Genomic DNA, 57671 nt, shown 5'->3' on the forward strand with positions numbered 1-57671 from the left:
CTTCCAGTCCACAAAGGACGACAAAGCCGTCTCACACTCAGCCATCGACTCAGCGAACACCGGAGCAGCCACCACAAGCTCCTCCGCCATCCCCACCCACTGCGAACCCTGACCCGGAAACACGAAGACGGCTTTACCCGGCTCGGCGGTACCGGTCAGGACCCGCGCGGCGGGTTCGCCCTCGGCGAGGGAACGCAGGCCGCCGAGCAGTTCGCCGAGGTCTTCGGCGAGCACGACCGCCCGGTGCGGCAACGCCGACCGCGTGTCGGCGAGGGCTCGCGCGATGGCCTTCGGCGAGGACTCGCCTGTCAGATGTGCCGCGAGCTTCGACGCCTGGGCGGCCAAAGCCTCTTCACTGCGACCGGAAAGCACGAACGGCAAAGCCGCGGAATCGAGCACCCGAGTGTCCACAAGAGACTCTGCTTCGACGGGTGGCGCCTGCTCCAGGATCACGTGCGCGTTGGTGCCGCTGATCCCGAACGACGAGACCCCGGCCCGGCGCGGTTCCCCGGTCTCCGGCCACGACTGTTCCCCGGTCAGCAGCGAGACCTCACCCGCCAACCAGTCCACATGCGACGACGGAGCGTCGACGTGCAGCGTGCGCGGCGCGATCCCGTGCCGGATGGCCTGCACCATCTTGATCACCCCGCCGACCCCGGCGGCGGCCTGCGTATGCCCGATGTTCGATTTGAGGGAACCCAGCAGCAGCGGGCGTTCCCGGTCCTGGCCGTAGGTCGCCAACAGCGCCTGCGCCTCGATCGGGTCGCCCAGCGTGGTGCCGGTGCCGTGACCCTCCACGACGTCCACCTGCCCCGGCGCGAGCCGGGCGTCGGCGAGCGCCTGGCGGATGACCCGTTGCTGAGCGGGACCGTTCGGCGCGGTGAGCCCGTTCGACGCGCCGTCCTGGTTGATGGCGCTGCCCCGCAGCACCGCGAGGACCTGGTGACCGTTGCGCTGGGCGTCGGAAAGCCGTTCCACCAGCAGCATTCCGACGCCTTCACCCCAGCCGGTGCCGTCGGCCGCGTCGGCGAAGGCCTTGCAGCGGCCGTCGGCGGCCAGTCCGCGCTGACGGCTGAAGTCGACGAACGCGGCGGGATGGGTCATCACGTTCACCCCGCCGACGAGGGCGAGCGTGCATTCCTCCCGACGCAGGGACTGCGCGGCGAGGTGCAGCGCGACCAGCGAAGACGAGCACGCCGTGTCGACCGAGACCGCCGGCCCCTCGAGACCGAGGGTGTAGGCGATGCGGCCGGAGGCGACGCTGCTGAAGTTCCCGTTGCCGAGATAGGGCTCCAGCTCCGGCGGGATATCGGTGAGCACGCCGGTGTAGTCGTTGTGGATGACGCCGGCGAAGACGCCGGTGCGGCTGCCGCGCAGGGTCGCCGGGTCGATCCCGGCGCGTTCCAGCACCTCCCAAGCCGCTTCCAGCAGCAGCCGCTGCTGCGGATCCATCGCCTGCGCCTCACGCGGTGAGATCCCGAAGAACGCGGCGTCGAAATCCCCGGCGTCGTAGAGGAATCCGCCTTCGGAGACGTAGGTCTTGCCCGGGGTGTCGGGGTCGGGATCGAAGAGCCCGCCCAGATCCCAGCCCCGGTCGCCGGGGAACTCCGACAACGCGTCGGTCCCGGAGGCGACCAGGTCCCACAGCTGTTCGGGCGAGCGGACCCCGCCGGGGAAGCGGCAGCTCATCCCGACGACGGCGATCGGCTCGTGCCCGGCCTCCTCCAGCTCGACCAGCCTGCGCCGCGCGCGCCGCAGCTCACCGGTCGCCCACTTCAGGTTCTCCAGCAGTTTCTCATCGCCCGACACGGGTCACGACCTTCCGAATTCCTTGTGCAAGATGTCGAACAGCTCGTCGGCGCTGGCGTCGGCCAGGTCGCCGTCGCCCTCGTCCCCGGCCGGGCCGCGGGATTCGGTCCACCGGGCGAGCACCGCGCGCAGCCGGTCGGTGATCCGGTCCGCGGTCTCGTCGTCGGTGACCGCCGCGGCCAGCGCGGTCTCCAGCCGGTCGAGGTCGGCCAGCACCGCCACCTCGGGCTCGGCGCCCGCCGGTTCGCCCAGTTCCGCCAGCAGATGCCGGGCCAGCACGGCCGGGCTCGGCTGATCGAAGACCAGCGTGGACGGCAGCCGCAGCCCGGTCGCCGCGCCGAGCCGGTTGCGCAGTTCGACCGCGGTCAGCGAGTCGAAGCCGAGGTCGCGGAAGGCCAGCTCCGGGCCGACCTTGGCGACCGACGCGTGGCCGAGCGCGGCCGCGGCGTGCGAGCGCACCAGATCCAGCAGGAACGGCTCCCGGTCCGCGGCGGGCAGTGCCGCCAGCCGCTGGGCGAGCGACGGCCCGCTCGTGGCGGCCGCCCCCGCGACCCGTTTGGCCGGCGCTCCGGCCAGAACACGCAGCAGGGCGGGCACTTCGGTCTGGCCTCGGAGCGCGGCGGTGTCCAGGTGCACGGGCACCAGCGCCGCGACGTCCCGTTCCCCCGCCGCGTCGAACAGCGCGAGACCCTCCACAGAGGACAATGGGCTGACCCCGGATCGCTTCATCCTGGCCACGTCCGCCTCGTCGAGGTGGCCGGTCATCGCGCTCCGCTCGGCCCAGAAGCCCCACGCCAGCGCCTGCCCGGCGAGCCCTTCGGCCCGGCGGTGCTGGGCGAGTGCGTCGAGGAAGGCGTTGGCCGCCGCGTAATTCCCCTGTCCGGCGGCGCCGAACGTCGCCGCGGACGAGGAGAACAGCACGAACGCGGCCAGTCCGAGGTCGCGGGTCAATTCGTGCAGGTGGGCCGCGGCGTCGACCTTCGGACGGAACACGGTGTCGAGCCGGTCCGGGGTCAGCGCCGGGATCAGCCCGTCGTCGAGCACACCGGCGGTGTGCACCACGGCGGTCAGCGGATACTCCGGCGGCACCGAGCCGAGCAGTCCGGCGACCGCGGCGCGATCGGCGACGTCGCAGGCCACGACGGTCACCGTGGCCCCGAGCCCGGTCAGGTCCGCGACCAGTTCCCGCGCGCCCTCGGCGTCGAGCCCGCGCCTGCTCGTGAGCAGCAGCCGCCGGACGCCGCGCGCGGTCACCAGATGCCGGGCGAACAGGCCGCCCAGCACGCCGGTGCCACCGGTGATCAGCACCGTGCCCTCGGGGTCGAGGACGGCGGGCGGTTCCAGCACGATCTTGCCCGTGTGCTTGGCCTGGCTGAGGAACCGGAACGCCTCGGGGGCGCGCCGGACGTCCCACGCGGTGGTCGGCAGCGGCCGCACCACGTCCTTGTCCGCCAGGGCCAGGAGTTCGCCGAGGATCTCCTGGATCCGGTCGTGCCCGGAGTCGATCAGGTCGAACGCGCGATAGGTGACGCCGGGATGCGCGGCCGCGACCTCGTCCGCGTCACGGATGTCGGTCTTGCCCATCTCGACGAACCGCCCGCCTTCGCGCACCAGCCGCAGCGACGCGTCGACGAACTCCCTGGCCAGCGAGTCCAGCACCAGGTCGACCCCTCGGCCGCCGGTGGCTTCGCGGATCTTGTCCTCGAAATCGAGGGTCCGGCTGGAAGCGATGTGGTCGTCGTCGAAGCCCATCGCCCGCAGCGTGTCCCATTTCGCGGGGCTGGCGGTCACGTAGATCTCGGCGCCGAAGTGCCGGGCCAGCTGGACCGCGGCCATCCCCACGCCACCGGCGGCGGCGTGGATCAGCACGGTCTGTCCCGGCCGCAGCTCACCGAGGTCGGCCAGGCCGACGTACGCGGTGAGGAACGCGACGGGTGCCGACGCGGCCTCGGTGAACGACCAGTCGTCCGGAACGGGTGCGATCAGCTTCCGGTCGGCGACGGCGACCGGGCCGAACGACGCGTCGAACATACCCAGCACGCGGTCGCCCGGCGCCAGGTCGGTGACGCCGGGGCCGGTCTCGGTGACCACGCCCGCGCCTTCCCCGCCGATGCCTTCCTGCCCGGGGACGAGCCCGAGGGCCACCACGACGTCCCGGAAGTTGAGCCCGGCCGACCGCACGGCGATGCGGACCTGCCCCTCGGCGAGCGGAGCCAGCAGATCGGGCCGGTCCCGCAACACCAGGTTCTCCAGGGTGCCTCCGCCGAGGGTGTCGACCGTCCACGCGCGGCTGCCCGGAGGCGGGACGAGCGCGGTGTCGGCGGACGCCTTGACCAGCCGGGCGCCGAGCACCGTTCCGGCCCGCACCGCGAGCTGGGGCTCGTCGAGCCCGAGCGCCTCAGCCAACCCAGCCTCGGAGCCGTCGGTGTCGAGAAGACCGAACCGGCCGGGATTCTCCTCTTGCGCCGTGCGCACGAGACCCCAGACCGTCGCGTTGGCCGGGTCGGACACCGGTTCGTCCGCGGCCACCGAGACCGCGCCCGAAGTCCGGAAGACCAGCCTGGCGCCGGAGAACCGGTCGTCCGCCAGCCAGTTCTGGACGAGCGCCAGCGCGTCCCTCGCGGCGGCGTGCGCGCCCTCGGCGAGGTCGCCGGTGACAGGTGCGCAGCTCGTGAGGACCACGTCGGGTTCCGGCCTGCCCGCGTCGAGATCCGCGGCGAGCTCCGCGAGATCCGCGCAGTCCTCGCCGAGCACGACGATCGACGGCGCAACCATGTCCTTTGTGGACAGATCCGTCCATTGGACCTGGAACAGCGAATCTGCCGGATCCCGCCGGGCACCGGCGAGCTGCGCCTCGGCCACCGGCCGGAACACAACGGAGCCGATCGAGGCGACCGGCGCCCCGGCGGTGTCGGCGAGGTCCACCGTCACCGCGTCCTCCCCGGCGGGGGAAAGCCGGACACGCAGGCTCGGCGCGCCGACGGCCGACAGCGAGACCTCGTTCCACGCGAACGGAAGCCGCAGTTGCCCGTCGTCGGGGAGCAGCCCGAAGCCCAGCGCGTGCAGGGCGGCGTCGAGGAGCGCGGGGTGCAGGCCGAACGCGGCGGCCTCGGCGATCCGGTCCTCCGGGAGCGCGATCTCGGCGAACACGTCGTCGCCCCGGCGCCACGCGGCACGCAGCCCGCGGAACGCCGGACCGTAGCCGTAGCCCAGTTCCGCGAGGCCTTCGTAATGGCCGTCGAGGGAGATCGGTTCGGCTCCCGCGGGCGGCCACTGGGTCAGGTCCGCCACCGACGTTTCCCCGTCCGCGGCGAGCAGGCCGGTGGCGTGCCGGATCCAGTCCGTGCCACCGGTTTCGTCCCGGGAGTACACGGCGGCCTCGCGGGTGCCGTCGTCAGTGGACGCCCCGACGGTCACCTGGAGCCGCGCACTGCCGGACTCCCCGAGGACGAGCGGCGCCTCGATGGTCAGTTCGGCGATCCGGCCGCAGCCGGTGCGCTCCCCCACCGTGAGCGCCAGGTCCACGAGCGCCGCGCCGGGCAGTAGCAGCGCGCCGCCGACGGCGTGATCGGGCAACCAGGTCTGGTTCCTCGCCGAGATCCGGCCGGTGGCCACCAGACCGTCGCTGCCGGCCAGCGGGACGACGGCGCCGAGCAGCGGATGCCCGCCGACGTCCAGACCGGCCTGTCCCGGGTCGGCGGAAGTCCGCGTCCGCAGCCAGTAGTGCTCGTGCTGGAAGGCGTAGGTCGGCAGGTCGACACGGGATCCGGGGAACAACACCGCCCAGTCCGGGCTGAGGCCGTGGACATGGGCTTCGGCCAGCGAGGCGAGGAACCGGAGCGGGCCTCCCTCGTCCCGGCGCAGGCTGCCGACCGCGACGGCGCGTTCTCCCGCGTCCTCGGCGGTGTCGGCGATCCCGGTGACCAGGACCGGATGCGGGCTCGCCTCGACGAAGAACCGGAACCCGTCGTCGAGCAGCCGCCGGACCGCCTGTCCGAAGTGGACGGTCCCGCGCAGGTTCCGGAACCAGTACGCCGCGTCCACCACCGGATCGAGCGGCTCCCCGGCCACCGTCGAGTAGAACGGGATCTCCGGAACCCGCGGCTCGATCCCGTCGAGCGCGGTCAGGACGTCCTGTTCGATGGCGTCGACATGTGCGGAATGCGACGCGTAATCCACCGGGATCCGCTTCGCGCGCAGCCCGCTCGTCTCGCAAGCGGCCATGAGCGCGTCCAGACCGGCGACATCACCCGACACCACCACCGACGCGGGACCGTTCACGGCGGCGAGCGAGACACCCTCGGGCAGGAGCTCGCGGACCCGGTCTTCGGGAGCGGCGACGGAGACCATGCCACCCCGGCCCGAAAGCGCCGTGATCGCCTTGCTGCGCAGGCAGACCACCCGCGCCGCGTCGTCGAGCGACAGCGCGCCGGAGACACACGCCGCCGCGATCTCGCCCTGCGAGTGCCCGACGACGGCGGCAGGCTCGATGCCACTGGCACGCCACAACCTGGCCAGCGACACCATCACCGCGAACAAGGCGGGCTGCACGACGTCGACCCGCTCCAGCGCGGCCGCGTCCGAAAGCACCTCGGTGAGCTTCCAGTCCACATAGGACAGGAGGGCCGTTTCGCATTCGGCCATCGACTCGGCGAACACGGGTGCGGACGCCAGCAGTTCCACCGCCATCCCGGCCCACTGCGAACCCTGGCCGGGGAACACGAACACCGGTTTCCCGCTGGTCGCGGTCCCGGTCACCACCGAACCCGACGGCTCACCCGCGGCCAGTGCGGCCAACCCGGCGATCGGGTCTTCGCCGACGACGACCGCCCGATGCTCCAGCGTGGTCCGCGCGGTCGCCAGCGAGTAGGCCACGTCCACCGGGCGTTCGTCGGTCAGGAAGGACTTCAGCCGTGCCGCCTGCGCGGCCACGGCCTCGGGTTCCTTGGCCGACAACGGCCAAGCCACGACGTCCCCGAGCAGCCCCGAGGCCGGTTCGTCCCGTGTCTCGGCCTGTTCGGCCTGTTCGAGGACGACGTGCGCGTTGGTACCGCTCATCCCGAACGACGACACCGCCGCCCGGCGCGGGCCGCCGGTCTCCGGCCACGGGGTCGGCTCGGTCGCGAGCTCGATCCGGCCCGCCGCCCAGTCGACGCGCGAAGTCGGCGTGTCGACGTGCAGCGTGCGAGGCAGCGTCCCGTGCCGCATCGCGAGCACCATCTTGATCACCCCGGCGACGCCCGCCGCGGCCTGCGTGTGCCCGATGTTCGACTTGACCGAACCGAGCAGCAAGGGCCGTTCCCGGTCCTGGCCGTAGGTCGCCAGCAGCGCCTGAGCCTCGATCGGGTCGCCCAGCGTGGTCCCGGTTCCGTGCGCTTCGACGGCGTCCACTTCGGACGGTTCGAGCCGCGCGTTCGCCAATGCCTGGCGGATCACCCGCTGCTGCGAAGGACCGTTCGGCGCGGTGAGGCCGTTCGACGCGCCGTCCTGGTTGACCGCGCTGCCCCGCAGCACCGCGAGCACCGGATGCCCGTTGCGGCGAGCGTCGGAAAGCCGCTCCACGAGCAGCATCCCGGCGCCTTCACCCCAGCCCGTGCCGTCGGCTCCGTCGGCGAACGCCTTGCAGCGGCCGTCCGCGGCCAGCCCGCGCTGACGGCTGAACTCGACGAACGTGCCCGGCGTGGCCATCACGGTCACCCCACCGGCCAGTGCCAGCGAGCATTCGCCCTGCCGCAGCGCCTGTGCCGCCAGATGCAGCGCGACCAGCGACGACGAGCACGCCGTGTCGACGGTGACCGCCGGGCCTTCGAGCCCGAAGGTGTACGAAACGCGGCCCGAGGCGACACTCGCCGAGGTGCCGGTGGCCAGGTAGCCCTCGACCCCGTCGGGCACTTCCGCCGAACCGGACACGTATTCGTTGTCCATCACCCCGGCGAACACGCCGGTACGGCTGCCGCGCAGGGTCGCCGGATCGATCCCGGCGCGTTCGAACGCCTCCCACGACGTCTCCAGCAGCAACCGCTGCTGCGGATCCATCGCCAGCGCCTCACGCGGCGAGATCCCGAAGAAGCCCGCGTCGAAGTCCCCGGCGGTTTCCAGGAAGGCGCCTTGGCGGGTGTAAGAGGTGCCCCGGCGGTCCGGGTCGGTGTCGAACAGCCGCTCCAGGTCCCAGCCGCGGTCGGCGGGGAATTCGCCCAGCGCGTCCCGGCCCTCGGCCAGCAGGGCCCAGAGCCGTTCGGGGGTGTCGGCGTGGCCGGGGAAGCGGCAGCTCATCGCGACGATCGCGATCGGCTCGTCGGCCGTCACGGCCGCCTGTCCGGTCTCGGGGCCGCCCTGCGCACCCAGGACGCCTTCGCCGATGTGGGCGGCGAGCGCTTCCGGGGTCGGGTAGTCGAAGATCAGCGTCGCCGGCAGCCGTAGCCCGGTGGCGGCGGTGAGCCGGTTGCGCAGTTCGACGGCGGTCAGGGAGTCGAATCCGATCTCCTGGAAGGACCGCGTGGCTTCGACCGCGTCCGCCGCGGTGTGCCCGAGCACGGTTGCGGAATGGGTGCGCACGAGGTCGATCAGCAGGGTTCCCCGGTCGGCGGCGGGCACGGCGAGGAGCCGGTCCCGCAACGAGTCCGCGTCACCGGTGGTCCCGGCGGACGCGGCGCGGCGGACCGGGCCGCGGGCGAGACCGCGCAGCAACGGCGGAAGCCCGTCCGCGCCCATCGCGGCGACGTCCAGGCGCATCGGCACCAGCACCGGTTCCGCCAGCGCGCCCGCGGCGTCGAAGAGCTCCAGACCGTCCTGTGTGGACAGTGCGGCGGTACCGCTCTGGGCCATCCTGGCCAGCTCGGCCTCGCCGAGCGTCCCGCCCATCCCGCCCGTTTCGGCCCACAGACCCCATGCCAGCGATCGCGCGGGCAGCCCGTGCACGGCGCGCCGGACACTGAGCGCGTCCAGGAAACCGTTCGCGGCGGCGTAGTTTGCCTGCCCGGCGTTGCCGAAGACCCCGGCCGCCGACGAGAAGACGACGAACTCGGCGAGATCCGCGCCCTTGGTCAGTTCGTGCAGGTTCAGCGCCGCGTCGACCTTCGGCCGCAGCACCTTCGCCAGCCGCTCCGGGGTCAGCGAGCCGACGAGGCCGTCGTCGAGGACCCCCGCCGTGTGCACCACGCCGGTCAGCGGATGCCCGGCCGGGATCCCGGCGAGGACGGCGGCGAGCGCGTCGCGATCCGCCGCGTCGCACGCCTCGACCGTCACCGACGCGCCCGACTCGGTGAGTTCGGTGACCAACTCGGAGACACCCGGCGCGTCGTGCCCGCGCCTGCTGGTCAGCAGCAGCCGCCGGACGCCGCGTTCGCGCACCAGATGCCGGGCGAAGAGCGCGCCGAGGGCACCCGTTCCCCCGGTGACGAGCACGGTGCCGTCGGGATCGAGGGCGACGGGCATGGTCAGCACGTTCTTGCCGACATGCTTGGCCTGGCTGAGGAAACGGAACGCGTCGGGGCCGCGCCGGACGTCCCAGGCGGTGACCGGCAACGGCGTCAGCACCCCGGCCGCGAACAGCTCCAGCAGCGCGGCGAGCATCTCGTGGATACGTTCGGGTCCGGCGTCGATCACGTCGAAGGGGTGGTACTCCACCCCGGTCTCCCCCGGTTCGCGGATGTCGGTCTTGCCCATCTCGGCGAACCGCCCGCCCGGGGCCAGCAGCCGCAGGGACGCGTCGACGTAGTCGCCGGCCAGCGAGTTCAGGACGACGTCGACCCCGCGTCCGGCGGTGGCGGCGCGGAACTTCTCCTCGAAACCGAGGTCACGGGAGGACGAGAGGTGGGCGTCGTCGAAACCGTTGGCACGCAAGGTGTCCCACTTGCCCGGACCGGCGGTGCCGAACACCTCGGCCCCGGCGTGACGGGCCAGCTGGGTCGCGGCCATGCCGACGCCGCCCGCCGCCGCGTGCACCAGGATCGACTCCCCCGCTTCGAGCCGCGCGAGGTCGAACAGGCCGTAGTAGGCGGTGAGGAACACGATCGGGACCGAGGCCGCCGTGGCGAACGACCAGTCGTCCGGCATCTTCGCCAGCGTCCGGTGGTCGGTGACGACCTGCGGCCCGAAGCCGTTCGACATCAGGCCGAACACGCGGTCGCCGACGTCGAGTCCGGTGACACCGGGCCCGATCTCGGTGATCACGCCCGCGCCTTCACTGCCGAGCGTGGCCGCGCCCGGGTACATGCCCAGCGCGATCAGGACGTCGCGGAAGTTGAGGCCGGCGGCCCGCACCGCGATCCGCACCTCGCCCTCGGCCAGTGGCGCGACCGCTTCGGGCGACGGCACCAGGGTGAGGTTCTCCAGGGTGCCGCGGCCGGTGGTGTCCAGCCGCCAGGCGCCCTCGGGCGGCATCAGTTCCGTGGACGAGGCGGTGGTGACCAGCCGCGGTGCGAGAGCCCGCCCGTCGCGCAGGGCGAGTTGCGGCTCGTCGACGGCCAGGATCCGGCCGTCGGGCAAGGTCTCGGCGTCGACCAGCACGAACCGCCCGGGATTCTCCGACTGCGCGGCACGCACCAGTCCCCAGACCGCGGCGTGCGCGAGGTCGGTCACCGCTTCGCCGTCACCCGCGGCGACCGCGCCCCGGGTGTGGACGACGAGCGGACGGTCCGGCTCGTCTTCGAGCCACCGCTGGACGATTCCGAGGACCGCGGCCGTCGTCTCGTGGACACGCTCAGCGGAGTCGCCACCGCGCGGCACGGAGAAGACGGACTCCGCGGGCAGGGCCTCGCCGGTCTCCGGGAGCGGGACCGGACGCCAGCCGACCCGGTAGAGCGAGTCGTGTCCCTTGCGCGCCAAGGCGTCGCCCGAGATCTCGCGCAGTGTCAGTTCCTCCGCCGAGACGACCGGGCGGCCGGTGCCGTCGGCGACCAGGACCTCGAATCCGTCGGGACCGGACGGCCGCAGCCGGACACGGAGCCGGGTCGCGCCCGCGGCGTGCAGGCGCACCCCGGACCAGGCGAACGGGAGCCGCGTGCCGTCGTCGCCGCCCGCGAGACCGAGGGTGTGGAGCGCGGCGTCGAGCAGTGCCGGATGCACGCCGAACCGAGCCGCGTCGGCGTGCTGTTCCTCCGGGAGTTCGACCTCCGCGAACAGGTCTTCGCCCGCTCGCCACGCCGCCCGGAGGCCACGGAACGCGGGGCCGTACTCGAGGCCGGTGGCGGCGAGGCGCTCGTAGACGTCACCCACCTGGACGGCTTCGGCGTTCTGCGGCGGCCAGGTCGTCAACCCGGCCGGTTCGACGGCTCCGACGGCCGAAAGCAGACCGGTGGCGTGCCGCTGCCACTCGTCTTCGCCTTCCTGGCGCGAGTGGATCTCGACGGTCCGGCGACCGGTGTCGTCGGCCGTGCCGACCAGCACGGACAGTTGCGTCGCGCCGCGCTCCGGCAGGACGAGCGGCGCTTCGAGCGTCAGGTCTTCGAGGTGGCCGCAGCCCGCCTCGTCTCCCGCGCGCAGGACGATCTCGACGAACGCGGTGCCGGGCAGCAGGACCACGCCGCCGACCCGGTGCTCGGCCAGCCAAGGCTGGGCGTGCCCGGACAGCCGTCCGGTGAGCAGGAACCCGCCGTCACCCGGCAGCGCCGCGGCCGCGCCGAGCAGCGGGTGATCGGTGGTGCCGAGCCCGGCTGCGGTGACGTCGCCCGCAGTACCGCCTGCCGAGGACAGCCAGAACCGTCGGTGCTGGAACGCGTACGTGGGCAGGTCGACGGGACGGCCGCCGTCGAGCAGGGCCGCCAGATCGACGTCCACGCCGTGGGCGTGCAGGCCCGCGACCGCCGTCAGCAGCGTCTCCACCTCCGGCCGGTCGCGCCGGAGTGCCGGAACGACGACCGCGCCCTCGGCGCTTTCCTTGGCCATCGCGGTCAGGACACCGTCCGGGCCGATCTCCAGGAACCGCGTGACACCCTCGGCCTCCAGGAACTTGACCGAATCGTGGAACCGCACCGCGTCACGGACATGCCGGACCCAATAGTCCGAAGTGGACACATCAGCCAAACCACCCGACACGATCGGGATCCGCGGAGTCGCGAACGACAAACCGTCGACGATCGCGCGGAACCCGTCCAGCATCGGTTCCATCAGCGGCGAATGGAACGCATGGCTGACGGTGAGGCGCTTGCTCTTGCGGCCCTCGAACTGAGAGACCACCGAGGCGACGGCGTCCTCGTCGCCCGAGACCACGACCGATTCCGGACCGTTGATCGCCGCCAACGAAACCCGCTCGGTCAGCAGCGGTGTCACCTCGGCTTCGGTCGCCTGCAACGCCACCATCGCGCCGCCGGTGGGCAAGGCCTGCATCAACCTGCCTCGCGCCGACACCAGGTTGGCGGCATCATCGAGAGAAAGCACGCCCGCGACGTGGGCGGCCGCGATCTCACCGACCGAATGCCCGGCAAGGAAGTCCGGACGAACACCCCAGCTCTCCACCAACCGGAACAGCGCCACCTCAAGCGCGAACAACGCACACTGCGTATTCGCGGTCTGGTTCAACTCCTCAGCCGACAAGTCCCTGAGCGGCTGCTCGAACCGGGAACACACCTCGTCATAAGCCTCGGCGAACACCGGGAAACGCTCAGCCAGCTCACGACCCATCCCGAGCCGCTGACTGCCCTGACCGGTGAACAGGAAAGCCGTCCGACCCTCCGTCGCGCGACCAGTGACGGCGAGGTTTTCCAGCCCGGCCAGCAGGGTTTCCTGGTCTGCGGCCACGACGGCGGCCCGGTGCTCCAGGGCCGCGCGGGTGGTCGCCAGCGAGAAGGCGACGTCGGCCAAGGCGGCAGGCGTCTCGGCCAGGAAGCCCCGCAACCGCAGCGCTTGGTCGTGCAGGGCCGCTTCGCTCCCGGCGGAGAGGACGAACGGCGCCGGTCCCTCATCGGATTCGGCGGCCTCCACCGGAGCGGGCCCCTGCTCCAGGACGATATGCGCGTTGGTCCCGCTGATCCCGAACGACGACACCGCCGCACGCCGGGGCCGTCCGGCGTCCGGCCAGGGACGCGCCTCGGTCAGCAGGGAGACCGCGCCCGCCGCCCAGTCCACATGAGACGACGGTTCGGTGACGTGCAACGTCTTCGGCAGCACCCCGTGGCGCATCGCCTCGACCATCTTGATCACGCCCGCCACCCCGGCGGCCGCCTGGCTGTGCCCGATGTTCGACTTGATCGACCCGAGCCACAGCGCGGCGTCCTCCCGGCCCTGGCCGTAGGTCGCCAGCAACGCCTGTGCCTCGATCGGATCGCCCAGCGTGGTGCCGGTCCCGTGCGCCTCGACAGCGTCCACTTCGGACGGCTCCAGACGCGCGTCTGCCAAGGCCCGCCGGATCACCCGCTGCTGCGAAGGGCCGTTCGGCGCGGTCAGCCCGTTGGACGCGCCGTCCTGGTTCACCGCGGAACCCCGGACGACCGCCAGGATCCGGTGCCCGTTGCGCTCGGCGTCCGAGAGCCGCTCCACGAGCAGCATGCCGACACCTTCGGACCAGGACGTGCCGTCCGCACCGTCCGAAAAGGACTTCGAGCGGCCGTCCGGCGCCAAGCCTCGCTGACGGCTGAAGTCGACGAAAGTCTCCGGAGTGGCCATCACGGTCACCCCGCCGGCCAGCGCGAGCGAACATTCGCCGCGCCGCAACGCCTGAGCTGCCAGATGCAGGGCCACCAGCGACGACGAGCATGCGGTGTCGACGGTGACGGCCGGGCCTTCGAGGCCGAAGGTGTAGGAAACCCGCCCGGACAGCACACTTCCGGAGTTGCCGGTGCCGAGGTAACCCTCGACGTCGTCGGGAACCGTGGCACCGGTGAGGTAGTCGTGGTACATCTGCCCGGCGAAGACACCGGTGTCACTGCCCCGCAGCGTTCCGGGGTCGATCCCGGCCCGTTCGAAGGCCTCCCACGAGACCTCCAGCAGCAGCCGCTGTTGGGGGTCCATGCCCAGTGCCTCACGCGGCGAGATCCCGAAGAAACCGGCGTCGAAATCGCCCGCCTCGTGGAGGAATCCGCCCTCGCGAACGTAGCTCTTCCCCGCTTTGCCGGGGTCCGGGTCGTAGAGGCCGTCGACGTCCCAGCCGCGGTCGGCCGGGAAGTGCGAAATGCCGTCACGGCCCTCCGCGACCAGCCGCCAGAGGTCCTCAGGCGACGCGACGCCGCCGGGGTAACGGCATGCCATGCCGATGATGGCGATCGGCTCGTCGGCCACGGTCGCGGACCGCTGGACCGGGACGTCGAGCGCGGCGCCGAACAGTTCGGCGGCGAGCAACTCCGCGAGCGCCTTCGGGGTGGGGTGGTCGAACACCGCGGTCGCGGGCAGCCGGAGCCCGGAAACGGCGTTGAGGCCGTTGCGCAGTTCCACCGCGGTCAGCGAGTCGAAACCCAGCTCCCGGAACGGACGGGCCGGTTCGACGGCTCCGGCGTCCCGGTGGCCGAGCACGTCGGCGACCTGACCGCGCACCAGCGCGAGCAGTTCCCGGTCCCGTTCCTCGGCGGGCAGCGACGCCAGCCGGTCACGCAGTTCCCGCGCGGCGGGGGCGGCCGACGCGGTCCGCCGGGATCTCCCGGCGAAGGCCCGCAGGAGCGGGACGTCCGTGGCACTCGTGCGCAGGGCGGGCACGTCGAGCCGCAACGGCACGAACAGCGCTTCCCCCGCCCCCACGGCGAAGTCGAAGAGGGTCAAGGCGTCGCCGACCGGGAGCGGCAGCAGGCCGGAGCCCGCCATCCGCGCGCGATCGGTCCCGGCGAGCGCTCCCGCCATCCCGTCGCCGGTCTCCCAGAGTCCCCACGCGAGCGAGGTCGCGGGCAGTCCGCGTTCGCGGCGGCGCGCGGCCACCGCGTCCAGGGCGGCGTTGGCGGCGGCGTAGTTGGCCTGCCCCGCGCTGCCGAGCACACCGGCCGCGGAGGAGAAGAACACGAGGTGGGCGTCGCGGGCCAGTTCGTCCAGCAGGAGCGCGCCGTCCACTTTGGACCTGAACACGGTTTCGAACCGGTCCGGGGTCAGGTCGGCGAGCAGGCCGTCGTCGAGCACACCCGCGGCATGGACGACGGCGGCCAGCGGAACGCCGTCGAGCAACGCCGTCAGCTGGTCGCGATCCGCGACGTCGCAGGCGACGATCCGGGCCTGGGCGCCGAGGTCCGCCAGTTCGGCGGCCAGCTCGTCCGCGCCTTCCGCGGCGGGACCGCGGCGGCCGGCGAGGATCAGGTTCCGCACACCACGTCGCGTGACGAGGTGACGGGCGAGTTCGGCGGCGAGCGCGCCGGTGCCGCCGGTGATCAGGACCGTTCCGTCCGGATCCCAGCCCGGCCCGGTTTCACCCCCGCGCACCGGGGTGAGCCGCGGGACACGGACCTCGCCCTCGCGCACGACGGCTTCGCTCTCGCCTGAGGCCACGATCCCGGCCAGCAGGCCGTCCGTGAGCGTGGTGGGGTCGTCGGCGTCGACAAGCACGAACCGGCCGGGGTGCTCCTCCCGCGCCGAACGCGCCAGCCCCCAGACCGCGGCCTGCGCCGGATCGGTGAACGCGCCGCTGGTCAGGAACACCACGGGGCCTTCGCCCGGCTCCACGGCGATCTCCCAGGCGTGCGCCGTCGCGTGCCGGACGTCCGCGAAGTCCACAAAGGACTCCACAGCCGGTGCTTCTGCTCCCGCGGGCACCGTCACCGGCGCCCAGGTGACGCGGAACAGCGAGTCTCGGGGCAGCGAGGCGGCCGCGGCGACCGGAGCCCGCAGGCTGAGCGAGCCGACCGACAGCACCGGAGCTCCGGCGGGATCGGTCGCGAAAACGGAGACGGCGCCGTCGCCCGACGGGCTGAGGCGGACCCGGAGCACCGTCGCGCCGTCGGCGTGCAGGCGGAGATCCGACCAGGCGAAGGGGATTTCCAGCCCCCGCGACTCGCCGATGCCGATGGCGTGCAAGGCGGAGTCGAACAACGCGGGATGGATCCCGAAGGTGCCGGGAGTTTCGTCCACCTGGACTTCGGCGAACACGTCGCCGTCGCGGGTCCAGACGGCACGGACACCCTGGAACGCAGGACCGTAGCCGAGCCCTTCGGCCGCCAGGTTCGGATAGAAGCCTTCGAGGTCGACAGGCTCCGCTCCCGTGGGCGGCCATTCGGTCATCTCATCCTGTGTGGACAGTCCGGCGCCGAGGACACCGGTGGCGTGCCGCACCCAGACGTCGTCGTCCTCCGGCCGCGCGTGCACGGTGACCGAGCGCCTGCCCTGGTCGTCCGCGGCCCCGACCGCGACCTGCAGCTGGACGCCGCCCTTCTCGGGCAGCACCAGCGGCGCTTCCAGGTTCAGTTCCTCGACGGCTTCGCAACCGGCCTCGTCGGCGGCCGCGAGCGCGAGTTCCGCGAACGCGGTGCCGGGCAGCAGGACGTTTCCGCCGACGACGTGGTCGGCCAGCCACGGCAGTGCGCTCAGCGAGATCCTGCCCGTCAGCAGGATCTCGTCCTCGCCCGCCGGCCGGACGGCGGCGGCGAGCAGGGCGTGCGGCGAGGTGTCCAGTCCGGCGGCGGACACGTCACGGTGAGCGGCACCGGATTCGAGCCAGAAGTGCTCGTACTGGAACGGATACGTGGGCAGATCGACGCGCCGGGCACCAGCGAACAAGGGCGCCCAGTCGACCTCCGCGCCGTTGACGTGCAGTCCGGCGACCGCCGTCAGCAGCGTCGCCACCTCGGGGCGGTCCCGTCGCGAAGCCGGGAGGACGACCGCGTCCTCGGCGCTTTCCTTGGCCATGGCGGTCAGGACGGCGTCGGGCCCGATCTCCAGGAACCTGGTGACGCCCTCGGCCTTCAGGAATTCGACCGAATCGTGGAACCGCACCGCGTCACGGACATGACGGACCCAATAGTCAGACGTGGACACTTCAGCCAAGCCACCGGACACGATCGGGATCCGCGGCTCGGCGAAGGTCAGGCCCTCCACCACCGCGCGGAAGTCGTCGAGCATCGGCTCCATCAACGGCGAGTGGAACGCGTGACTCACCACAAGCCGCTTGCTCTTGCGCCCCTCGAAGTGGGACACCACCGCGGCGACGGCGTCTTCGTCACCCGAGACGACCACCGACTCCGGGCCGTTGATCGCGGCCAGCGACACGCGGTCGGTCAGCAGCGGGGTGACCTCCGCCTCGGTCGCCTGCAACGCCACCATCGCGCCACCGGTCGGCAACGCCTGCATCAGGCGACCACGAGCCGACACCAACGTCACGGCGTCGTCCAGCGACAGCACGCCCGCGACATGAGCCGCCGCGATCTCCCCGACGGAATGCCCCGCCAGGAAGTCCGGCCGGACGCCCCAGCTCTCGACCAGACGGAAGAGCGCCACCTCGAAGGCGAACAACGCGCACTGCGTGTTCGCCGTCTGGTTCAGCTCCTCGGCGGACAGGTCCTTGATCGGTCGCTCGAATCGCGAGGAGACGTCGTCGAAGGTCTCCGCGAACACCGGGAAACGCTCGGCCAGCTCCCGGCCCATCCCGAGCCGCTGGCTTCCCTGCCCCGTGAACAGGAACGCCGTCCCGCCGTCCGTCGCCCGCCCTTCCACCAAAGTGGCGGTGAGCAGGTCGTCCAGCGTGCCGACGACGGCGGCCCGATGTTCCAGGGCGGTCCGCGTGATGGCCAGCGAGAACGCGAGGTCCGCCGCGGTGACGTCCGAATCCCGCGCGAGTTCCCGCACGCGTGCGACCTGCTCGCGCAGGGCGGCTTCGGTCTTGCCGGACAGCACGAACGGCACCGGCCCCGCGAGCGTGGACGGCTGTTCTTCCTCCGCGGCGGGCTGTTCGAGGACTACGTGGGCGTTCGTCCCGCTGATCCCGAACGAGGACACCGCGGCGCGCCGGGGGCGATCGGTCTTCGGCCACGGCTCGGCCTCGGTCAGCAGCGAGACCGCGCCCTCGGACCAGTCCACATGGGACGTCGGTGCGTCGACGTGCAGGGTCTTCGGCAGCACACCGTGCCGCATCGCCTCGACGAGTTTGATGATCGACGCGACCCCGGCCGCGGCCTGGCTGTGCCCGATGTTCGACTTCACCGAACCGAGCCAGAGCGGAGTCGTCCGATCCTGGCCGTAGGTGGCCAGCAGTGCCTGGGCCTCGATCGGGTCGCCGAGCCGGGTCCCCGTGCCGTGCGCCTCCATGGCGTCCACATCGGACGGTGCGAGCCGCGCGTTCGCCAGCGCCTGCCGGATGACCCGTTGCTGGGAAAGACCATTGGGCGCGGTGAGCCCGTTCGACGCGCCGTCCTGGTTCACCGCGGATCCGCGCACGACGGCGAGGACGCGGTGCCCGTTGCGGCGGGCGTCGGAGAGCCGCTCGACGAGCAGCATGCCCGCGCCTTCACCCCAGGCGGTGCCGTCCGCGGCTTCGGCGAACGCCTTGATCCGCCCGTCCGCCGCGAGCCCCCGCTGACGGCTGAAGTCCACGAACGCCGCCGGGTTGGCCATCACGGTCACCCCGCCGGCCAGCGCCAGCGAGCATTCGCCCTGCCGCAGTGCCTGGGCCGCCAGATGCAGCGCCACCAGCGACGACGAACACGCCGTGTCCACCGTGACCGCCGGGCCTTCGAGCCCGAAGGTGTAGGAAACGCGCCCGGAGGCGATGCTCGCGAAACTCCCGTTGCCGAGATACGGCTCGAGATCCGCGGGCGGCGTGCCCGCGATGGCCGAGTACTCGTTGTGGATGACCCCCGCGAACACGCCGGTTCGGCTGCCTCGCAGGGAATCCGGAGCGATCCCCGCGCGTTCGATCGCCTCCCAGGAGATCTCCAGCAGCAGCCGCTGCTGCGGGTCCATCGCCAGCGCCTCGCGCGGCGAGATCCCGAAGAACGCCGGGTCGAAGCGGGCGGCGTCGTGCAGGAAGCCGCCTTCCCGGACGTAGCTCTTGCCCGGTTTGCCCTGCTCGGGGTCGTAGAGCCCGTCGAGGTCCCAGCCGCGGTCGACCGGGAATCCGGTGAGGCCGGTGCGTTCCCCGGCGACCAGATCCCACAGCTCTTCCGGCGAGCGGACCCCGCCCGGGTAACGGCAGGCCATGCCGATGATCGCGATGGGCTCGCCGGTCAGGCGCCGGTTCTCCCCGCGCAGGCGGTCGGCTTCCTTCAGCGCCGCCCGCAGGGCCTCGACGACCTTGTTCTCGGATGTGGACATCGCAGCTCCAGGGTGTTTCACGTCAGGCGGGGTCGGAAGCGTCGAAAGCGAGTGCGATCAGACGGTCGGCGTCCATCTCGTCGATGTCCGCGCCGTCGGGCGACTCGGTGGGGCGGTAGCCGGGGTCGGCCAGCCGGGTCAGCAGGTCCAGCACGCCGGCTTCGCGGAGCCGGTCGGCGGGTACCGAGGCGAGGACCGCGCCGATGCGGGCGACCTCGTCGTCAACGACACTGTCGGCGTCTTCGGCGGGTGCCAGCCGGTCGCCGAGGGTTTCGGCGAGCGCGGTGGGCGTCGGATGGTCGAACACGACGGTGGCGGGCAGCCGGAGGCCGGTCGCCGCGTTGAGCCGGTTGCGGAGTTCGACCGCGCTGAGCGAGTCGAACCCGAGCTCCCGGAAGGCCTGCCGGACCCCGACCTGCTCCGGTGAGCCGAAGCCGAGCACCGCGGCGACGTTCGCGCGGATCAGGTCCAGCAGGGCGCGGCCTCGGGCTGCCGGGGCGAGCCGGGCCAGCCGGTCGGCGAGTCCCTCGGTCTGTGTGCCGGTGGCCGCGGCGGCCCGGCGCACCGGTGCCTTCACCAGCCCCCGCAGCAGCGGGTGCACTTCCTCGCCCCGCAGGGCGGCGAGGTCGATGTGCATCGGCAGCGGCGCCGGTTCGTACCCGGCACGGGCGGCGTCCAGCAACAGTAATCCGTCCTCAGTGGACAGAGGGCTCATCCCGGACCGCTTGAGGCGGGCGAGGTCCGCTTCACCGAGGTGACCGGTCATCCCGCTCAGCTGGGCCCAGAAACCCCACGCGAGCGAGACCGCGGGCAACCCCTGCGCCCGACGGTGCCGGGCGAGCGAGTCGAGGAAACTGTTGGCGGCGGCGTAGTTGCCCTGCCCGGCGTCGCCGAACGCGCCGGCGGCCGAGGAGAACAGGACGAACTCGGCGAGATCCGCGTCGCGGGTCAGTTCGTGCAGGTTGACCGCGGCGTCGACCTTCGGCCGCAGTACCTTCGCCAGCCGCTCGGGGGTCAGCGTGGCGACGAGGCCGTCGTCCAGGACACCGGCGGCGTGCACCACCCCGGTCAGCGGATGCTCCGGCGGGATGGTGGCGAGCAACGCGGCCAGCGCCGTCCGGTCCGCCGCGTCGCAGGCGGCGATGGTCACCGACGCCCCGGCCGCGGTCAGTTCCGCTTCGAGTTCCGCCATCCCGGCCGCGGCGCGGCCCCGGCGGCCGACCAGCAGCAGGTGCCGGATTCCGCGCGCGGTGACCAGATGCCGGGCGACCAGTGCGCCGAGTGTCCCGGTGGCGCCGGTGATCAGCACCGTCCCGTTCTCGTCCATGGTGGACGGGATGGTGAGCACGTTCTTGCCGATGTGCTTGGCCTGGCTCATGAACCGGAAGACCTCGGGCGCGCGGCGCGCGTCCCACACCGTCGGCCGGGGCACGGTGAGCGACCCGGCGCCGAACAGCTCCAGCAGCTCGGCCAGGATCTCGCCGATCCTCGGCCGTCCGGCGTCGAGCAGGTCGAACGCGCGGTAGGTGACGCCGGGATGCGCGGCCGCGACCTCGTCCGCGTCACGGATGTCGGTCTTGCCCATCTCGACGAACCGCCCGCCCTCGCCCAGCAGCCGCAGCGACGCGTCGACGAACTCCTTGGCGAGCGAGTCCAGGACGACGTCCATCCGGCCGAACCGGTCCTCGAAGTCCAGCGTGCGGGAGGAGGCGATGTGCTCGTCGTCGAACCCGAGGCTCCGCAGTACTTCCCACTTGCCGGGGCTCGCCGTGGCGAACACCTCGGCACTGAGATGACGGGCGAGCTGGACCGCGGCCATGCCGACGCCGCCGGTCGCCCCGTGGATCAGCACCTTCTCCCCCGGCCGGAGTCCGCCGAGGTCGACCAGCCCGTAGTAAGCGGTGAGGAAGACGACCGGCAGAGCCGCCGCTTCGGCGAACGTCCAGTCCACGGGCATTTCCGTGACCGTCCGCCGGTCGGCGATCGCGACCGGGCCGAACGCGCCGTCGAACAGGCCGAAGACCCGGTCGCCCGGCTTCAGGCCGGTCACGCCCGGACCGACCTCGGTGACGATGCCCGCGCCCTCGCTGCCCATCACCGCGTTGTCCTCGGGATACATGTCGAGCGTGATGAGCACGTCGCGGAAGTTGATGCCGGCGGCCCGGACCTGGATCCGGACCTCGCCGTCGGCGAGCGGCCGGGCGGCCGCGGGCGCCGGGACGAGCGCGAGTTCTTCCAGCGTGCCGCGACGGGGCGCGTCCAGTACCCAAGGCCCCTCGGGCGGGGTCAGGGTGCCGTCGGCGGAGACCTTGGCGAGCCTCGGCACGAGCAGTTCCCCGTCGCGCCACGCGAGCTGCGCCTCCCCGGTGGCCAGCGCCTCGGCGGGCAATGCCGGCGGAAGATCGGTGTCGCTGTCGAGGAGGACGATCCGGTCGGGATTCTCGGCCTGCGCGGACCGGACCAGGCCCCAGGCCGCCGCGGCCCCGAGATCGCGGACGTCCTCGTCGGCGACCGCGCCGCGGGTGTGCAGCACCAGCCGCGCGTCGGCGAACCGCTCGTCGTCCAGCCAGGTCCGGATCAGGTCGAGCACCCGGGCGGTCGTGCGATGGACGCTCTCGGTGAGGTCGCCGTCCTCGGATCCCACCGGCACCAGCACCACGTCGGGGACTTCGGTGAGGGCGGTCAAATCGCCGTCGGGCAGGACCGTGACGGTCGGCGTCCCGATGGTTTCCGGTGTGGTCACCGGCGTCCAGCCGACGCGGAACAGCGAGTCCGGACGTCGCGAGCCCGCCAGGGCGGCGGGCCGCGTGACCAGGCCTTCGACGGTCGCGACCGGCGCGCCCGCCGGGTCGGCCGCCGTCACCGCGACGGTGTCCGCGCCCACAGCGAGCCGGACCCGCAGCGCGGTGGCGCCGACGGCGTGCACGGTGACCCCGGTCCACGCGAACGGCAGTTCCGCGCCGTCGCCGGACCGGACGGTACCGAGGGCGTGGAGCGCGGCGTCGAGCAACGCCGGGTGCAGGCCGAACCGGTCCGCGCCCTCGGCGTCGGGCAGGACGACCTCGGCGAAGACGTCGGAACCCAGGGTCCAGGCCGCTCGCAGCCCCTGGAACGCCGGGCCGTAGCCGTAGCCCTGCGCCTCGGCGTCGGCGTAGAAGCCGTCGAGGTCGACGCTCGTCGCGCCGGCGGGCGGCCAGTCGGTCAGGCCCTCTCCCGGGGTTTCCTCCGAAGTCAGGAAGCCGGACGCGTGCCGCACCCAGGTGTCGTCACCGGATTCGGCCTGGGAGTGCACGGTGACCTCGCGGCGTCCGTCCACTTCGGACCCCAGGACGACCTGGACGCGGACGCCGCCCTGTTCGGGAAGCGGCAACGGGGCTTCGAGGGTGAGCTCGTCGATCCGGCCGCAGCTCGCGTGGGTCCCGGCCTGCAGCGCGAGTTCCACGAACGCGGTACCCGGCAGCAGCACGGTGCCCTGCACCGCGTGGTCGGCCAGCCACGGCTGCGCGGCCGTCGAGATCCGGCCGGTGAGCAGGAGCCCGCCGGAACCCGGCAGCGCGGTCGCGGCGGTGAGCAGCGGATGCCCGGTGGCGCCGAGACCGAATCCGGCGGCGTCGCCCGGTTCCCCGGCGTCGGTGAGCCAGAACTCCTGATGCTGGAAGGCATAGGGCGGCAGATCCACCCAGCCCGCCTCGGGAAGCAGCTCGGCCCAGTCGGGGCTCAGGCCGTGGGCGTGCGCCTCCGCCAGGGAGGTGACGAACCGGGTCGGTCCGCCCTCGTCGCGGCGCAGGCTCGCGAGCGCGACGGCGGGCACGGCGGCCTCTTCGACGAGTTCGGTCAGCCCGGCGACCAGCACCGGATGCGGGCTCGTCTCGACGAAGAACCGGAACCCGTCCGCGATCAGCCGCCGTACCGCCTGGTCGAACCGGACGGTGGCCCGGAGATTGCGGAACCAGTAGGCGGCGTCGAGGGTGGCCGTGTCGATCGGCTCACCGGTGACGGTCGAATACATCGGAAGTTCGGCTTCGCGCGGTGTGATTCCGCTCAGCGCCGTCACGACCTCGTGTTCGATCGCGTCGACGTGAGCCGAGTGCGACGCGTAGTCCACCGGGACCCGTTTCGCCCGCACGTCAAGCAGTTCACACCGCTTGAGCAGCGCCTCCAGCCCGGCGACGTCACCGGACACGACGACGGAGGCCGGGCCGTTCACCACGGCCACGGAAACGCCTTCCGGCAGCAGCTCACGGACGCGGTCCTCCGATGCCGCGACCGACACCATCCCGCCCAGACCGGACAGCGCCAGAATCGCCTTGCTGCGCAGGCAAACCACGCGAGCGGCGTCTTCCAGCGACAGCGCGCCCGCGACACACGCGGCCGCGATCTCGCCCTGCGAGTGCCCCACCACGGCAGCGGGTTCGATCCCGCACGCCCGCCAGAGCCGGGCCAGCGACACCATCACCGCGAACAGCACCGGCTGGACGACGTCCACCCGTTCCAGCGCCGCCGCGTCGGACAGGACGTGCGTCAGCTTCCAGTCCACATGGGACAGCAGAGCGGTCTCGCAGTCGGCCATCGCTTCGGCGAAGACGGCCGACGAGCCGAGCAGGTCCACCGCCATCCCGGTCCACTGCGATCCCTGACCGGGGAAGACGAAGACGGCCTTGCCGTTCTCGGCGACGCCACCGACCACGTGGGGCGCGGGAGCGGCGTCGGCCAGCGCGCGCAGCCCGGCGGTCAACCCGGCGCGGTCACCCGCCACGACCACCGCACGGTGGTCGAGCGCGGACCTGGTCACCGCGAGTGCGCGGGCCACCGCGGGCAGGGAGACGTCGTCGGTCAGGTGCCCGGCGAGCCGGTCCGCCTGCGCGGCCAAGGCGGCCGACGTCTTTCCGGACAGGACGAACGGCAGCACGTCACCACCGAGCGGCGAGGTGTCCGAAGTGGACTGTTCGACCGGCTCCGCCTGCTCCAGGACGACGTGCGCGTTGGTCCCGCTGATCCCGAACGACGAGACCGCGGCGCGCCGGGGCCCGCCGGTTTCCGGCCAAGCGACGGGCTCGGCCAGCAGGGACACGTTCCCGGCCGTCCAGTCGACCTTGGTCGACGGTGTGCCGAGGTTGAGCGTGCGGGGCAGCACGCCGTGGTGCATCGCCTGCACCATCTTGATGATCCCGCCGACACCGGCCGCGGCCTGGGTGTGGCCGAGGTTGGACTTCAGCGATCCCAGCCACAGCGGCCGGTCCCGATCCTGGCCGTAGGTCGCGATCACCGCCTGTGCCTCGATGGGATCGCCCAGCGGCGTCCCGGTGCCGTGCGCCTCGACAGCGTCCACTTCGGACGGTTCGAGGCCGGCGTCCGCCAGCGCCCGGCGGATCACCCGCTGCTGCGACGGACCGCTCGGGGCGGTGAGCCCGTTGGACGCGCCGTCCTGGTTGACCGCGCTCCCCCGCATGATCGCGAGGACGCGATGGCCGTTGCGGCGGGCGTCGGAAAGACGCTCCACCAGGAGCATCCCGACACCTTCACTCCACACCGTTCCGTCGGCGTCGTCCGAAAAGGACTTGCAGCGGCCGTCGGGCGCGAGGCCGCGCTGACGGCTGAAGTCCACGAAGACCTCGGGCGTGGCCATCACGGTCACCCCGCCCGCCAGTGCCATCGAGCATTCACCGCGCCGCAAGGCCTGCGCGGCCAGGTGCAGTGCCACCAGCGACGACGAACAGGCCGTGTCGATCGTGACCGCCGGGCCTTCCAGCCCGAAGGTGTAGGCGACCCGGCCGGAGTGGATACTGGCCGAGGTCCCGTTGCCGAGGTAGCCCTCGACGTCGTCGGGTACGCGGTTCAGCCCCGTCGCGTAGTCGTGATACATCACCCCGGCGAACACACCGGTTCCGCTGCCACGCAAGGACTTCGGGTCGATCCCGGCCCGTTCGACCGCTTCGTGGGAGATCTCCAGCAGCAGCCGCTGCTGCGGGTCCATCGCCAGCGCCTCCCGCGGCGAGATCCCGAAGAAGCCTGGATCGAACTGCCCGGCGTCGTGCAGGAAACCGCCCTCGCGCACGTAGGTGGTGCCGCGGTGGTCGGCGTCGGGGTGGTAGACGCCGTCGGTGTCCCAGCCGCGGTTCTCGGGGAACCGGGTGATGCCGTCGTTCCCGTCGGCGACCAGACGCCACAGGTCGTCGGGTGTGCTCACCCCGCCCGGATAGCGGCAGGCCATGCCGATGATCGCGATCGGCTCGTCGGCTTCGGCCGGAGCGGGCACGTCCTCCCGGACCGGACCGGATCCGGCGGCGAGGAACGTCGCGACCGCGCGCGGGTTCGGGTGATCGAACACCAGCGTCGGCGCGATCTTCAGCCCGGTGGCCGCGATCAGCCGGTTGCGCAGTTCCACGGCGGCGAGCGAGTCGAAACCGACCTCGGTGAACGCGCGGTCCGGGTCGATCGCGTGGGCGTCCGGGTGCCCCAGGACGGCCGCGACCGTCGTGCGGACGAGGTCGAGCAGGGCGGCCTCGTCCAGCCCGCCGCGCTGCGCGGCCGACGGCGCCGGACGGGCGACCCGGACGAGTCCATTGAGGACTGCCGGAAGTCCCTCGGCGGAGGCGCGGGCGCGCAACGCGGCACGGTCCATCCGCATCGGCAGCAGCACCGGCCGGTCCGCCGCCAACGCCGCGTCGAACAGGGCGATTCCGTCCACTTCGGACAGTGCGCGCTGGCCGGAGCGCTCGATCCGGCGCAGTCCCGCCTCGTCGAGCCGTTCGCCCATCCCGGCGGCCCACAGACCCCAGCCCAGTGCGACGCCAGGGCGTCCTTCCGCACGGCGGCGGAGGGCGAGCGCTTCGAGGAAGGCATTGGCCGCCGCGTAGTTGGCCTGACCCACGCCGTCGAACGTGGCCGCTGAGGAAGAGAACAGCACGAACGCCGACAGGTCGAGGTCGCGGGTGAGTTCGTCCAGGACGAGCGCGCCGGTGACCTTCGGCCGCAGGACGGCCGCCAGTCGCTCGTGGTCGAGCGTCGTGATGGTCGCGTCGTCGAGGACGCCGGCGGCGTGAACGACTGCCGACACCGAGTGCTCGTCGAGTAGTGCCGCGACGGCCTCGCGGTCGGCGATGTCGCAGGCGGCGACGGTGACGTCGGCACCCAGCGCGGTGAGGTCGTCGACGAGCGGGCCCGCGGTACCGCGACGGCTCACGAGAAGCAGGCTGCGCACCTCGTGCCGCTCGACCAGATGCCGGGCCAGCAGCCCGGCGAGACCGCCGGTCCCGCCGGTGATCAGCACCGTGCCGCCGGTGGTGAACGACGCCGGGGCCGGGCTCGGAACGCGCGTCAACCTGGGGACCAGCACCGCGCCGTCGCGGACGGCGAACTCGGGTTCCCCGGAAGCCAGTCCGGCGGCGAGGCCGTCTTCTCCCGCGACGTCGGCCAGCACGAGCCGGTCCGGGTGCTCGGCCTGCGCGGAACGCACGAGCCCCCAGACGGCCGCCGCGGCGGGATCGGGGTTTTCGGTGGCGACGGCGCCATCGGTGAGCAGCGCCAGGCGGGCCGGGGCGAACCGGTCGTCGGCGAGCCAGGCCTGGACGAGATCCAGCACGCTTTCGAGAGCGGTGCAACGGACGGCGACGACCGGCGGCACGTCGTCGACGGCGGTCAGGTCCGGGTAAAGCCGGTACTCAGCGGCGCCCGGCGTCCCGGGAAGCGGAATCCAGTCGACGCCGTAGAGCGCGCCATCTTGCGCACGGGGCGCGGTGGAAAGGGGTCGCAGTGCCAGGGATTCCACCGACGCGACGGGTTCGCCCGCGCCGTCGGCGACCTTCAGGGACACCGAGTACGTCCCGGCTTCGGCACCGGCGACGTGGTTCTCGAGCTTGACGCGCAGAACGTCGGCGCCGCGCGCGTGCAGGGTCACGCCGGACCATGCGAACGGCAGCGCCGCGGGACCACCTCCCCCGGAACCGAGTTCGAGCACGTGCAGGGCCGCGTCCAGCAGCGCCGGATGCACGCCGAACCCGCCCTGGGTCTCCGGCACGGCGGCGACCTCGGCGTAGAGGTCGTCACCGGACCGCCACGCGGCGCGCAAGCAGCGGAACGCCGGCCCGTAGTCGAGGCCGGAATCGGCGAGCCGGTCGTAAAGATCGGAAAGGTCAAGGGGCTCACCGGCGGGCGGCCACCCCCCGAAATCGGGAGCGGGTGCCGCCGCGCCGAGGGTGCCCGAAGCGCACCGCGTCCACTCGTCGTCCTCGGTGTCACGGAAGAAGATCAGAAGCCTGCCGTCCCGGACCGACACCTGAACCTGAACGCCCGCTTCGGAAAGCACCATCGGCACTTCGAGGGTCAGTTCGTCGACGCCGCCGGAGCCCGCGAGCTCCGCGGCCCGCAACGCCAGTTCGAGCAGCGCGGTACCCGGCAGCACCACGTCACCGCCGACGACGTGGTCGGCGAGCCAGGGCTGGGTGAGCGGAGACAACCTGCCGGAGAGCAGCAGGGCACCGTCTTCGGCCGTGGTGACCGACGCCCGCAGGAGCGGATGCCCGGTGTCGCCCAGACCGTAGGCGCCGGGATCCCCGGCGGTGTCCTGGTCGATCAGCCAGTACCGCTGCCGCTCGAAGGCATAAGTCGGCAAATCGGCCTTCGGGTGCTCGCCGAACACCTGGGCCCAGTCGGGTTCGGCGCCACGGACCCACAGCTCGGCCAGCGACGCGGCGAGCGCCTCCGCCTCCGGCCGCGACCCGCGCAGGCTCGGCACCAGCGCCGGTCCCTCGCCGTCGAGGACCTCGGCGGCCATCGGGGTCAGCACCGCGTCCGGGCCGAGCTCCAGGAGCACGTCGACGCCGAGTTCGTCCAGGCGCCGCACACCGTCGGCGAACCGCACCGGGCGGCGCACGTGCTCCACCCAGTACTCCGGTGCCGTCGCCTCGGTGAGCAACTCACCGGACACAGTGGACACCAGCGGGATCGACGGTTTCCGGAAGGTGAGGATCTCGGCGAACCGGCGGAATTCGTCGAGCATCCCGTCCATGTGGTGCGAGTGGAAGGCGTGACTCACCTTGAGCCGTTTGGTCTTGCGCCCGGCGAACGCGGCGGCGAGTTCCTCGACCGCGGCCTCGTCGCCGGAGACGACCACCGACCGCGGGCCGTTGACGGCCGCGATCGCGAGGCGGTCGCCCAGCAGCGGCAGGATCTCGTCCTCCGTCGCCTGCACGGCGAGCATCGCGCCACCCTCGCGCGTGTCCTGCATCAGGCGTCCCCGCGCGGCGACGAGCGCGGCGGCGTCGGACAGCGAGAGCATGCCCGAGACGTGCGCGGCGGCCAGCTCGCCGATCGAGTGCCCGGCGACGTAATCGGGGCGCAGACCCCAGTGCTCGTACAGCCGGAACAGCGCGACCTCGACGGCGAAGAGCGCGCACTGCGCGTATTCGGTGCGGTGCAGCAGCCCGGCTTCCTCACTGCCCTCGTCGGAGAACACGATCTCGGCCAGCGGCCGGTCCAGTTGCAGGTCGAGATGCCCGCAGGCGTCGTCGAAGGCGGCGGCGAACACCGGGAACCTGCGGTGCAGTTCGCGACCCATTCCCGCGCGCTGGCTGCCCTGGCCGCTGAAGACGATCGCTATCCGCGCCTTCCCGTGGACCAGGCTCGATAGTGTCTCTCCGGTGGCCAACGCGTCCAGCCCGGCCAGCAGCCCCGCGCGGTCGGCGGCGGTCACCACGGCCCGCCGCTCCAGGGCGGACCGGGTGGTGGCGAGCGCGGAGGCGACGGCCGGGAGGTCGTCGTCGGGCAGGTTTTCACGCAGCCGGGAGGCCTGACGGCGCAGGGCTTTCTCGTCGCGGCCGCTGACGGGGAACAGCCAGGTGGGCCAGGCTTCCGGCGCCGGCTCGGTCTCTTCCTCGGCGGGGGCCTGTTCGAGGACGGCGTGCGCGTTGGTCCCGCTCATGCCGAACGACGACACCGCCGCGCGGCGGGGCGCCCCGGTCTCCGGCCAGGCCGCGGTCTCGCCGAGCAGCTCGACGGCGCCGGACGACCAGGCGACCTTCGGCGTGGGCTCGTCGGCGTGCAGGGTCTTGGGCAGCACACCGTGCCGCATCGCCTGCACCATCTTGATCACTCCGGCCACCCCGGCGGCCGACTGGGTGTGCCCGATGTTCGACTTGACCGAACCGAGCAGCAGCGGGCGTTCGCGGTCGCGGCCGTAGGTGGCCAGCAATGCCTGTGCCTCGATCGGGTCGCCGAGGACGGTACCGGTGCCGTGCGCTTCGACGGCGTCCACTTCGGACGGTGCGAGCCCGGCGTTGGCCAGCGCGCGCCGGATCACCCGTTGCTGTGCGGCACCGTTGGGCGCGGTGAGGCCGTTGCTGGCGCCGTCGGAGTTGATCGCGGTGCCGCGGACGACGGCGAGCACCCGGTGCCCGTTGCGCCGGGCGTCGGAAAGCCGTTCCAGCACCAGCATCCCGACACCTTCGGACCAGCCGGTGCCGTCCGCCGCGGCGGAGAACGGCTTGCAGCGTCCGTCCGGCGCGAGCCCGCGCTGACGGCTGAAGGCGAGGAAACCGCCGGGACTCGACATCACCGCGACGCCGCCGGCCACCGCGATCGGGCACTCCCCCAGCCGCAGCGCCTGCCCTGCCAGGTGCAGGGCGACCAGCGACGATGAGCACGCGGTGTCCACCGTGACCGTCGGCCCCTCGAACCCGAAGGCGTACGAGACGCGGCCGGACGCGACACTCGCCGCGTTACCGGTCAGCAGGTAGCCTTCGAGGCCCTCTTCCGCGCCACCGAGACGCGGTCCGTATTCCTGGGTCTCCGCGCCGACGAACACGCCGGTCGCGCTCCCCCGCAAGGTGGCGGGATCGATGCCCGCCCGCTCGAAGGCCTCCCACGACGTCTCCAGTAGGAGCCGTTGCTGCGGATCCATCGCCAGCGCCTCACGGGGCGAGATCCCGAAGAACCCCGCGTCGAACTCTCCTGCGCCGTCGAGGAAACCGCCTCGCCGGGTGTAGGTCTTGCCGGGCACCCCGGGGTCGGGGTCGTACAGCGACTCCACGTCCCAGCCGCGGTCGGCCGGGAAGTCCGACGTCGCGTCCCCACCCTCGGTGACCAGCCGCCAGAGGTCTTCCGGCGAACCGATCCCGCCGGGGTAACGGCAGGCCATGCCGACGATCGCGATCGGTTCGTCGTCGGCGATGGCCTGGTAGTCCTCGACCTCGGCCACGGCCTCCCCGGCGAGCAGATCACGCAGGTGACCGGCGAGCGCCGACGGCGTCGGATGGTCGAAGACGAGGGTCACCGGCAGTTCCAGCGCGGTGGCCGCCGAGATCCGCCGGTGCAGTTCCACGGCCGCGAGGGAATCGAACCCGAGTTCGGCGAAGGGCGTGCCGGGAGCCGCGGTCCCCGCGCCCGGTTTCGCCTCCAGCACCGCTTCGGTCTCGGCGACGACCAGCGCGGCGAGCGCCCGCCGTCGCTCCCCGTCCGGGGTTTCGTCGAAAGCGGCCAGCACCGTGGCCCAGTCCGGCCGAACACGTCGAGTTCGCAGAATCAGTTCGTCTCGCATGGTCCGCATTTCGGGTTCGAGGATGGGATTCCGAAGCTAGTGCGGGAACGGACCCCTTTCGCACCCCTACGTGCCCCTGTTCACCGTCGTGCGCGGGGGTGCGGGCAGGGGTCGGCGGGCGGTGTGTTGCGAAAGCCACGTTCGCAACGTTGAAGGTTGCGAAAGTGGCTTTCGCAACACCCGGCCCCGTATCCGACTGGGCTGAAGGCTCCCTTCACCGCATCACACGCGGCGAAGGGAGCCTTCAGCCCATCGTCAGTGACCGAGCCGGTCCGCCAGCTCCCGCTTGAGGATCTTGCCGCTGGGCCCGAGCGGCATCGCGTCCAGGAACTCCACCCGCCGCGGATACTTGTAGGCCGCGACGCGCTTCTTGCTCCACGCCACGAGTTCCGCCGCCAGCTCCGGCCCGGGTTCCCGATCGGAAGCGGCCACGACGACGGCGCAGATCTCCTCGCCGTACCGGTCGTCCGGCACGCCGACGACCGCGACCTGGGCGATCGCGGGATGCCTGGCGAGCACTTCTTCGATCTCACGCGGATACACGTTGTAGCCGCCGCGAAGGATCATGTCCTTCTTACGATCCACAATGGACAGATAACCGTCGTCGTCGAGGAAGCCGAGGTCGCCGCTGCGGAACCAGCCGTCCACGATCGCGGCGGCCGTCGCCTCGGGGCGGTTCAGGTAGCCCGCCATCACGTTGTGCCCCCGGACGACGACCTCGCCGACCTCACCCGGCGGCACGAGTTCGATCCGGTCTTCGGTCTCGGCACGCGCGATGGCGACGTCCACGCCCCAGATCGGTTTGCCGACGGTGCCCGCGCGGGTCGGCCACGCGCGCTGGTTGTAGGCCACCACGGGCGAGGTCTCGGTGAGGCCGTACCCCTCGTAGATCGGGCAGTCGAACACGGCCTCGAACCGCTCCAAGAGCGCCACGGGCAACGACGAACCACCGGAGAAGGCCCGGTCGAGTTTGGGCCGCCGCGGTTCGTCCTCGGCGGCCTCCAGCAACGCGACGTACATCGTCGGCACGCCCATGAACAGCGAGCAGTTCTGTTCCACCATCAGGTCCAGCGCGGCACGCGCGTCGAACCGCGACATCAGCACCATCGTCGCGCCGGCGCGGAAACAGGTCGCCATCCCGCAGATCTGGCCGAAGGTGTGGAACAGCGGCAGGCAGCCGAGCAGCACGTCGTCGGCGTGGAAGTCGAACGGCGACAGCATCGTGGTGGCCACGTTCAGCACGATGCTCAGATGGGTCAGCATCGCGCCCTTGGGTTTGCCGGTCGTCCCCGAGGTGTAGAGGATCAGCGCGAGGTCCGAGGGTTCGAGCGGTTCGTACCGCTCGATCTCGGTGGCCGCGCCGGCGAGGACGTCGAGGCGGACGCGGCCGGTGTCGAAGTCCTCCAGCATCGTCAGGACTTCGACACCGGCCGCGTCGGCGGCCTCGCCGCCCTGCTCCAGCAGGGCGGCTCCGCAGATCAGCGCCCTGGCGTCGCAGTCGCCGAGGATGTAGTGGATCTCCTCCGCGACGAGCAACGTGTGCACCGGCACGACGACCGCGCCGAGCGCCAGCGCACCGAAGTAGACCATCGGGAACTCCGGCGTGTTCGGCAGGAGCAGCACGACCCGGTCGCCGGCGGCGACCCCCTGGTCCCGGAGCGCGGAGGCGTACCTCTTCGCCCCGGCCCAGAGTTCCCGGTAGGAGAACGGTTCCCCGTCGAACACGAGCGCGGGGTGATCCGGCCGCCTGCCCGCCGAATCGGCGAGGACGGCCGCGAGGGACAAGGACACCGGACTCCCCTCTCAGCCGCGGGGCAGGCCGAGATCCAGCCAGATCTGGTCCAGCGCCTCGACCATCTTCTGCACGTCGCTGCCGGTGTGCACCGCCGACGGGGCCGTGCGCAGGATCTCCTGTCCGAACGGGACACTCGGCGCGTTGATCGACTGGATGTAGATCCCGTGCCGCTGCAACAGGAGTTCGTGCACCTTCTTGCACAGCGCGTCGTCGCCGACCAGGATCGACACGATGTGCGACTCGTCCGAAAGGAACGGGATCCCGCGTTCGGCGAGCAGTTTGTGCAGCAGCTGCGCGTTGTCGGCGAGGATCTCGCGCTCCCGCTCCGACGAACGCAGGTGCCGGACGGCGGCGAGCGCGCCGGCGGCCACGGCGGGCGGCAGCGCGGTGGTGAAGATGAACGAACGCGAGTGCGTGCGCACGGCGTCGATCAGCGCGGCCGGCCCGGCGATGTACCCGCCGGTGGTGCCGAAGCCCTTCGCCAGCGTGCCCATCACGACGGTGAACTCGTCGGCGATCCCCTCGCGCGCGGCGATCCCGGCGCCTTCGGGACCGTACATCCCGACGGCGTGCACTTCGTCCACATAGGTCATGGCGTCGTACTGCTTCGCCAGCGCGGCGAATTCCGCCAGCGGGGCGACGTCGCCGTTCATCGAGTAGACCGATTCGAACACGATCATCTTCGGCCGGTCGGCCGGAGCGGCGGCGAGCAGCTCGGCCAGATGCGCGACGTCGTTGTGGCGGAAGATCTTCTTCTCCGCGCCGCTGTGCCGCAGCCCGTCGATGATGGAGGCGTGGTTCTTCTCGTCGGAGAAAACGATGCAGTCCTCGGGGCGGCCCGCCAGCACGGTCAGCGAACCGTCGTTGGCGGTGTAACCGGAGGTGAACAGCAGCGCGTCCTCTTTGCCGTGCAGTTCGGCCAGTTCGCGTTCCAGCGCCACGTGGTAGTGGTTGGTACCCGCGATGTTACGCGAACCGCCCGCCCCGGCGCCGAATCGCTCGACGGCCTCCTTCATCGCGGAGAGCACGTCCGGGTGCTGGCCCATGCCAAGATAGTCGTTGCTGCACCAGACGTTGATCTCGGCGACCGCTTCGGCCTCCTCGTACCGGCTGGCCGCCGGGAACCGGCCCGCCTGCCGCCCGATCTCCAGGAAGTCGCGTTTCTGCAGCACTTCGCCCTGCAGGGTGCGCTGGAAGGACTCCAGATAGGTGGTCATGACGTCAACTCGCTCTCTGGCTTGGCGTGGCTGGACTTGGTGGCGGGTTTCGCCTCCTCGCGGAGGCGGAGCTTGTCCGGCTTCCCCGCGTCGGTCAGCGGAAGCTCGGCGCGGAGCCGGATCTCCGCCGGCACGTGGCTCGGTGACAGCGCCCGCGCGACATGCGCGGCCAGGTCGGCGGGATCCACGTCCCTGCCCCGTCGCGGCACCGCGATCGCGTGCATGTACTCGACGTTGTCCTCGTCGGCGACCCCGAACACCGCGGCCTGCGCGACGTCCGGATGGGCCAGCAGCGCGTTCTCGACCTCGGCCGGGTACACCTTGATGCCGTTGGTCTTGATCATGTCGGCGAGCCGGTCGACCAGGTACAGGTAGCCGTTCTCGTCGAGGTAGCCGACGTCGCCGGTGTGCAGCCAGCCGTCGATGAGGACGCGCGAGGTCAGGTCGGGCCGCTTCCAGTAGCCGTCCATCATCATCGGCGACCGGACGCAGATCTCCCCGGTCTTCCCGGCGGGCAGCTCGTGCCGCACATGCGGGTCGCGGATGCCGACCTGGACGAACGGGACCGCCTTGCCGACCGTGGTGAGCAGTTCCGGTTTCAGGTGCTCTTCCGGCGAAAGCGCGGCGATCACCCAGCTTTCGGTGGTGCCGTAGATCTGGATCAGCTTCGCGCCGAACACCTCCGCGGCCCGGGAGAGCCGCACCGGGGAGGCCGGGCTCCCGCCGTAGTACAGCTCGCGCAGGCTGGAATGGTCGGTGGTGCCCAGCGCCGGATGGTCGAGCAGGTCGTAGAGCTGCGGGGTGGCCAGGTAGACCCGGTTGACCCGGTGGCGTTCCACGGCTTCGAGCACGGCACCGGCGTCGAATCCTTCGTGCAGGACGATCATCCCGCCGGAGGCGACCGCGTCGTCCACTGTGGACGAGACGGAATGACTGAGCGGCGTGGTGACCAGCATCGTGCAGCGTTCGGTCATGTGCCGGGCCTTGGTGACCACCGCGCCCAGTCCGCCGAACCCGCGGCCGATGCCCTTGGGCCTGCCGGTGGTCCCGCTGGTATAGGTCAGCACCGCGGTGCCCTCGGCTCGCGGCTCGACCTCGCTCGCGGTCCCGGTGATGTCGGCGACGTCGTCACCGAAGTCCCCGAAAGCCGCCAGCGCCGCCGGTTCCGCCATGGCGTCGCGGATCTTCCTGGCCCGGTCGAGGTTCGCCGCGTCGGTGAGCAGGACCGTGGTGCCGGTGTCGTCGACGATCTCGACCTGGGTGGCGACCGGGAGTTCGTCCAGCGGATCGGCGGCGTTGATCCCGCGCAGGTGCACCACGGTCGCGCCGATCAGGTTGGCGGCGTACCGGCCGATGAGCGTCGCCGGGCTGTTCCCCACGGTCAGCAGGGCCACCACCCCGCCCTCGCCGGTCCCGCGGTCGCGCAGTGCGGCGGCGGCGCCGGTGATGGCCGCCGCGAGTTCCGCCGAAGTCAGCGCTTCGTCGCCGTGGCGCAACGCGATCTCGTCCGGCCGCGTGGAAAGCACGTCCAGCAGCTGGCTGACGTAGTGGTCGATCTGCACCGCGCTACTCCGTTCCCGCGGCCCGGCCGGCGAGCTGTTCGAGGTGGGCCACGGCGGACTCCACGCCCGGCATGGTCAGGCTCCGCCGCTGGACCCGCGCGACGGTGGCCGCGATCCGGGTGTCGGCCAGCACCGCGCGGCAGGTCTCGGCGACCGCTTCCGGTGTGGTGGCGGGGATCTGCTTGCCGAACCCGAGCTCCTCGATACGGCGCGCGTTGTGCGGCTGGTCGCCGAACTGCGGCAGCGTGGCCATCGGCACTCCGGCGCGCAACGCCTCACGGATGCTGTTGTACCCGGCGTGGGTCAGGAACAGCTGCGCGCATTCGAGCAGCAGCGGCTGTGGCATCCGTTCGACGACGAGCACGTTGTCACCGACCTCGACGTCGCCGATCGGGAACCCGGCCGTCGCCACCACCGCCGAACAGTCCACACTGGACAGTCCTTCGATCAGGGCGCGCACCGTGACGTCGGGGTCTTCCATCTCCTCCGGCGGGTCGATGCCGAACGCCTTGAACGCGCCGAGCATGGGCAGCGCGGTGCCGACCGAGGCGAGCACCAGCGGCCGGTCCGCGGGCAGCGCGGCGATCTCCGGCGGCAGGACCTCGCCGGTGGCCACCTCCGACGGCTGCCGGTAGGTGAACGGCGTCGGCAGATCGAAGGCGGCGAACGAGGTGTCGGCGGGCAGGCAGTCGAAACGGCCGTAGCGGTGCACCATCGCGGCGTCGGGTTCGGCGGCGAGCCCCAGCTCCTGGCGGCGCTCGTTCAGCGGCTCCACCAGACCAGCCGGGTCGATCAGGTTGCCCGCACCCGACGGCGCGCTGATGTACGGGACGCCGAGCTGCTCGGCGACCAGCGCGCCGGACAGCTCCGCGCCGTCACGCACCACGATGTCGGGCTGGAACTCCTTGGCCAGCGGGTAGAGCTTCTGGTAGGCGGTGGTGACGTGCGGGCCGCTCGCGGTCGCGATCAGCTGATCGCGCGTGTCGAGCACCCGGCGCGGGGTCCCGGCCGCTTCGGCCTCCTGACGTTCCTGCACCATCCGGCCGATGGCCTCGACCATGCCCGGAAGCACCGGTTCGATCCGCATGAGCCCGGGTTCGAAGACGTCGGCCAGTTCCGGCGGGGTCACGACGAGGACGTCGTGGCCCGCCTTCGCCGCCGCCCTGGCCAAGGGCAGCACCGCCCGTGCGTGGCCCTGCGAGCCGGTCACGGTGCACAAAACCCGCATGGGGTCCACCTTTCGTTTCTGTCCTTTGAGGACGGTCAGGGAACGGGATCGAGGGACGGCGTGCGCACCGGGTCGACCGGGGGCCTGCCGAAGCCGCGCCAGGCGATGCCGGACCGGCTGAGCGCGTCGGGGTCGAGGTGGTTGCGGGTGTCGATGACGACCGGTCCTTCGAGCAGGCCGGCGATCCGCGGCCAGTCCAGGGCACGGAACTGCGGCCAATCGGTCAGCAGGACCAGCGCGTGCGCGTCCTTCGCGATGTAGTAGGGGTCGTCGACGACCCGGACGCCGGGGATCGGCGGTTCGGCGCCGGTGAGGCCGGGGTCGTATCCGGTCAGCTCCGCGCCGCGCTCGGCCAGGATCCGGGCGACGCTCAGTGCCGGGGAGTCCCGGAGATCGTTGGTGCCCGCCTTGAAGGTCAGGCCGAGCAGGCCGATCCGCAGGCCGGTGAGATCCGCGTCCGCGGCCAGTCCGCAGGCCACGGCGATCCGTTCGACCACCCGGGACGCCTGCTTCGCGTTCCCGGAGATGACCTCGTCGAGCAGGCCGAACTCGAAACCCGCGACCTCGGCGACCTGCTTGAGCGCCATGGTGTCCTTGGGCAGGCAGGAACCACCCCAGCCCGGGCCCGGCGAGAGGAACGTCGGGCCGATCCGGCGGTCGTAACCCATGCCTTCGGTGACGTCGCCGATGTCGGCGTCGAGCCGCTCGCACAGTTCGGCGATGGCGTTCACATAGGACAGTTTCGTGGCGAGGAAACAGTTGGCGGCGTACTTGACCATCTCCGCGCTCGCCGCGTCGGTCAGCACCGTCGGGGCGCCGAGCCGGGCGTAGAGCGCCGCGACGCGTTCCGCCGGGCCGCGGGTGTCGGAACCGACGACGATCCGGTCCGGGTTGAGGAAGTCGTGGACGGCGGTGCCCTCGCGGAGGAACTCCGGATTGCTCACCACCGCGACGTCGTCCCGGCCGAGCAGCGCGGCGACCCTGGCCGCGGTCCCGACCGGCACGGTCGACTTGTTCACCAGCACACAACCCGGCGAAAGCACGTCGCGGACCTTGGTCGCGACGTCGATGACGGCCGACAGATCGGCCATCCCGCCCTCGCCCATCGGGGTGGGTACACAAAGGAACACGGCTTCCGCGGTCTCGACGGCCTCCGCGGCCGATTCGACGAAACCGAGCCGTCCGGCGGCGATTCCCTCGGCGACCAGACCGGGCAGGCCCTTTTCCAGGATGTCGACCTCACCGCGCTGGAGCCGGGCCAATTTGCCGCGATCGGAATCGGTGCACCGGACCCGGTGTCCGAGCGAGGCGAGACACGCCGCGGTGGTCAGCCCGACGTATCCGGCGCCGACGACGGCCACTTGGTAGGAATGCAACGTGAGACACCTTTCAGTCGGCGAAATCCGGCTCCGAATTCCGGGAAAGGGGATTCGGAAGCGAGAGCCGATCGGGCCGGGAATCGGCGGTCCGGCCGATGAACCCGACAGTAGGATCGGCCTCGAAGCGCCAACAACCCCTAGCGACCGGTGCCCACCCCTAATCGCCGGATCCCCGGTTCGGGTGGATCGGGGAATTCCACCCGAACGTCAACCCGTGGTTGGTCGCCGCGCCGGGTGCCTGCTCCTACGCTCGTGATCGATACCGAACGAACAGGTCGCCCACAGCCGAGGAGAGTGCGCAGTGGACACCAGCACGCTGATCAACATCGCGGTCGCCATCGCCGTCGTCGTCTACGTGATCTACCAGCGCATGAGCTGGAAGCCGCTGGAGAACGTGGAAATCTGGGGCGGGCCGCTCACCCTGGTCGCCATCGGGGTCATCCAGATGCGGCATCTCGACACCACCATCAGCGTGACCGACATCGTCTTCCTCGGGGTGGGCCTGCTGGTCTCGCTCCTCGGCGGCGCCGCGATGGGCGCGATGACGCAGCTGCAGCGGCGCGGCGACAAGGTCTACCAGCGGATCGGCGCGCTCGGACTCGCCGTCTGGGTGGGCCTGCTGCTCGTCCGCGGCGTGCTCGGCGTGATCGGGCATTTCGCCGGCGCGACGCTGACCTCCGGCGGCGGCACCATCCTGCTCTCGCTGGGCGCGAACCTGATGGCGATGACGCTCGTGCTGTCCGCCCGTCTCGGCGGCGCCAAGATCCCGGGCGGCAGCCCGCAGCGCTGACCCCGGACGTCACGCTTGGTACAGCGGGTCGTGAGCGGCGGCTTAGAACCGAAGTTCCGTGAAGGCCTCCTTGAGGGACTCTGGGTCCCTCAAGGAGGCCTTCACGGATTGGGCACCCAGGGCGCGGCGTGCGCGGAGGCGTGACTCGCGTGATCAGGGACGTGACTCGCGTGATTGGAGGCCGCACTCGGGTGTTCCGCCTGTGATCACGCGAGTGCGGCCGATCGGTACAGCGGGTGCCGGACGACGATGCCGCTTCACCGCCGCAGGACCGCGGCGGTCACCACCTCGGCGAACTCCTCGGGCCGAGCCTCCGGGAAACCGTGCCCGCCAGGGAAGACCTGGAGATCGAACGGGCCGGTGGTGTACTCGTGCCACGCGCGCGCCTCGTCGAGGGACACCGTCGGATCGCTGTCGCCGACGAGCACCGTGACCGGACAGCGCAGCGCGGGCGCGGGCTCCGGCCGGTAAGCGGCCAGCGCCCGGAAATCGGCCCGGATGGCCGGGAAAGTGGCCTTGAGCAGCTCCGCGTCCCGCGCACCAGGCGAGCCGGCGTCGCGAAGCGAGTACAGCTCGGCCACGAGGTCCTGATCCGGCAGCAGGTGGAGCCCGAGCGAGCCGGACCGGGACGGGGCCGGGCAGCCGGACACGATCAGCGCGACCGGGCTCCCGGTCAGCACCTGCTCCAGCCGCCTGGCCACCTCGAAACCGACGACCGCGCCCATTCCGTGGCCGTACACCGCGAACGGCGCGCCTTCCCAGAGCGCGAGCGCCCCGGTGACCCGGTCGGCCAATTCTCCGATGTCTTCGGCGCACGGTTCCGCGACCCGATCCTGGCGTCCCGGATATTGCACCGCGTGCACCTCGATCCGCGGCGCGAGCGCGGCGGAAAGCGGGAAGAACGCATTCGCGGCCGCACCGGCGTCGGGCAGGCAGATCAGACGCGGTACCGACGGTCCTCCGGGCCGGAAAACACGGACCCAGTCCCCGGCATCGCCGCTTGGAGCGGTCATCGCAGGATTCCTCCGAAAGGGATGGGAATTGTTCGGCGGAGGGTCGGAGAGACCGCTTTCTTTCGCCTCGGCGAACACTAGCCGGACGCTTCCTGCGGAAACAACCGCGAGAGAGCGACCTCCTACCAACGGTGACGGTATTTCCACCCTCGGAATGATCGCCCGCGAGCGGAAAGTCGTGGTGGCCCTACGATCGTCGTATGACCGAAGCAGTGTCCGAAGAGGTCGAGGAACGTCGCTGGCGATGGGCCGCGCCCGCGGCCGGGACGGCGCTGCTGGCCGTCACCCAGATGACCGCGACCGTCCCGGCGGGCGCCGGCTGGCTGTGGGTGCTCTACGCCGTGTCGTCGGCGAGCTGGCTGCTGTGGATCGGGATCAGCGAGCGCTTCCCCCGCGCCGCCCTGCTCCCGCTGGCCGCGGCGAGCGCGGTCCCGGCCTTCGGCACCGGCGCCGCCACCGACGGCACCGCCGTGATCATGACCTGCATCACCCTCGCCGCGTTCGCCTCACGGCTGGAGCCGGACACCGTCGCGATCATCGCGCTGATGGTCTTCGACGCCGCCGCCATCGTGGCCTCCAGCCTGCTCGGCCACCGCCCTTCGGAGGCATGGCTGGGCGCGCTGGGCGCGGTCGTCATCGTGGTACTCATCGGATTCACCCGCCGCGGGCATCTGACCAGGGTCGCGCAGGCGGAACGGTTGCTGCACCAGGAACGGCTGGCGCACACCCGGGGCGTCCGAGCCGCGACGCTCGACGAGCGCACCCGTATCGCCCGCGAGATCCACGACGTCGTCGCCCATTCCCTCGGCGCGCTGCGGGTCCAGCTGGAGGTGATGCACACGCTGCTGGTGGAGGAGGACGACACCGAAGGCGCCCTGCGTTCGCTCGCGCTTTCGCGAAGTCTCGCCGACCAAGGGCTCAGCGACGTCCGGGACGCCGTGGCGGCGCTGCGCGAGGACGTCCGCGCCCTGCCGGACGCGCTGAACGAACTGGTGCGGACCTTCGGCCGGGAACACGACACCCCGGCGGAGTTCACCATGCTGGGCGAGCACCGCGATCTGCCGTCGGCGCAGACGATCGCGCTGCTGCGGATCTGCCGGGAGGCACTGACGAACGCGGCCAAGCACGCCGCGGGCGAGGCGGTGAGCGTCGAACTGGAGTACCCGCCGGACGAGGTCCGGCTGCACGTCCGCAACCCCCTCGCCGCCGCACCGGACCCCGGGCACACGCCGGGCTACGGCCTGACCGGGATGCGCGAACGGATCGAACTCGTCGACGGCACCCTGGTCACCGGTCCGGACGGCCGGTTCTGGGACGTCACCGCGCGGGTGCCGGGCTAGTCCCGCACGTAACCGGCTTGGTAGGCATAACGGACCGCCTGAGCACGATCCCGGCTCCCCGTCTTGGCGAAGATCCGGTTGATATGGCTCTTGACCGTCGTCTCGCTGACGAACAGTTCCGCGGCGATCTCCTTGTTGCTGCGCCCCGCCGCGATCAGCGTCAGCACATGGGCTTCCCGCTTGGTCAGCTTCGCGTCGTCCTCGGGCGGCGGCGCCGAAGCGGGCGCGGGCGACAGGGCGGCGCCGAGCACTCGCCGCTGCACCCGCGGGTCGAGCAGGGCCTGCCCCGCCGCGGCCGCGTGCACCGCGCGCCCGATTTCGTGCTTGTTCGCCGATTTCGTCAGGTATCCCAGCGCTCCGGCTTCCAAGGCGCGCAGCACCCAGTCGTCGTCGGCGTAGGTGGTGAGCACGACGACCTCGATCTCCGGATGCTGTTCCTTGATCCGCCGGGTCGCCTCGACGCCGTCGCACCGGGGCATGGAGAGGTCCATCAGCACGACGTCCGGGCGCAGTTCCCCGGCCAGCCGCACGGCGACCTCGCCGTCGGGTGCCTGGCCGACCACGGTGATCCCCGCCACCGTCCCCACCAGCAGGGCCAGCCCTTCGCGTACCGCCGCCTGGTCTTCGGCGATCACGATCCGGACCGGGGGCACTTCTTCGACCATGTCCGCATCATCTCCTGCCCTCACCGGTCCGCGCCACACGGCACTCCACCTCGAGGTGGACGCCGATCTCCAACCGGATTCCCACCCGCGCGCCGATGATCGGCGCGGCCGTTCGCCCTAGATTTCGGGACAACCGGCATCGAACTGCCGGATGGGGAGTCTTTCGAAGGAGTTCTAATGAGTGAAGCCATGCGAAACGCCCTCATCCTGAGCGGCGTACTGCTGGCGCTGGTGCTGTTCACGCACATCGGTCGCCACAAGGCCCACCTGGTCATCCTGATCCTGCCGTTCTTCACGTGCGCGCTGGTGGGCTGGGCGGTCCTCTACGACCTCAAGCTGACCACGCCGAACTCACTGGCCGGCCTGGTCGGCATCGCGGCGGGTGTCCTGATCGGCTGGGGATTGCTGAAGGGCACGAAGGTCGAGTGGGACCAGGAGAAATCCGCCGTCTACACCAGGGCGGGCTGGGTCTACTTGGGACTGTGGCTGTTCGTCCTGGTGGGACGGCTCATCTTCGTCTACACGCTGGAGCACAGCCACTCGTTCGCGGCCGACTTCGGCAAGTTCCTGATGGACACCGGGATCGACGCCGGCGGCGTCTCCGCCTTCTTCGTCACCATGGCGCTGACGATGGTCATCTTCCGCACCGCCGGGGTCTGGGTGTACCGGGCCAAGGTACTCAGGCAGGCTCAGCGAACCCCCAGTTACGCGAGCTGAGCACTGTCTCGCCTGCCCGGTCCGTCGACTATCCCCCAGTCGCCGGACCGGGCCTCGCCCCGTTCAGGGCTCGGGCAGTTCGATCGGCGCGATGTGGTCGAAGACGTCGCCGGGTCCGGGATTGCGCGGGTCGGTGGCCCCGCCGAGATGGCGCAGCGTCCCCCACACCGCGTTGAGCGCGCTGGTGACCGCCCCTTCGGCGAAGCCGCCCATCCACGAGATGTCGTCACCGGCGAGGAAGAGGCCGCGCTGGGCGGCGGGAAGGTCGTCTTGCCGGAAATGGGTGAACAGGCGACGCTGGTAGCGATACTGCCCCGGCAGGTTCGCCTTGAACGCGCCCTGGAAGTTCGGCTCGTTCTCCCAGGTGACGGTGACCGGGTCGCCGGTGATGTGGGAGCGGATGTCGACGCCCGGATAGATGTCGGCGAGCGCGTCGAGCGCGAGTTCGAGCCGCTCGGCCGGGCCGAGTGTGGCGAATTTGAGCGAATCGTCGTTCCAGGTATAGGAAAGGCACAGCGCGGCCGGCGAATCCGGTCCGTCGTCGAACAGGTAGACGCTGCGCGGGGTCCGGTCGGTCAGGGTCATCCCCATCAGTTCCTCGCCGGTGCGCGGATCGACGTCGTGCCAGAACGGCCGGTCGACCGGGACGAACAGCTTGGAAGCACCCATGTAGTGCGTACGTTCCAGTGCGGTCCACACGTTCGCGGGCAGCAGCGGGCGCACCCCGGCGATCTTGGTGAGCAGCACCCGGTGCTGCGCGGTGAAGACCACGGCCGGATAGGTCCGCACGTCACCGTTCTCGTCCTCGACGGCGAACCCGTCCGCCGCCGGGCGCAACCCGAGGACGGCGGGACGCGGCGATCCATCGTGCAGCGACGCGACCGACGTCCCGGCCGGCCAGAAGCGTGCCGAGGCGGGCGCGTGGTTCCACAGCCGCCGCGGGAGTTGCTGGCAACCGCCGATGATCTGCCGCGGCCCCTCTTCGACGCCGGTGTAGATGACGCGGAGGATCTCCAGCACGGAGTTGGGGAAATCGGTGTCCCAGCCGCCGGTGCCGAAGCCGACCTGGCCGAAGATCTCGCGATGACGGAACGAGGCGAACGCCGTCGACCGCGCCAGGAAACCGTAGAAGGACTGGTCGTCCAGTTCGGGCAACAGCCGGTTCCAGATCGCCTTCACCATGGCGGTGTCGCGCATCCGGATGGCGTCGCGCATGGTGGACAGATCGGCCAGTTCCTGCAGTGCCTTGTGCCAGGCGTCGTCGACCTCGTGGAAGACCGACGGCAGATCCGCCGGGGTCCGCGCGCGGTAGGTCACGCCGTCGAGGTTGATCACCGTGGTGGAAGTGCTGCGGGACAACGGGTTCGCGAACGGCTTGGTCTCCAGGCCGACCTCGTCGATGTACCGGTACAGGGTGGTGGCCGAGGGCGGGAACCGCATCGCGCCCATCTCCGCGACCGCGCCGTCCTCACCCGCCAACGGGATCGAGCGCATCCGGCCGCCGATCTGGCCCGCTTCGTAGACCACCGGTTTCAAGCCGAGACGCAGCAGTTCGTAGGCCGCGACCACACCCGCTATCCCGCCGCCGACGACGGCGACCTCCTGGCCGAGACGGTCCGGCGGCAGTTCGCCGAGCCCGGCCGGATGCGCGAGCCAATCGTCGTAGGCGAACGGGAAATCGGGGCAGAGAGTGGTCAGCGGGGGCGCGAAATCGGCTGCGGTCATCGTGGCGGATCTCCCTGGTCATCGGGGCCACACTGTCTCGACCGAAACGTACGACGGGGTCCGGCGGGGACCAACCCCTCACTTTCCCCTACTCGCCCCTAGTCCATTTTAGACACCGGCGGGCGCGGTATCCGCCGTGTGAAGCGCCTTTTCCAGGCCGCGGCCGGCGGAGCGTCGCCGGTACCAGACGGTCCACGCGACCACACCGGTGATCGCGGTCAGTTCGATCGCGGTGGACAGGCCGACCATCACCGACGCGGGCAGCAGGTAGATCAGGACGAGCCGCGCGGCGGACTCGGCGACCAGGACCACGCCCCAGCCCGCGGTCGAGACCCGGTGCAGTTTGCGGAACTCGGGTTCCGTGTCGTACAGCCGGTCCCAGCCCGCGCGCCGAGCCGGGGTCAGCGCCCGGATCCGGCGGGAGATGAAGAAGGTCACCGGTTTCCCGAAGGCGAAGCTGCCGAGGAAGGCGATCCCGGCCAGGCCGCTGGTGAAGGGATCCTTGGCCAGCAGCAGGCGTTCGTCCCCGCTCACCAGGGAGACCAGCAGGGTCACCGCGCAGACGACGAGGACGAACACCCCGAAGCCGTCGACCTTGCGTTCCTTCACCGCGACGGCGAGCACGAGGACGCCGATGGCGACCGTGGCCGCCACCAAGGCGGAGCCGCTGCTCCACCCGAAGGCGAGCAGTACGTAGTAGACGACGACCGGCACGGTGACGTCGGCGATCAGCGAGACGAGGGAGCGCGTGCGCGCGCCGCGTCCGTCGGTTTCCTGGTTCTTCGTTTCCCCCGGCATGTGAAGTTCCTATCATGGGGAAACCGCCCGTGCGGAGAAGTTCACCCCCTATTCGCGAACCCCTATTCCCGACGTCAGTGCCGTTCAGTGGTCAAGTCACCCCCTGCATTTCGGCACGACACCAAGATCACCGATACCGTGAGGGTGAAAGGAACTCGCGTGACCGTAGGAGATATACCAGAATGCAACGGAACTTCAAGGAATTCAAGATAACGGTCGACCCGGTCAGGGACGACTTCCTGCGGGCCAAGGGGCCCGGCCAGCGCAACCTCCTTCTCGGCCGCGCGGTGTTCGAGTTCGCGAGCGATCTGGAACACCTCGACACCATCCAGCAGGAATTCGTCGAAGGCTCGCACCGGCCACTGATCCGCCGGAACTGGCAGGACAGCACCGCGGACTACAGCGATCCGACGCAGCTGCTCATCCAGGGCCAGCAGGTGATGCAGAACTGGGAGCGGCCGCTGATGAAGGTGCTGGCGGAAAACGCCGCGGCGAACGGCGGCGATCTGCTCGAAGTCGGTTTCGGGATGGGCATTTCGGCTACCTACGTCCAGGACGCCGGCGTCCGGTCGCACACCCTGATCGAAATCAACTCCGAGGTGAAGGCCGAGTTCGAGAAATGGCGTTCCCAGTGGCCGGATCGCGATATCCGGCTGGAACTCGGCGCCTGGCAGGACGTGCTCGGCGGCCTCGGCCAGTACGACGCGATCCTTTACGACACCTACCCGACCGATGAACGGGAATTCGCCAGGACCTTGGGCCCGAAGGCCATCGTGCTGGCCGCCGAATTCTTCGAGCACGCCGCCGCCCACCTTCGCCCCGGCGGCGTCTTCTCCTACTACACCAACGAAATCGACTCACTGAGCCGGGCGCACCAGCGTGCCCTGCTCGACCATTTCAGCTCGTTCCGGGTGGAGGTCGTCCGCGGCCTGAAGCCGCCCGCCGACTGCACCTACTGGTGGGCGGGCACGATGGCGGCCGTGACCGCCGTCAAGTAGACGAAACGACGAAGGTCTCCTTACCTCGCGGGGTAAGGAGACCTTCGTCGTTCACGTTCAGGCGCTGTTGACGACCGAGACCTGGAGCCACGACGGGAGATCCCGGCGCCGGTTGACGTCCAGCTTGCGATAGACACGGGTCAGATGCTGTTCGACCGTGCTCACCGTGATGTAGAGCTTGCTCGCGATCGCCCGGTTCGTGTGCCCGAGGGAGGCCAGCCCGGCGACCCGTCGTTCGGCCTCGCTCAGCGATTCGATGAGCTCGCGTTCGACGCCCGACGCGGCGATGTCCGCCGTGGTGGAGACCGGCTTCCCCTCGTCGGCCGTTCCGTCGAGACGCAGATCCCGGCAGATCACCTCGGCGTGGCAACCCTTCGCGATGTGCCACGCTTGGCGGGCCACCGTGCGCGCCCGGCCCGACTCGGCGAGGGTGTAGTGCGCGCGGCTGAGATCGCCGAGCGCGCGGGCGAGTTCGAGGCGGATACCGCCCGCCTGGAAGATCTTCACCGCTTCACGCAGCAATTCGGGCCGCTTCTGCGGTTCCGCGATCTTAGCCTTGAGCCGCAACGAGATTCCCCGCACATGCGATGTCGAGCCGGCGAGCTTCGCGAGTTGTTCGTCCAAAAGAGACTTGGCCTTCTCCGGCATGCCGAGCCGGAGGTACGCCTCGGCCGTGTCACCGCGCCACGGCACCAGCACCGGTAGGTCGAAATCCCAGCTCTTGCTGAGTTCCCCGCAGAGGACGAAGTCGCCGAGCGCCGCGTGCACCCGGTCGGTCTCCAGGTAGAGCCTGCCGCGGGCGCGCAGGTAGTGCAGGCCGAACCGGGTCTGCAGCATCGAGGCGGGCACCGGCTGGTTGATATGCGCGGCCGCCTCCTCGAATTTGCCCATCCCGACGGCGGCGAGGCACAGCGTCGCCAGCGGGACTCCGACGGCCACACCCCAGCTCTGCGGCGTGATGAACGTCAGGGCCGCCTTGGCCTGCTTCTCCGCCGTCACCAGATCTCCCTGGCGCAGCGCCATTTCCGCCCTCGCCGCCGCGAACACCGCTTGCCAACTGGGCGCGTCGCAGTCGGCGGCCTCCTGCTGCAGCAGCTCACACCACGGCACCGCCTTGTCGAGGCGGTCGGCGTAGATGAGCGCGAACAGCGCGCTGCGCACGGACTCGACCATCGTGTCGCCGAGTTGGATGCTCTTCAGCACGTTCTCGGCCGAGGCGATGGCGTCGTCGTCCGGGCCGTTGGTGACGATCCGGCTCAACGCCATCGCGGCCTGGACGTTGGGGTCGAAGGATTGCGCGGGAACGCGGTCCTTCACGGCCGGGACGGGCAGCTTGTCGCGCAGAACGGGATAGGAACAGAGGATGAACAGCCGGGTGATGCGCAGTTCCGCTTCGGTGCGATCGTCGGCCGAAGGCTCCATGACGGCGAGTTTGTCGAGCACCTCGCCCGCTTCCGCGGTGCGGCCGTGCCACAGCAGGAACCGCACCAGGATGGCGGCGGCCCGTACCGGGAGTCGCCCGGCGAGGAAGATCTCGTAGAGGTGGTCGGTGTGCACGGCGCCGATGGCCGGATTGTTCCGCCATTCCAGACCGGCGAGCTGGGTCACCATCTCGACCTCGAGCGCTTCGTCCCCGCACGACCGGCAGGCCAGTTTCAGGCATTGGACCGCGAACGAGGTCTGGTTGTCCACTTTGGCCAGTTCGGCCGCGGTGCGCAGCACCGGCACCGCCCACGGCCGCTCGGCCCGGTCGGCCGCGACGAGGTGGCGGGCGACCTCGAGCGCACTGGCGCCGTCGTGGTGCAGGAGCACGGCGGCACGTTCGTGCAGCCGAGCGCGTTCCGGGACCGGGACGTCGGCCAGCACCGCGGTCACCGTCATCGGATGCCGGAACCGGCCGGCGTCGAGCAGACCGACCTGGTGCAGGAGGGTGATCGCGCGGCCGGCGGTGCGCTGGTCCATCCCGGCCACCCGGACGGCGAGGCAGACCGTTTCGCCCTTGCCCAGCACCGCGAGGACCCCGGCGAGGGTCCGGGTGTCCTGGTCACCGCGCTGGAGACACGCCGCCACCGCCTGGCAGTAGTGATCCCCGGGGATCGGCCGGGTCTCGGGCGCGAGGGGTACGCCCGAGGCACGGAGATCTTCGAGGAGTGCCTGTGCCAGCAACGGATTCCCGCCGCTGAGCTCGTGCAGGCCCTGTACCAGGGTGTCGTCCTGACCGGGCGGGACGAACCGGGCCACCTCGTCGCGGCCCAGCGGCTTCAGCCGGATCCGGCGGCAGTGCGGGAGCCGGAGGTACTCGGCGCCCAGCAAGGGCAACGTCTGCTTGGCGGACAACGACTCCGTCAGCACTATGAGCACGTTCATCGTGCGCATGCGGCGCATGAGGAACATCAGCCAGTGCAACGACGGGGTGTCCACATGGTGGAAGTCGTCGACGAGCACCACGACCGGGCGGCGCGCGGCGAGCTCGCGTACGAGCTCCAGCAGGTCGAGCATCAGGTGCGTGCTGGGCCGCCCGGTCAGCCCCGTCCGCTCGGCTCGCGTGAGCAGATCCGTGGCCTTCGCGCGCAGGTCTTCCGGCAGTGCCGGGCCGCGGAAAAGCTGGAACAGCGCGGTCAACGGAAGATCCTTCTCCGCTTCCACGCAAAGCGCGCTCAATACCGTTGCTTCCGCTTCAGCGCATTGTTGCCCGAATGCGTGCAGGAGTTCACTTTTCCCGCTCGCGGCGGTCCCGGTGACCACCGCCGCGACGGCGTTTCCCTGTTCGGTTTCCTTCAAGAAGTCTCGCAGGACCAGCAGCTCCGCGCGGGGGTACGCCCCCGCACGGACGTCGCCGTCCGCTCTGCTCGGTGATTTCACGTGCATTCTTCGTCGCCCCCATGGCAAACCCGCAATGTGGAGTCCGGTGGCGAACCGACGTCGTCCGTTCCACACAGGAACTCTTGCCGAGGAGCCTAGAGGACTTCACCCTATCGTGTCGACCCAAGAGAACAAATGAGAGGTTCGTCCGTTTTTCTCAGTGGACGGCCACTGTGGACGAACCGAAAACCCAGACACGACAAGCACATTCGGCGACGCCGGAGGCGTCAGTCCTGTTTGGACCCACGCTCCCGCATGGCCTGCTGATCCCGCCAGACGACGTCCAGCAGGTTCTTCACCAGCTCGCGGCGGTCGGTCGTGAGCTCGCCCGCGCGCATGGCCATCAGCCGGACCTCGTCGGTGTCGGCCAGCTCACGCAACCGCGCCTGCTCCGCGCGCAGGTACTCCAGCTGGCGGTCCACCCGATCGCTCACGCCCTCGTTGAAGAAGTACGTGACCGGGACGCCGAAGAAATCGGCCAGCCCCTGCAGGTGCTTGAGCGTCGGGTTGTCCTTCTTTCCCTTGCGCAGCTGCCAAACGTAGCTCTGGGAGATCGTCACACCTTCGGCGGTGATCGCGGACGCGACCTCTTCGTAGGTGAATTCGCTGCCGTTGCGCCGGGTGACGTGCGCGAAGAGGTGGTCGAGTTTTTCGGCCAGGCTTCGGCCTGGTTCGTCCTGCCGGGACATGCTGCCTCCCAAGAACACCGCCGAGTTCCTCACGAACCCGTGCCGCGCTGCCGTATGGCGGTGCAGGTCCCCCCGAGTACCGGAGTATAGGCGGCCACCTCCCTTTCATCAACTGACGTGAATGAGTCGCTCCTGGTTCCGTACAACTGAGGAAAAAACGGACGATCAGGCGCGCAGGGTCTTCGACAGCGTGACGAGCGCCCCGACATCGGCCTCGATGTCCAGCCCTTCCGGGCGGGCCACCGCCACCGCGGTGCGCGACGTCGGCCGCTCCCCCGCACGCAATCGCGCCAGGGCCTCGCGGAAGACCTCGGGCGAAACCCGTTCCCGGCCTTCGACGAAACCACTGTCGGCCAGGTACGGGCTCAGCCGGACCAGTCCGTCGCGGATCTCGACGACTCTCCGCCAGTACCTGCGGTGCATCCGCCAGAACGCGAGTTCCTCCAGCCACCCGTGCCGCTGCCCGGCGTACAGCGCGTCGCCGGGGAAGACGTCGTGGAGCTGCCCCCACAAGGGACGCAGATCCTCGTACCGCCGCCGGTGCCGCAGCCACAGCCGGGCCGCGGCGACCACGGCGAGCACCCCGACCAGGGTGATCCCGGCCATGAACAGGATGATTCCCAGGTGGACCAGCACGGCCGTCACGACCGGGACGGCCGAGGGCACGTCGCCACCGGACCAGCGCACGAGAATCGTGCCGAACCGCGCGACCGAGGTCACCGCGAGCACGATCAGGCCGCAGGCGGCGATCCGCAGTCCCCAGCGGACCCGGAGCGGGTTTCCCGCGGCGTCGCGCAGGGCCCAGCTCGCCGCCTGCACCGTCGCATAGGTGCTGTAAGCCGCGTCGACCAGGTAGAAGAACGCCACCCCCGGTTCCGTCACCACCGACGGCAGCGCCGCGCCGACCCCGAAGGCCTGCTCGCGGGACGCGGCCGGGACCACGAACATCGCCACCGCCAAGGCCGCGCAGACCAGCGTCAGCAGCCCGGCGTCGAGGGTCACCCGCCGCCGTGAGCCGCCGGCGGAGAGCAGGAAGAAGACCAGCAGGCAGAACAGGCTGGCGTCGAGCGCGATCGTCTGGACCAGGCGGAAGGTGGCGACGTCGAGCGCCCCGCCGGTGAATTCGTGCAGCGCCACCATGCTCGACGGCGCGGTCAGCAACCGCAGCACCAGGCAGCCGACCAGCGCCCAGATCGCCGGGTCGCGCGGCGATCGAGCCAGCCGGAAGGAGAACCACACCAGCGCCGCGATCACGAACTCCTTGGCCAGGCTCACAGCCAGCCCCGCGCCTCGTCGAGGGCGTGCCGCATCCGCCTGGTCCGCGACGAACCCGGCCCGGCGAGCTGCCGGACGACCACGGACCGTTCGAGCAGGAGGGTGGCGATCGTCTCGGCCTCCCGCTCCCTGACCGAGTCGTACTGCGTTCTTTTCAACAGCCTGCGAATTACCCCCGGGTCGAGGTCGGGCATGAACCTGGACCATATTTCCTCTTCATCCGGTTCGGCCTGGTGGCCGGACAGGATATGACCCAGCTCATGCGCGATGATGTGCTCTTGGTGAATTCGGGTGGTCTCCGACTGGAAGACGATGTAGTCGCCGGAAGACGCGCTCAGCCACGCTCCACACGGGCCGGGAACCTCCATCGGGAACGCGATGAGTTTGATCGGCCGACCTCGGCTTTCCCCGATGCGGCGGCAGAGTTCGGACATTTCGACCGGCCCGTCGATCCCGAACTTGACAAATTCTTTACGCAGGCCACGACGAAGTTTCCGCTCAGCGGCAATGGTCTCGACGAAACCATGAATCGCTTTCACCCGACCCCCAGGACCACTCGATACCACGGGTCCGAACAGACCCGTGGCGAAGAAGGAAATGTCGCACCGCGGTTGTTTCGCTTCCCCAGATGACGCGGACTTCACATCCGAAACGCCAGACCCTCGCGAGCAACCAGCGGCAGGCTAACACGAGTGATCAGTTCGCGTCAGCGCATCACCTGAACGGATCAACTCCGGAAAATATTCGCCGCCGAACCCGCGGCGAACAGGAGGAAGAGCCTCCGTCTCCAAAGCGGGAACAGGGCCGCCACCCCTTACTCGGCGTCCGTTGTCCGGACACCATTGTCCCTATTGGCACTAGGTAATCGATCGATTGCGAAGCGTCAGACAGGCCCTTTGACGTCGGGATCCCACCAGTCGAACACAAGGGCCAATCACACCACGGCTTCACTCGACCGCTTGGACACGTCAATTCTTCGCGCCGGCCGCGAAAATCGAAAAGTCATCGGGAGTCCTTTCTTGACGTTAGTCTTGAAGGCGCGCGTGAACACTCGCCGAGACAAAGAAAGCAGGTGCGATGAGGGAACCGCTGTACCGTCGTGTGAACACCCGCGCCAGACTCGTCCACCACGATCACGGCGGGGATCACCGGCACCAGCGCAACACGAAGAGAGAACTCGCCGCCGCCCGGCTCGACTCCCCCGCCCCGATCCACTGGCTGGTCGCCCGGCGGCCGCACGAACGACGCGACCGCGTGCGGCTCGACGAGGCCAGTTACTACAGCGGCCTCTACGTGGACGACGACAACCGGTTGCAGGTCGTCGACCCCGAACTGGGTGTCGACGACATGGAGCCGATGTGCCCTTGCTGCACCCACACCTTCAACGGTGTCCGGTTCACCCGGAAGTACCGTCAGCCTCCGCGGTGACGGCACCGTCCGATCGTGCCACGATCGGGTCAAGCCGGGTGGCCGTCCCGCTCGCGATCACTCTCCTGGGCGGGTCGGCCCTTTACAGTTCCCGCCATGCCGGAGGACGAGCGCGCACGGGCGCGACGTGTGCTGACCTTCGCTCTCGACGTGGCGATGCAGATGTTCCGTCAGGGCATCGAGACCGCGGTCGTCGTCCGCACGGTTCGACGGCTGGCGAGCGCGGGCGGCATCGAGGATCCGCGGATCTCGGTCGCGGTACGGGCCATCCACGTGCAGTACTGCCCGAGCGACGGCGGCGAGCCGGTGGTGCTGCTGGGCAGCATCGAGGCGAACGACACCCGCGACATCGGCCGGATGGGAGATCTGGAAACGCTCGCCGTCCGCGCGGGCACAGGTGAGATCTCACCGGAGGAAGCCGAGCGGTCGGTCGAGGAACTCTCCGCGGCGGGCCCGACCTGGCCGTGGTACGTCAGCTTGCTCGGCGGCTGCCTGCTCGCGGCGATGATCTGCCTGCAGGCGAACGGCACCGTCCTCGCCGCGCTGGCCGCGGCGGCGTTGTTCGTGCTCGCCAACCGCGTCGGCTGGGCACTAGGGCTGATCGGCATCGCGGAGTTCTTCCAGGTCGCCGCCAAGGCGGGCACCGTACTCGTGGCCGCGATCGCGTTGCTGTCATTGGGTTTGCTCGACGGACACGAAGCCGCGAGCCTCTCCGCGGCCAACCTCGTGCTGCTCCTGCCGATCCTGTCCCTGGTTTCGCTGGTCGAAGACGCCGTCGGCGATTTCCATCTGATGGCGGCCGCGCGCATGGTCACGGTCCTGCTGCTCACCGGCGCGATCCTCTCCGGGGTCATGGTCGTGGTGTCGGTGGCCAACGGTCTCGACATCCTCGGCGAGGCCGGCCGGGTCCAGCTCGCCGCGCTGCCGCTCGCCCTGGTGCCGGTGACGGCGTTGGTCGGGTCGCTGGGGAACGCGATCCTGATGGGCACGCCCGCCCGGTGGTGGCCGCTCGCCTGCGGCGCCGGGGTCGCCACCTCCCTGGTGAACTGGGTGGGGCATTCGGCGCTCGGCCTGGCCACCCCGCTGGCGATCTTTCTCGCGACCACGGTGCTCGGCATCCTCGCCGGCACCGCGGCCAGGACACTGCGCGTCCCCACCGCCGTCGTCACCATCCCCGGACTGACCGGCGCCGTCCTGCCGGGACCCGCGATGTACCTGAGCCTGTCGCAGGTCTTCGCCCAAGTCCCCGGATCGTGGACCGCCGTGGCCGAAGCGATCGTGTCCACCGCGGCCATCGGCGTCGGTGTCGTGCTCGGCCTGCAACTCGCGGCACTACGTCGCACCGAAAGCCGTGCTCCCGAACTGAATTGAGGGTCAAGGCCGGCGAATGAGCGGCAGTTTTCCCTTCACGACTTCCCTGGCGTCCTTCCCGTACGTACCGTCGCGCACTGGCTGATCCGCCGCGTTCAAAGGGAAAGGGAACGTCGTTGAGAAGAGTGATGATCGCACTGTTCGGCATGGTATTGGCGTTGAGTGGCACTCTCCTGATCACCCCGGCCGCGCAAGCCGCGACGGCACGGAACGGCGTCTGCGAAGACGGCGAATTCTGTTTGTACTACAACAGCGACCAACAGGGATCGGTCAGCGATTTCGACGCGTCGGTCGGCAACTACGGCACGGGCGCCGACTGTTATCACTTCCTCGGCGCGGGGGCGGGAAAGGGCCTGTGTGTGAGGAACAACGCGGCCTCGGTGTGGAACCGGCGGGACGCGGTGGTCACCGTCTTCTTCAAGAACGGCTGGACGGGCCCGATCGACTCGTTCCCGCACGGCGCCAAAGGAAACCTGACCTCGACGTACAACGAAAACGTCGGTCATCTGCTCGGACTGCCGGGAAACGAATGGCTGGAGACCGGGCTTTACCACAGCGACTCCGGCCGTATCAGCTCCTATTTCGACGGCTACGTGAGCACGTCGGGAAGGCACGAGGGTATCGACTTCGCCCGGGGCTTCGGCGTTTCCGTGTATTCGATGACCCAGGGCCAGGTCATCAGGAAGACCGAAGGCAGCAACGGCAGCGGCGGTCTGTCCACGTTGGCGATCTACAACCGGGATCAGGATTTCACCATCATCTACCTGCATCTCAATCCGTCGAACGGGCTCGCGGTCGGTGAATTCGTCGGCCGTGGCCGGCAGATCGGCACCGAGGAGTACCGCGGTGCGAGCTCCGCGCACACGCATGTCGAGTACCGGCCGGGCAGGCACGAGAGCGCGTCGGACAGCACCGGCGATCCGGTTCTCGACAATCCGAGTCCCTCGTTGTTCTGGCGGAACCACGGCTACAACATCTGCTGCGGATAACGCCGCCAAGCCCGTTCGGCTCGCCCGAGCCGAACGGGCTTCTCCGGTGAACCGGCACTTCTTCGGGGAAGTTTCCGGTTGTTCCTCCGCCTGCCGCCTGCCGATCATGAGGCGGCATCGCTGAGCGAAGCGGAGGACGCCAGTGACTCAAGTCGTGCACACGGGACCGCCCCTGCCCCGATACCTCGGACAAGTGTCCGGCGCCGCCCCCGCGCCGGACACGACGACCCCGGCGGACGAGGGTCCGGCCAGTTTCGGCAGGTTGCTGCGCAGCCACCGGACCAGCCTCGGCGCGACCCAGCGGCTTCTCGCCGCCCGCTCGACGGTCAGCGTCCGGGCGATCAGGGATCTCGAGCACGGCCGCGTCGACCGGCCCCGCCGCGACACCGTCCGGCTCATCGCGGCCGGGCTGGGCCTGTCCGGTCAGGCTCGCGCCGACTTCGAACGAGCGGCGGAGCGGTCCGCCACGGCCGACGGCACGTCAGCCCCAGTGGCACACCGTCTCTTCAGACCCTGATCCCCGGCGTTTTCGACCAATTTCGATCAAAGTCTTCCCCGAACCACCGTTTTTCGTCGTCACACCCGCTCTAACATCCGCGAAATGGACCGTGAGCCGAGTTCGCTGCTGGGTGAGGCACGGCGGGATGCCGGGCTGACGCAAGAGGAGCTGGCGGAACGCACCGGGTTGACGGTGCGGAGCATCAGCAACATCGAGCACGGCCGGGTCGCCCGGCCACGGCGCCATTCGGTGGAGGCGCTGGCACTGGGGCTGGGTCTCCAGGGCGAACAGGCGAGCCGGTTCGTGCGGCACTACTGCCCGGACGCGGTGTCGCCCCCGAGAACGGCGGCCGTTTCCGTGCCCGCCCAACTTCCTTCGGGCATCACGTCGTTCATCGGGCGGCAGCGGGAGATCGACGCGCTCGACGCCCTCCACGGCGAGAGGGCCGGCGCAGGTGTCCTCGTGGCGGTGTTGGAGGGCATGGCCGGGGTCGGCAAGACCTCGTTGGCCGTGCAGTGGGCGCACCGCGTCAAGCAGGACTTCCCCGACGGGCAGCTGTTCGCGAACCTGCGTGGGTACGGGCCGGGGGCGCCCGTCGATCCGGCAGAGGTGCTGCGGTCGTTCCTGCGCGCGCTCGGCGTGCCCGTGGCGGACGTGCCCGCCGACCTCGACGACCGGGCCGCGTCGCTGCGCAGTGTGCTGGCCGGCCGTTCGGTGCTCATCGTGCTGGACAACGCCCGCTCGGCGGACCAGGTCCGGCCGCTGCTGCCCGGGCACGCGGGCTGCGCGGTGGTGGTGACGAGCCGCGCGGCCCTGCACGGCCTGACGATCAGCGCCGACGCCTACCGGGTGCCGGTGCCGCTGCTGACCGAGCGGGAGTCGTTCTCCTTGCTCGACCGGTTGGCGGGCGACGGCCGAAGATTCACCGACCGCACCGCGCTCGCCGACATGGTGTCGGGATGCGGCGGCCTGCCACTCGCCCTGCGCATCGTCGGTGAACGGCTCGCGCACCACCGGAACCTGGCGAACGTGGCGGCCTCGATGCGTTCGGCCGGGGGCCGGCTCGCCGCACTGACCACCGAAGAGAAGACCACCTCCCTGCCCTCCGTGCTGTCCTGGTCGTACGACGCGCTGCCCGGCGAAGTCGCCTCGGGTCTGCGTCTGCTCGGGCTCCACCCCGGCCCGCACTGGGACACCACCGCCGCGTCGGCTCTGCTGGGCACCGATCCGCCGGAGACCCGCCGACTCCTCGACGTGCTCGTCGACAGTCACCTGCTGCTCGCGCACCGCGCGGACGGCCGGTTCGAATTCCACGATCTGGTCCGCGATTACGCGCGCGGCCGCGCCGACGAGGAACCGGCACAGCGGCGATCGGCGGCCCTGCGCCGCCTCGCCGAGCACTGTGTGGCCGGCGCGGCCGACGCGGCCGGGTCGATGGGGGCGGGCGACCCCAACCGAAGACCGCTGCTCACCCCGATCGCCGAGAACGTCCGGTTCACCGGTGCCGAAGAGGCGGCGACCTGGCTGGCGGCGGAGATGCCCACCTTGATCGCCATCGCGGAACAGTCGGCGGCCACCGGCGACACCTACGCCCGCGACCTCTCGACCGTGCTGTGGCAGGTGTTGCGGGTGCACGGTCACTACGGCGAGCTGCGCACACTGCACCGTCTCGCGCTCAGCGAGGCACAGCGGGCGGGTGACGCCATCGGCATCCAGCAGGCGCTCGTCGATCTGGCCGCGATCTGCGCCAGGCTCGGCCATTTCGACGAGGCGGTGACCCATCTGACCCGCTGCCTCGACGTCGACGCGAGCCCGGTCGTCACCGGTCGCGCCCTGAACATCCTCGGCACCGTGTACGGGCAACTGGGCCGCTACGCCGACGCGGCGGACCACTTGAGCAGGGCGGTCACGGTTTCCCGGGACAACGGCGACCGCCTCAACGAGGGGCGCGCGCTGTCCAACCTCGGCTTCGTCCACGAACGCCGGGGCGAGCTGGACGCCGCTCTCGACTGCTATCGGCACTGCCTGACCAACGCCCAACGCATCGGTGACCGGCTGAGCGAAGCGATCGCGCTGCACAACCTCGGAGACGTGTACCGCGCGCTGGGCCGGTGGACGGAGGCCCACGACCACCTCGGCCGATCACTGACGGTCAGCAGGGCCGAGGGCCACCGGGAGGCCGAAGGGTACGCACTGGCCTACCTCGGGCTGGTGCACCTACGGCAGGGCGAAGCGGCGGCGGCCCGCGTGCACCAGGAGGCCGCGCTCGACATCGCGGTGGCGACGGGCATCCGGCCGCTGGAGACCCTCGTGCACAACGGGCTCGCTGACAGCGCGCTGGCCCGCGGTGACCGGCCTTCCGCGCTCGCGCACTACACGCGGGCCGCCGAACTCGCCCGGCTGACCCGCGAACCGCATGAGGAGGCCCGCGCGCTGACCGGTATCGCGGCGACCCACGACGGCGTCGGCGCGCCGGACAAGGCCAAGCCTTATCGCGAACGCGCGCAGTCGCTGTACGACGCGATGGGTATCGCGATGGTGCGCTCATAGCCGACTTCGGAACTCTCGATCAACCTCGATCAAGGTCGTCGCTCAAGATCATTGTCCGGTTCCCCGCGTCGCCGTTAATATCTGACGTAGCCGAATTGACGGCTGATGGAAAATATCCGAGCGCGCGAAATCGAGAAAGAGACGCATTTTGAAGAAATGGACGACACGGGTCACGACCGGCCTCATGGTCGCGGGTATGGCGCTCGCCATGCAGAGCGCGCCGGCCATGGCCGAGGAGGCCGATGACAGCACGGCCGAGGTCACGTTGACCGAAGAGGCTCCGGAAGT

General features: G+C 70.7%; 26 protein-coding genes (1 of these 26 running past the window's edge). 10 read left to right on the forward strand and 16 right to left on the reverse strand.

Going from position 1 to position 57671, the window contains the following annotated elements:
- The 8 genes from DMC64_RS22290 to DMC64_RS22325 all read right to left on the reverse strand — a co-directional run.
- A partial coding sequence (locus DMC64_RS22290) for a type I polyketide synthase (RefSeq protein WP_125735131.1) occupies window positions 1-1809 on the reverse strand: 1809 nt, incomplete at its 3' end.
- 3 nt (window positions 1810-1812) lie between these two features.
- Complete coding sequence (locus DMC64_RS22295; RefSeq protein ID WP_125735132.1) at window positions 1813-18960, reverse strand: type I polyketide synthase; 17148 nt, start codon at window positions 18958-18960, stop codon at window positions 1813-1815.
- 22 nt (window positions 18961-18982) lie between these two features.
- A complete protein-coding gene (locus tag DMC64_RS22300) occupies window positions 18983-30439 on the reverse strand; it encodes an SDR family NAD(P)-dependent oxidoreductase (RefSeq protein WP_370324638.1) in 11457 nt (3818 codons plus the stop codon).
- 309 nt (window positions 30440-30748) lie between these two features.
- Window positions 30749-32284 carry a long-chain fatty acid--CoA ligase gene (locus DMC64_RS22305; RefSeq protein ID WP_125735134.1) on the reverse strand — a complete coding sequence of 512 codons (1536 nt, stop codon included), beginning with the start codon at window positions 32282-32284 and terminating at the stop codon, window positions 30749-30751.
- Window positions 32285-32296: 12 nt separating this feature from the next.
- On the reverse strand, window positions 32297-33505 hold the full coding sequence (hemA, locus tag DMC64_RS22310; protein ID WP_038510795.1) for a 5-aminolevulinate synthase: 1209 nt from the start codon (window positions 33503-33505) through the stop codon (window positions 32297-32299).
- Complete coding sequence (locus DMC64_RS22315) at window positions 33502-35067, reverse strand: AMP-binding protein (RefSeq protein ID WP_125735135.1); 1566 nt, start codon at window positions 35065-35067, stop codon at window positions 33502-33504. Before DMC64_RS22315 ends, hemA begins: the two co-directional genes overlap by 4 nt.
- Window positions 35068-35071: 4 nt before the next feature.
- Window positions 35072-36295 carry a glycosyltransferase gene (locus DMC64_RS22320; RefSeq protein ID WP_125735136.1) on the reverse strand — a complete coding sequence of 408 codons (1224 nt, stop codon included), beginning with the start codon at window positions 36293-36295 and terminating at the stop codon, window positions 35072-35074.
- Between the two features lie 35 nt (window positions 36296-36330).
- Complete coding sequence (locus tag DMC64_RS22325; RefSeq protein ID WP_125735137.1) at window positions 36331-37671, reverse strand: UDP-glucose/GDP-mannose dehydrogenase family protein; 1341 nt, start codon at window positions 37669-37671, stop codon at window positions 36331-36333.
- 304 nt (window positions 37672-37975) lie between these two features.
- Between DMC64_RS22325 and DMC64_RS22330 the strand changes: the two genes are divergently transcribed.
- Window positions 37976-38464 carry a DUF1453 family protein gene (locus DMC64_RS22330; protein ID WP_037345115.1) on the forward strand — a complete coding sequence of 163 codons (489 nt, stop codon included), beginning with the start codon at window positions 37976-37978 and terminating at the stop codon, window positions 38462-38464.
- Window positions 38465-38721: 257 nt separating this feature from the next.
- On the opposite strand, the gene DMC64_RS22335 is transcribed toward DMC64_RS22330, so the two are convergent.
- Window positions 38722-39477 carry a thioesterase II family protein gene (locus DMC64_RS22335; RefSeq protein WP_125735139.1) on the reverse strand — a complete coding sequence of 252 codons (756 nt, stop codon included), beginning with the start codon at window positions 39475-39477 and terminating at the stop codon, window positions 38722-38724.
- A gap of 200 nt (window positions 39478-39677) precedes the next feature.
- On the opposite strand from DMC64_RS22335, the gene DMC64_RS22340 reads away from it, so the two are divergent.
- Window positions 39678-40817, forward strand: coding sequence for a sensor histidine kinase (locus DMC64_RS22340; protein ID WP_052121008.1), 1140 nt, complete (start codon window positions 39678-39680; stop codon window positions 40815-40817).
- Here the strand turns inward: DMC64_RS22340 and DMC64_RS22345 are convergent.
- Window positions 40814-41482, reverse strand: a complete 669-nt coding sequence (locus DMC64_RS22345) for a response regulator transcription factor (protein WP_125735140.1) — start codon at window positions 41480-41482, stop codon at window positions 40814-40816. The genes DMC64_RS22340 and DMC64_RS22345 overlap by 4 nt on opposite strands.
- Before the next feature lie 189 nt (window positions 41483-41671).
- Here DMC64_RS22345 and DMC64_RS22350 point away from each other — a divergent pair, with 189 nt between their 5' ends.
- Window positions 41672-42199: a DUF1453 domain-containing protein gene (locus DMC64_RS22350; protein WP_233629770.1), complete on the forward strand. Its 528-nt coding sequence runs from the start codon at window positions 41672-41674 to the stop codon at window positions 42197-42199.
- Between the two features lie 63 nt (window positions 42200-42262).
- Here DMC64_RS22350 and DMC64_RS22355 read toward each other — a convergent pair whose 3' ends face one another.
- Together DMC64_RS22355 and DMC64_RS22360 are read right to left on the reverse strand one after the other, a co-directional pair.
- Complete coding sequence (locus DMC64_RS22355) at window positions 42263-43924, reverse strand: NAD(P)/FAD-dependent oxidoreductase (RefSeq protein WP_125735141.1); 1662 nt, start codon at window positions 43922-43924, stop codon at window positions 42263-42265.
- Between the two features lie 108 nt (window positions 43925-44032).
- A complete protein-coding gene (locus tag DMC64_RS22360; RefSeq protein WP_125735142.1) occupies window positions 44033-44722 on the reverse strand; it encodes a VC0807 family protein in 690 nt (229 codons plus the stop codon).
- Window positions 44723-44904: 182 nt separating this feature from the next.
- On the opposite strand from DMC64_RS22360, the gene DMC64_RS22365 reads away from it, so the two are divergent.
- Window positions 44905-45720, forward strand: coding sequence for a class I SAM-dependent methyltransferase (locus DMC64_RS22365; protein ID WP_037345106.1), 816 nt, complete (start codon window positions 44905-44907; stop codon window positions 45718-45720).
- Window positions 45721-45777: 57 nt separating this feature from the next.
- Here DMC64_RS22365 and DMC64_RS22370 read toward each other — a convergent pair whose 3' ends face one another.
- The 4 genes from DMC64_RS22370 to DMC64_RS22385 form a co-directional block, all read right to left on the reverse strand.
- Complete coding sequence (locus DMC64_RS22370) at window positions 45778-48582, reverse strand: AAA family ATPase (protein ID WP_158634245.1); 2805 nt, start codon at window positions 48580-48582, stop codon at window positions 45778-45780.
- A gap of 227 nt (window positions 48583-48809) precedes the next feature.
- Window positions 48810-49271: a helix-turn-helix domain-containing protein gene (locus DMC64_RS22375; RefSeq protein ID WP_037345104.1), complete on the reverse strand. Its 462-nt coding sequence runs from the start codon at window positions 49269-49271 to the stop codon at window positions 48810-48812.
- Between the two features lie 165 nt (window positions 49272-49436).
- Entirely contained in the window at window positions 49437-50546 is a 1110-nt protein-coding gene (locus DMC64_RS22380; protein ID WP_125735145.1) for an MAB_1171c family putative transporter, read from the reverse strand.
- Entirely contained in the window at window positions 50543-51085 is a 543-nt protein-coding gene (locus tag DMC64_RS22385; RefSeq protein WP_052121003.1) for a hypothetical protein, read from the reverse strand. The genes DMC64_RS22380 and DMC64_RS22385 overlap by 4 nt, the downstream gene beginning before the upstream one ends.
- A gap of 538 nt (window positions 51086-51623) precedes the next feature.
- Between DMC64_RS22385 and DMC64_RS22390 the strand changes: the two genes are divergently transcribed.
- The 6 genes from DMC64_RS22390 to DMC64_RS22415 form a co-directional block, all read left to right on the forward strand.
- Window positions 51624-51974, forward strand: a complete 351-nt coding sequence (locus DMC64_RS22390; protein WP_125735146.1) for a hypothetical protein — start codon at window positions 51624-51626, stop codon at window positions 51972-51974.
- Window positions 51975-52070: 96 nt separating this feature from the next.
- Window positions 52071-53345, forward strand: coding sequence for a threonine/serine exporter family protein (locus DMC64_RS22395; protein ID WP_125735147.1), 1275 nt, complete (start codon window positions 52071-52073; stop codon window positions 53343-53345).
- 158 nt (window positions 53346-53503) lie between these two features.
- The gene (locus tag DMC64_RS22400; RefSeq protein WP_233629771.1) at window positions 53504-54334 is read left to right on the forward strand and encodes a peptidase inhibitor family I36 protein; all 831 of its coding nucleotides are present in this window, start codon (window positions 53504-53506) and stop codon (window positions 54332-54334) included.
- Window positions 54335-54527: 193 nt separating this feature from the next.
- Complete coding sequence (locus tag DMC64_RS22405) at window positions 54528-54851, forward strand: helix-turn-helix domain-containing protein (RefSeq protein WP_199755060.1); 324 nt, start codon at window positions 54528-54530, stop codon at window positions 54849-54851.
- Between the two features lie 84 nt (window positions 54852-54935).
- Complete coding sequence (locus DMC64_RS22410) at window positions 54936-57383, forward strand: tetratricopeptide repeat protein (protein WP_125735150.1); 2448 nt, start codon at window positions 54936-54938, stop codon at window positions 57381-57383.
- A 148-nt stretch (window positions 57384-57531) separates the two neighbouring features.
- Window positions 57532-57671 carry the 5' end (the start) of a hypothetical protein gene (locus DMC64_RS22415; RefSeq protein ID WP_037345096.1) on the forward strand. The gene runs 373 nt beyond the window's last position, so the window shows 140 of its 513 coding nt (coding positions 1-140); it begins with the start codon at window positions 57532-57534; its stop codon lies beyond the right edge, outside the window.

It is taken from the genome of Amycolatopsis sp. WAC 04197 (genome assembly GCF_003947475.1).
Lineage (GTDB): Bacteria > Actinomycetota > Actinomycetes > Mycobacteriales > Pseudonocardiaceae > Amycolatopsis > Amycolatopsis japonica.

Bases quoted from the DNA above. Each gene is read 5' to 3' on its own strand.
- DMC64_RS22335 (WP_125735139.1), bottom strand. From the start codon at position 39,477: ATGACCGCTCCAAGCGGCGATGCCGGGGACTGGGTCCGTGTTTTCCGG.
- DMC64_RS22345 (WP_125735140.1), bottom strand. From the start codon at position 41,482: ATGGTCGAAGAAGTGCCCCCGGTCCGGATCGTGATCGCCGAAGACCAG.
- DMC64_RS22390 (WP_125735146.1), top strand. From the start codon at position 51,624: ATGAGGGAACCGCTGTACCGTCGTGTGAACACCCGCGCCAGACTCGTC.
- DMC64_RS22320 (WP_125735136.1), bottom strand. From the start codon at position 36,295: ATGCGGGTTTTGTGCACCGTGACCGGCTCGCAGGGCCACGCACGGGCG.
- DMC64_RS22350 (WP_233629770.1), top strand. From the start codon at position 41,672: ATGCGAAACGCCCTCATCCTGAGCGGCGTACTGCTGGCGCTGGTGCTG.
- DMC64_RS22410 (WP_125735150.1), top strand. From the start codon at position 54,936: ATGGACCGTGAGCCGAGTTCGCTGCTGGGTGAGGCACGGCGGGATGCC.
- hemA (WP_038510795.1), bottom strand. From the start codon at position 33,505: ATGACCACCTATCTGGAGTCCTTCCAGCGCACCCTGCAGGGCGAAGTG.
- DMC64_RS22365 (WP_037345106.1), top strand. From the start codon at position 44,905: ATGCAACGGAACTTCAAGGAATTCAAGATAACGGTCGACCCGGTCAGG.
- DMC64_RS22355 (WP_125735141.1), bottom strand. From the start codon at position 43,924: ATGACCGCAGCCGATTTCGCGCCCCCGCTGACCACTCTCTGCCCCGAT.
- DMC64_RS22395 (WP_125735147.1), top strand. From the start codon at position 52,071: ATGCCGGAGGACGAGCGCGCACGGGCGCGACGTGTGCTGACCTTCGCT.
- DMC64_RS22295 (WP_125735132.1), bottom strand. From the start codon at position 18,960: ATGTCCACATCCGAGAACAAGGTCGTCGAGGCCCTGCGGGCGGCGCTG.
- DMC64_RS22340 (WP_052121008.1), top strand. From the start codon at position 39,678: ATGACCGAAGCAGTGTCCGAAGAGGTCGAGGAACGTCGCTGGCGATGG.
- DMC64_RS22375 (WP_037345104.1), bottom strand. From the start codon at position 49,271: ATGTCCCGGCAGGACGAACCAGGCCGAAGCCTGGCCGAAAAACTCGAC.
- DMC64_RS22360 (WP_125735142.1), bottom strand. From the start codon at position 44,722: ATGCCGGGGGAAACGAAGAACCAGGAAACCGACGGACGCGGCGCGCGC.